Source organism: Bacteroidetes bacterium GWF2_43_63 (assembly GCA_001769275.1).
GTDB lineage: Bacteria > Bacteroidota > Bacteroidia > Bacteroidales > DTU049 > GWF2-43-63.
In genome coordinates this window covers 1-57,056 of record MEOQ01000044.1, presented here as the reverse complement: position 1 = coordinate 57,056, position 57,056 = coordinate 1, and the positions used below count along the sequence as shown (strand labels likewise).

At 37.8% G+C, this 57,056-nt stretch carries 42 protein-coding genes; 21 read left to right on the top strand and 21 right to left on the bottom strand.

What is annotated here, in order from left to right:
• Positions 1-5 precede the first annotated feature (5 nt).
• Both A2W93_07850 and A2W93_07845 read left to right on the top strand, forming a co-directional pair.
• Positions 6-2,075, top strand: a complete 2,070-nt coding sequence (locus tag A2W93_07850) for a hypothetical protein (GenBank protein OFY53081.1) — start codon at positions 6-8, stop codon at positions 2,073-2,075.
• An 84-nt stretch (positions 2,076-2,159) separates the two neighbouring features.
• Entirely contained in the window at positions 2,160-3,047 is an 888-nt protein-coding gene (locus tag A2W93_07845; protein OFY53083.1) for a hypothetical protein, read from the top strand.
• A 152-nt stretch (positions 3,048-3,199) separates the two neighbouring features.
• Here A2W93_07845 and A2W93_07840 read toward each other — a convergent pair whose 3' ends face one another.
• Entirely contained in the window at positions 3,200-3,400 is a 201-nt protein-coding gene (locus A2W93_07840; protein OFY53080.1) for a hypothetical protein, read from the bottom strand.
• 27 nt (positions 3,401-3,427) lie between these two features.
• Between A2W93_07840 and A2W93_07835 the strand changes: the two genes are divergently transcribed.
• Both A2W93_07835 and A2W93_07830 read left to right on the top strand, forming a co-directional pair.
• Positions 3,428-5,056: an amidohydrolase gene (locus A2W93_07835; GenBank protein ID OFY53079.1), complete on the top strand. Its 1,629-nt coding sequence runs from the start codon at positions 3,428-3,430 to the stop codon at positions 5,054-5,056.
• 271 nt (positions 5,057-5,327) lie between these two features.
• The gene (locus A2W93_07830; GenBank protein ID OFY53078.1) at positions 5,328-5,585 is read left to right on the top strand and encodes a hypothetical protein; all 258 of its coding nucleotides are present in this window, start codon (positions 5,328-5,330) and stop codon (positions 5,583-5,585) included.
• Positions 5,586-6,048: 463 nt separating this feature from the next.
• Here the strand turns inward: A2W93_07830 and A2W93_07825 are convergent, their stop codons facing one another.
• From A2W93_07825 to A2W93_07815, 3 genes are all read right to left on the bottom strand, one after another.
• Positions 6,049-6,231: a hypothetical protein gene (locus tag A2W93_07825; GenBank protein OFY53077.1), complete on the bottom strand. Its 183-nt coding sequence runs from the start codon at positions 6,229-6,231 to the stop codon at positions 6,049-6,051.
• 168 nt (positions 6,232-6,399) lie between these two features.
• Positions 6,400-6,597 (bottom strand): hypothetical protein, encoded by a 198-nt coding sequence (locus tag A2W93_07820; protein OFY53076.1) that lies wholly within the window; start codon positions 6,595-6,597, stop codon positions 6,400-6,402.
• Between the two features lie 84 nt (positions 6,598-6,681).
• Complete coding sequence (locus A2W93_07815; GenBank protein OFY53075.1) at positions 6,682-7,746, bottom strand: hypothetical protein; 1,065 nt, start codon at positions 7,744-7,746, stop codon at positions 6,682-6,684.
• Positions 7,747-7,925: 179 nt separating this feature from the next.
• Between A2W93_07815 and A2W93_07810 the strand changes: the two genes are divergently transcribed.
• Positions 7,926-8,831 carry a transporter gene (locus A2W93_07810; protein OFY53074.1) on the top strand — a complete coding sequence of 302 codons (906 nt, stop codon included), beginning with the start codon at positions 7,926-7,928 and terminating at the stop codon, positions 8,829-8,831.
• Positions 8,832-9,554: 723 nt separating this feature from the next.
• On the opposite strand, the gene A2W93_07805 is transcribed toward A2W93_07810, so the two are convergent.
• Positions 9,555-12,458 carry a hypothetical protein gene (locus A2W93_07805; protein ID OFY53073.1) on the bottom strand — a complete coding sequence of 968 codons (2,904 nt, stop codon included), beginning with the start codon at positions 12,456-12,458 and terminating at the stop codon, positions 9,555-9,557.
• A 508-nt stretch (positions 12,459-12,966) separates the two neighbouring features.
• Here A2W93_07805 and A2W93_07800 point away from each other — a divergent pair.
• Positions 12,967-14,226: a hypothetical protein gene (locus tag A2W93_07800; protein OFY53072.1), complete on the top strand. Its 1,260-nt coding sequence runs from the start codon at positions 12,967-12,969 to the stop codon at positions 14,224-14,226.
• A gap of 231 nt (positions 14,227-14,457) precedes the next feature.
• On the opposite strand, the gene A2W93_07795 is transcribed toward A2W93_07800, so the two are convergent.
• From A2W93_07795 to A2W93_07785, 3 genes are read right to left on the bottom strand one after another with little or no spacing between them, the layout of a single operon-like run.
• Positions 14,458-15,057 carry a hypothetical protein gene (locus tag A2W93_07795; protein ID OFY53071.1) on the bottom strand — a complete coding sequence of 200 codons (600 nt, stop codon included), beginning with the start codon at positions 15,055-15,057 and terminating at the stop codon, positions 14,458-14,460.
• The gene (locus tag A2W93_07790) at positions 15,035-24,712 is read right to left on the bottom strand and encodes a hypothetical protein (GenBank protein OFY53070.1); all 9,678 of its coding nucleotides are present in this window, start codon (positions 24,710-24,712) and stop codon (positions 15,035-15,037) included. The genes A2W93_07795 and A2W93_07790 overlap by 23 nt, the downstream gene beginning before the upstream one ends.
• Before the next feature lie 26 nt (positions 24,713-24,738).
• Complete coding sequence (locus tag A2W93_07785) at positions 24,739-26,262, bottom strand: hypothetical protein (protein OFY53069.1); 1,524 nt, start codon at positions 26,260-26,262, stop codon at positions 24,739-24,741.
• 1,027 nt (positions 26,263-27,289) lie between these two features.
• On the opposite strand from A2W93_07785, the gene A2W93_07780 reads away from it, so the two are divergent.
• The 4 genes from A2W93_07780 (at position 27,290) to A2W93_07765 (ending at position 30,099) form a co-directional block, all read left to right on the top strand.
• Complete coding sequence (locus A2W93_07780) at positions 27,290-28,171, top strand: hypothetical protein (protein OFY53068.1); 882 nt, start codon at positions 27,290-27,292, stop codon at positions 28,169-28,171.
• A 99-nt stretch (positions 28,172-28,270) separates the two neighbouring features.
• Complete coding sequence (locus A2W93_07775; protein OFY53067.1) at positions 28,271-28,531, top strand: hypothetical protein; 261 nt, start codon at positions 28,271-28,273, stop codon at positions 28,529-28,531.
• A gap of 4 nt (positions 28,532-28,535) precedes the next feature.
• The gene (locus A2W93_07770) at positions 28,536-29,711 is read left to right on the top strand and encodes a hypothetical protein (protein OFY53066.1); all 1,176 of its coding nucleotides are present in this window, start codon (positions 28,536-28,538) and stop codon (positions 29,709-29,711) included.
• On the top strand, positions 29,698-30,099 hold the full coding sequence (locus A2W93_07765) for a hypothetical protein (protein ID OFY53065.1): 402 nt from the start codon (positions 29,698-29,700) through the stop codon (positions 30,097-30,099). The genes A2W93_07770 and A2W93_07765 overlap by 14 nt, the downstream gene beginning before the upstream one ends.
• Positions 30,100-30,257: 158 nt before the next feature.
• On the opposite strand, the gene A2W93_07760 is transcribed toward A2W93_07765, so the two are convergent.
• From A2W93_07760 to A2W93_07705, 12 genes are all read right to left on the bottom strand, one after another.
• Positions 30,258-31,157, bottom strand: a complete 900-nt coding sequence (locus A2W93_07760; GenBank protein OFY53064.1) for a hypothetical protein — start codon at positions 31,155-31,157, stop codon at positions 30,258-30,260.
• Between the two features lie 298 nt (positions 31,158-31,455).
• Positions 31,456-31,872, bottom strand: coding sequence for a hypothetical protein (locus A2W93_07755; protein ID OFY53063.1), 417 nt, complete (start codon positions 31,870-31,872; stop codon positions 31,456-31,458).
• Positions 31,873-32,108: 236 nt separating this feature from the next.
• The gene (locus A2W93_07750; GenBank protein OFY53062.1) at positions 32,109-32,495 is read right to left on the bottom strand and encodes a hypothetical protein; all 387 of its coding nucleotides are present in this window, start codon (positions 32,493-32,495) and stop codon (positions 32,109-32,111) included.
• A gap of 21 nt (positions 32,496-32,516) precedes the next feature.
• Positions 32,517-32,822: a hypothetical protein gene (locus A2W93_07745; protein ID OFY53061.1), complete on the bottom strand. Its 306-nt coding sequence runs from the start codon at positions 32,820-32,822 to the stop codon at positions 32,517-32,519.
• A gap of 127 nt (positions 32,823-32,949) precedes the next feature.
• Positions 32,950-33,741 carry a hypothetical protein gene (locus A2W93_07740; protein OFY53060.1) on the bottom strand — a complete coding sequence of 264 codons (792 nt, stop codon included), beginning with the start codon at positions 33,739-33,741 and terminating at the stop codon, positions 32,950-32,952.
• A gap of 11 nt (positions 33,742-33,752) precedes the next feature.
• Positions 33,753-35,669, bottom strand: a complete 1,917-nt coding sequence (locus A2W93_07735; protein OFY53059.1) for a hypothetical protein — start codon at positions 35,667-35,669, stop codon at positions 33,753-33,755.
• Positions 35,670-35,696: 27 nt separating this feature from the next.
• Positions 35,697-36,503 (bottom strand): hypothetical protein, encoded by an 807-nt coding sequence (locus A2W93_07730; GenBank protein ID OFY53058.1) that lies wholly within the window; start codon positions 36,501-36,503, stop codon positions 35,697-35,699.
• Positions 36,484-37,227, bottom strand: a complete 744-nt coding sequence (locus A2W93_07725) for a hypothetical protein (GenBank protein OFY53057.1) — start codon at positions 37,225-37,227, stop codon at positions 36,484-36,486. The genes A2W93_07730 and A2W93_07725 overlap by 20 nt, the downstream gene beginning before the upstream one ends.
• The gene (locus A2W93_07720) at positions 37,220-37,921 is read right to left on the bottom strand and encodes a hypothetical protein (GenBank protein ID OFY53056.1); all 702 of its coding nucleotides are present in this window, start codon (positions 37,919-37,921) and stop codon (positions 37,220-37,222) included. Before A2W93_07720 ends, A2W93_07725 begins: the two co-directional genes overlap by 8 nt.
• A 6-nt stretch (positions 37,922-37,927) precedes the next feature.
• Positions 37,928-38,875, bottom strand: coding sequence for a hypothetical protein (locus A2W93_07715; GenBank protein OFY53082.1), 948 nt, complete (start codon positions 38,873-38,875; stop codon positions 37,928-37,930).
• 19 nt (positions 38,876-38,894) lie between these two features.
• Positions 38,895-40,346 (bottom strand): hypothetical protein, encoded by a 1,452-nt coding sequence (locus A2W93_07710; protein ID OFY53055.1) that lies wholly within the window; start codon positions 40,344-40,346, stop codon positions 38,895-38,897.
• 89 nt (positions 40,347-40,435) lie between these two features.
• Entirely contained in the window at positions 40,436-41,017 is a 582-nt protein-coding gene (locus tag A2W93_07705; protein ID OFY53054.1) for a hypothetical protein, read from the bottom strand.
• A gap of 26 nt (positions 41,018-41,043) precedes the next feature.
• Here A2W93_07705 and A2W93_07700 point away from each other — a divergent pair, with 26 nt between their 5' ends.
• From A2W93_07700 to A2W93_07655, 10 genes are all read left to right on the top strand, one after another.
• Positions 41,044-41,358, top strand: a complete 315-nt coding sequence (locus A2W93_07700) for a hypothetical protein (GenBank protein OFY53053.1) — start codon at positions 41,044-41,046, stop codon at positions 41,356-41,358.
• A 65-nt stretch (positions 41,359-41,423) separates the two neighbouring features.
• A complete protein-coding gene (locus A2W93_07695; GenBank protein OFY53052.1) occupies positions 41,424-42,128 on the top strand; it encodes a hypothetical protein in 705 nt (234 codons plus the stop codon).
• Positions 42,129-42,145: 17 nt separating this feature from the next.
• Entirely contained in the window at positions 42,146-42,736 is a 591-nt protein-coding gene (locus A2W93_07690; protein ID OFY53051.1) for a hypothetical protein, read from the top strand.
• Positions 42,737-43,543: 807 nt separating this feature from the next.
• Positions 43,544-44,869 carry a hypothetical protein gene (locus A2W93_07685; GenBank protein ID OFY53050.1) on the top strand — a complete coding sequence of 442 codons (1,326 nt, stop codon included), beginning with the start codon at positions 43,544-43,546 and terminating at the stop codon, positions 44,867-44,869.
• Complete coding sequence (locus tag A2W93_07680) at positions 44,836-45,501, top strand: hypothetical protein (protein ID OFY53049.1); 666 nt, start codon at positions 44,836-44,838, stop codon at positions 45,499-45,501. Before A2W93_07685 ends, A2W93_07680 begins: the two co-directional genes overlap by 34 nt.
• Entirely contained in the window at positions 45,485-48,832 is a 3,348-nt protein-coding gene (locus A2W93_07675) for a hypothetical protein (GenBank protein OFY53048.1), read from the top strand. Before A2W93_07680 ends, A2W93_07675 begins: the two co-directional genes overlap by 17 nt.
• Positions 48,804-49,652: a hypothetical protein gene (locus tag A2W93_07670; protein ID OFY53047.1), complete on the top strand. Its 849-nt coding sequence runs from the start codon at positions 48,804-48,806 to the stop codon at positions 49,650-49,652. The genes A2W93_07675 and A2W93_07670 overlap by 29 nt, the downstream gene beginning before the upstream one ends.
• On the top strand, positions 49,649-52,492 hold the full coding sequence (locus tag A2W93_07665) for a hypothetical protein (protein OFY53046.1): 2,844 nt from the start codon (positions 49,649-49,651) through the stop codon (positions 52,490-52,492). The genes A2W93_07670 and A2W93_07665 overlap by 4 nt, the downstream gene beginning before the upstream one ends.
• Complete coding sequence (locus A2W93_07660; GenBank protein OFY53045.1) at positions 52,489-53,514, top strand: hypothetical protein; 1,026 nt, start codon at positions 52,489-52,491, stop codon at positions 53,512-53,514. Before A2W93_07665 ends, A2W93_07660 begins: the two co-directional genes overlap by 4 nt.
• 482 nt (positions 53,515-53,996) lie before the next feature.
• On the top strand, positions 53,997-55,172 hold the full coding sequence (locus A2W93_07655; protein OFY53044.1) for a hypothetical protein: 1,176 nt from the start codon (positions 53,997-53,999) through the stop codon (positions 55,170-55,172).
• A 241-nt stretch (positions 55,173-55,413) separates the two neighbouring features.
• Here A2W93_07655 and A2W93_07650 read toward each other — a convergent pair whose 3' ends face one another.
• Entirely contained in the window at positions 55,414-55,782 is a 369-nt protein-coding gene (locus A2W93_07650; protein OFY53043.1) for a hypothetical protein, read from the bottom strand.
• A 76-nt stretch (positions 55,783-55,858) separates the two neighbouring features.
• Here A2W93_07650 and A2W93_07645 point away from each other — a divergent pair, with 76 nt between their 5' ends.
• Positions 55,859-56,827, top strand: a complete 969-nt coding sequence (locus A2W93_07645; GenBank protein OFY53042.1) for a hypothetical protein — start codon at positions 55,859-55,861, stop codon at positions 56,825-56,827.
• Positions 56,828-57,056: the final 229 nt, after the last annotated feature.

The following is a 57,056-nucleotide window of genomic DNA, read 5'->3' as shown; positions in this document are numbered from 1 at the left end:
TGATAGTGAGTGACAACGAAGATCCAATATTCAGCTTCTGTCTGAGTGGAAACAATCAGCCAGTCAATACCGATTTGGGCGCTGACACTTACACACAGCCCAACAACACCTGGGATGCAATTGCTTCTGACAATAACGGATTAGCCAGCTTGACCTATGTGCTCAGCGGCGCTACCATTGGCAGCGGAACGACACTTGCCGGAGTCGCCTTCAATATCGGCACAACCACCGTTACATTCACAGCCGTTGACAGCAGTGGAAATGTGTCAATATGCGTCTTTGACGTGATTGTGAGTGACAATGAATACCCAATTTTCAGTTTCTGTCTGAGCGGAAACAATCAGACAGTCAACACCGATTTGGGCGAGGACACTTATACACAGCCCGACAACAGTTGGAATGCCATTGCATCTGACAATAACGGATTGGCCAGTCTGACCTACGTTCTCAGCGGTGCAACAATCGGCAGCGGAACCAGTCTTGCCGGCGTAGAATTTAATATCGGAACAACTACCGTTACATACACTGCCATCGACAATAGCGGAAACGTATCGCTATGCATCTTCAATGTGATTGTTAGCGACAACGAAGATCCTGTATTCAGCCTCTGTCTGAGTGGAAATAATCAGGTTGTAAGTACGGATCCGGGCCTCAGCACTTATTTGAACAATGGAACAGGCTGGGATGCCATTGCAACCGATAATAATGGCATAGCAAGTCTTACCTATGAACTCAGCGGAGTAACAACAGGCACCGGTTTATCGCTGAGTGGAGTTGTATTCAATCTCGGCACAACAACAGTTTTGTGGACAGCAGTCGATAACACCGGCAACATCAGCATTTGCACTTACAATGTAACTGTTGTTGATAATGAATCTCCGGTTATTTTCTGTCCGCCTGCCAAAAATTACTGTTCAATTGATGTGATTGAAATTGGCATGGCAACAGCGACTGACAATGTTTCTGTACTGAACATTACCAATAATGCGCCATCCGTTTTTCCAATTGGCACAACCGTGGTAATCTGGTTAGCTACAGATGCGCAAGGCAATTACAGCACATGCGAACAGATCGTTGTTGTGACTCAGATTTCAATAGTTTTTGCCGGCTATGATGTAGCGTTTTGCCAGGGCACACCCGAATACACAATAAAGGACGCTTCGGCATTGAACTACGAAAGCCTGATGTGGACTGTTGAAACAGGCGAAGGAACTTTAAATAATCCAGCATGGCTGAATCCAACGTATTACCCGCCGGCAAGCGAGATGGGAGAAATCACTTTGAAGCTTACTGCAACATCATTTGGAACTTGTCCAAATACTTCAGATCTGATAACTCTAAAGCTGAATGAAAAGCCGGTACTGACTTCATTAACTCCTGATGCGATTTGCAGCGGAGAATCAATCGAACTTTCGGTGGCTGGAGCCACAGATTATTTGTGGAGCCCGGGAGACATGGAAGGATCATATGTAGAGGTCTCACCATCTGTAAATACTGTTTATACAATTGTCGGAACCAGCAAGGAAGGATGTAAGGATACTACAGAAATCAGTTTGATTGTTAAGCCCTCGCCTGACGTAGAACTTGAAGCTTCAGCTTACTATGTTTACATTGGTGATGAAGTATTTCTGCAAGCAGCAGGAGCCGACTATTATTCGTGGAATCTCGCAAATCTGTTTGCCGATCACGGAACAATCATAATTACCGAAAACACAATTGTAGAAGTTTCAGGTGAAGCCGGCAATGGCTGCCGTGGCAGCGACACCGTTGAAATCCGCATACTGGGTTATCATAATCTGAAGATTCCGGAAGGATATTCACCTAATGCCGATGGCATCCACGATAATTTTGATATTATCGGTATTGAAGCATTCCCGTCCAATTTGCTGAGAGTGTACAATCGTTGGGGTAGTCTGATTTTCGAATCGAAAGGTTATCACAATGAGTGGGACGGAAACTCCAACAGCGACCTGCTCAAAGGCACTTATAAATTGCCCGAAGGCACATACTATTACATTCTGGACCTCGGCGATGGATCAGTATTGCGCAGCGGCTCAGTCTATATTTCCAGATAAATCAAAGAAGTAGTTTTATTTTAAAAACAAACAACAATGAAAACCCTTATAAAAACACTCGGATTTGTCTGCGCAGCTGCTTTAATGTTCAATGCAGACATCGCCTCAGGGCAACAGGAAGGGCTTTACACCCAGTATATGTTCAATACACTTGTGTTTAATCCCGCATATGCGGGAACACAAGATGCTTTTATTGCATCGTTGCATGCCCGCACACAGTGGACCGGATTGAAAGGTGCACCGGAGACACAGACTTTATTGGTTCATACTCCGATAAAAAACACAAGTATGGGAACCGGATTGTCGATTGTCAACGACGTTGCCGGACCATTGACTCAACGAAATATCATGGCTTATTATTCATATGGCGTCAGGTTTTCGGAAAGTGACAAACTTACATTTGGACTGAATGCAGGAATATATACGCTGACAGCAAATCTGCCCGATGTGGAGCTTGCATCAGAGGAATATGATCCGGCATTTTCCGATGTTTATAAAAATGCAGCAAAATTTAATGTGGGATTTGGCATGTTTTATAACTCGGCCAATTGGTATTGCGGAATATCGGCACCCAAGCTGTATAATAGTGAATTTTTAAAGAAGAAGGATCGTGAAGAAATTGATTTGAAAAGTCATTATTATCTGGTTGGTGGAGCAACGCTCAGATTGTCTGAAAAGGTTGATCTGAAGCCGTCGTTGCTTGTGCGTAAAGTGAGTGGTGCTCCGATTGGAATGGATCTGTCAGTATTGGTAGAAGTGAAAGAAGAAGTGTGGGCTGGCTTGGCAGGTCGATGGGAAGAAGGCGCCAGCATTATCGTTGGCGGAATGGCAACGGAAAACATCATGATCGGATATTCCTACGATGTTACTTTAAGTACCCTGACAAAGGTCAGTTCGGGCTCTCACGAAGTTTTTATCAGCTACGAACTGCCGCTAAAGACAACACATAACCCTCTATTAGGTGATCGGTGATGCATAGGTTTTAGTGACTTCCTCTTGTTTGCATTCACAGGAATCAGATGAACAGCGTTGTCTTTACAGGCCCGGAGCAAAAACTCCGGGCTTTTTTTTAACCCTTCTGTCACACTGAGACCCGCCCGCTGTCAAATTGAGCCCCGCCAATTTTATTTGATCTTGGCTCCTGTCAGTCTGAGCCCCGCTGTCACATTGAGCGGAGTCGAAATGTCGGCGGCGGGGTAAACTCCGTCGAAGCACAGGTAACGAAAATCAACAAAAAAGTCTGCAGTATAGCATGAGATCCCGGCTCGGAGGCCGGGAACTTCATTCGAATTCTTTTTTTTGATTTTCCTTTTTTCGAAATCCATTACCTTTGAAATCCATATCTCTTTGCTATGATTAAAAACAACTTTTTCTTTTTTGTTATGATGATTTTTCTTTTTTCCTGCAACAGCAAAAAAAACGCTGACGTGATTCTGCACAATGGTGTTGTTTACACCGTTGACAGCGCATTTACCATGGCGGAGGCTTTTGCAATTAAAGATGGAAAAATTCTCGCAACCGGAAGCAACGAAGAAATTCTCTCAGCATACAAAAGTGATTCGGTAATTGATGCTGGTGGCAAAGCTGTGTATCCGGGCTTCATTGATGCACATTGTCATTTTTATGGGTATGGTTTGAATCTCACAAAAGCCGATTTAATTGCCTGCAAATCGGAAGAAGAAATGATTTCGAGAGTGGCAGCCTGGGCAGAAAAAAATCCTGATGGTTGGATTCTTGGCCGCGGATGGGATCAGAATGAATGGGTATCGAAAAACTTTCCTGACAAAAATAAATTAGACAGCTTGTTTCCAAATCGTCCGGTGTATCTCACCCGTGTGGATGGACACGCAGCGCTGGTGAATTCCGAAGCCATGAAAATGGCAATGATTGATTCCGACACAAAGATTGGCGGAGGACGGGTGGAGCTTAAAAATGGCTCTCCAAGCGGTATTTTGATCGATAACGCCATGGAACTTGTTTCAGCGAAAATTCCAAAGCCAACAGAAAAACAATCGGCCGATGCATTGCTGAAGGCGCAGCAGAATTGCTTTGCAGTGGGTCTGACAACGGTTGATGATGCAGGACTTTCTCTTGAAACAGTCCGGCTGATTGAAGAACTTCAGAACGATGGTAGTCTGAAGATGAGAATCTATGCGATGCTTGATCCAACCGAAGAAAATTTCGCAGCATTCAAAAAACCTTATTTCACCGAACGACTGACGGTACGTTCTTTTAAAATTTATGCCGATGGCGCATTGGGCTCACGTGGTGCATGGCTTCTGGAGACGTATTCTGATGATCCGCAAAACAAGGGATTATTATTGCAGGACACGTCTTATTATCATTTGTGGGCAAAGCGATGTAAGGAAAATGGATTTCAGCTGAATGTGCATGCTATTGGTGATGCGGCGAATGAACTCATGCTGACAGTATTTGCGCTTTACAATGAAAAGCAAAATGATCTGCGCTGGCGCATCGAACATGCGCAGGTTCTTGCAGAAAACGATATTGATTTGTTTGGCAATTATGGCATCATTCCTTCGGTGCAGCCCACTCATGCTACTTCGGATATGAACTGGGCGGGTGAGCGCCTTGGCGAAAGAATTCGATTTGCATATGCCTACAAACAGCTACTGCAGCAGAATGGATGGATGCCGCTGGGTACCGATTTTCCGGTAGAATATATCAATCCGATGTTTACCTTTTTTGCTGCTGTTGCGCGCCAGGATGTGGATTGTATGCCTGAAGCCGGCTTTCAGCCGGAGAATGCACTCACACGAAAAGAAGCTTTGCGCGGCATGACCATCTGGGCTGCCATGGCCAATTTCGAAGAAAAACAGAAAGGCAGTCTGGAGGCAGGAAAAGCAGCTGATTTTGTAATTCTCGACCGCGATATTATGAAATGTCCGATCCTCGAAGCCCGCAACGCAACTGTGCTGCGAACAGTCCTGAACGGAGAGACTGTCTATTGCGTGGAATAAAGATGATGGTCACGCGTCAACGTAAAACAGCTTGCCACGTTTCACGTGGTTGCAAGCAGGAGCTGCGCGCCCAGATTAAGGTCAAGATTAAGGTCAAGAGGCGAAGCCATCAAAACAGAGGCGGAGCTCAATCAGTTGCGCCTCCGCCTCCTGCGGAGTAAACTCCGGCGCAAAGTACATTAGCCGATGGCAAGGCCTCCGGTAAAACGCGCGCAGCACCATTGACTCGTACAAATTTCCAATTCAACATATTCCATTAATTTTGCATGCAATGAATACCACACAGCACCAATGCCGGCCCGGATGTGCCGCCTGCTGCATTGCACCGAGCATTTCATCACCAATACCCGGAATGCCGCACGGTAAGCCGGCTGGCGTGCGTTGCATACAACTGACGGATGATTTATTATGTAAGCTGATTGATTCACCCGATCGCCCGAAAGTGTGTTTTGGATTTGTTTTCGATCCGCTGATTTGTGGTGAAAGCAGGGAAGATGCGATGAGAATTATTTCGGATTTGGAGAAGTAATTGGAAAGTATTTAGGAATAATATCAAAAGAGGTTTTGTAATATTCTGTGTTGTAGCAACCAACATTCTGTCGTCTGCCAGACATTGATTTGAGAAGAGGAGCGGACACGGAATTCCGCCGGCATCAAACACTGTCGTGTATTGATGGGTGGACAAGCTGTTGGTTGCAGGCAGCTTTCTTCCCGACGATTCCACGTCAGCAATGCCGTATTGTCAACCCCTTCAAGCTGACGGTAGAATGTCGGGAAGCACCCAATATTCTGTCGTTCGGCGAAAACCAACAAAGCACACCAAATTTCCCAACCCCCGAAAATTTTGAAATTTCAATACTTTTCTGAGAGTAATAAAGCAAAAACCCCGCTGGTGGGTGGGGCTTTAAGTATTGAATGAGCTTTTAGGATTTTTCTTGGATGGTGCAGTGCAAAACAAATATTGGATCACTCCTTGTTTGTATAAAACATATTCACTTGATTGTCTTTATTAAAAACAAAAGTAGTAATACAAATTCAATAAATAATAAAACAAAAAACACAATGTTAATAATTGCAGAATTTCGATCGAAAAAATAATGAAAAATTGTCAACATGAAAAATGTTATAGCAAATCCGATATGAATATATTTCCGAATTATATATATAATTTTCATTTTTGATTTTTTGATTTAAAACGGAAACAACTAATGATTATCAAACTTGAAATTGAAATCACAAAAAACACTCTGTTTATTTGGAGTACAAATATGTCGAACACTACCAAAAATACAATTAATGATGATGTGATATAGTCTTTGTATTTAAGAATTTTTCTCATGGTCTTAATCGTAATCATTGATTAATCCTCTGAAAATTTCAGCCGCTGCCGCGAACTCACTCTGATTCTCTTTGCCGTTGAATCCGAAACGGTAGTTGTCCGGATTTGAATTTCTTCCAGGCATGGGGGAACCAACGGGATAAAAATCGGTGATAGCAATATCAGTGATGAATTGAATGCGGGGCATTGTTTGATTTGTCAATGGCTAAATTATAAAATCTTTTGACAATAAAAAATCCGGACAGCAATCACCGTCCGGATTCAGAGTTATGGGTTTGTTTAGGGTCTATTGTTTGATGAATCGTCCTGTAGCGTAGGTTTCGCCTTTGTTGGCAGCGCTGATGAAATATACGCCCGAAGAAAAATCGGTAATGTCAATGTGAATTCCTGCTTCAGCATTTGTGTTTATTTTTTTCACTTCACGACCATATATGTCTGAAACAATCACAAATTCAGGAGTTTCATCCTCAAAACCAATGGTGATTTCATTAGTGGCCGGATTCGGATAAATGTTTATGACATTCCTGCTGTTCATTTCATTAAACCCAAAAGAGGGTGAAACAGTGAGCCAGTCAACAGAACTGTAAGAGGAATCAGATGCGTCTGCCGTGATTGTAATGAGAGGAACTCCGGTGTTTTTCATGCTCCATTCAATAACAAGAGAAGTGTCTATGCTTGTATTAACCGGAATATACATATTTGAATAGTGAACGGCTATTTCCTGTTCCATAATTTCGGTGCGGGTTGAACGAAGTGCCGGATATATACCGAGTGGCGTAGAGACATTTCCCCAACCGTCCACAACTGTGTTTTTGTCATAACTCAGGGTCATTCTGATGCTGTCAATATAAACATTACCAAATCCAAGATTGATGGAATCGCCATAAAACATTTTCACAACTGTATTGGGGTGGCTTTCAAAGGTTGTTCCCATGGTATATGGAAAAACAATCATAGTGTCGTCCGGATTATATTGAATGATGATTTCAGTCGTGTCCATTTTCATTCTTGCTCCAAGCGCAACAACATAGGACGGGTTCGCTTCGATGTATCCGAACATGCTGTCGGGAGCCAAATAGCAAAGATTTGCAGATGGGAAATGGGAAAAATATGGGGTTGTTGACGGATTTAAAAACCCCATTGAATAAGGTTCATGATTGTTGAGGGCAGAAAAGTCCCAGTTGATATTTGCACCAGTTATGAAAACTGGCAATGCCGATGATGGCGTTGTGTCTGTTGTTTGTGTGATGTAGGTCCCGGCAGAAGGCATGTCTCCATAGGTAATCACGATTTGTGCATTTGTTACAACAAACAGTGGCATTAAAAGCAAAAAAGAGAAAAACTTTTTCATGATTATTTTTCTTCTTTAGACGTCAAGAGTACAAAAAGGTTACTTAAAGTGTATTAATAATTGTTTTATTGGATGAATTTATCCTTTTGTTTAAAATCCGGTAATAACTTTTACTGTAATTTCTGTTCAACAGGTTTCATTCTTTATAAATTTGAGGGCTGAAAAAAATTGTTTTAACAATGAGCGTATCACTTAAAAAATACATCTGGCTTTCAATAGCGGCAGCGGTCGCAACCATAGCGCTCAAAACGTTTGCCTGGCAGCTTACCGGTTCAGTGGGACTTTTATCCGACGCCCTCGAATCGTTGGTGAATCTGGCTGCAGCCGTTATTGCTTTAGTTGCGCTAACAATTGCACAGCGTCCCGCAGATGATAAACATGCTTTCGGTCACAGCAAAGCAGAATATTTCAGCAGCGCCATCGAAGGCGGATTAATTATTCTTGCAGCGGCAAGCATTCTTGTAACAGCTATTCCCCGACTTCTCAATCCTGTTGAAATTGAAAATACAGGATCTGGTTTGTTGGTTTCTGCAGGTGCTTCAATCATCAATCTGGTTGTGGCAATAATTCTGATCCGCACCGGTAAAAAACATCGTTCCATTGTTTTAGAAGCCGATGGCAAACACCTGATGACTGACGTTTGGACATCGGTTGGTGTAATTGGCGGAATCATTTTGGTTGTGCTCACCGGATGGCTGATACTTGATCCGATTATTGCCATAGCCGTTGCCGTAAACATTGTGATTTCGGGGGCTATATTGATTAAGCGCTCTGCACAAGGCCTAATGGATGTTTCAATCACTGATGATGATTATATTAAAGTCGATAAAAAACTTGGAGAATTTCGCCAGAAAGGAATTGAGTTTCATTCTTTACTGACACGACAGGCGGGCCAGCGGATTTTTATTTCTGTACATGTGCTTGTGCCCGGTGCGTGGTCTGTTCAGAAAGGACATGATCTGGCTGAAGAAATTGAAAAAGATCTGATTGAATTATTTAACCAGCCGGTGAATGTAATAACGCATCTGGAGCCGATCGAAGATCCTTGCTCGCTCGATGATATTGAGCTTGATCGAACGTTTTGAAATAACTTTTTTCGTTACACGTTACACGTGGAATTTATTCTGCTGCAAGCGGAAGTCGTTACAATCGTTGCGAATTGCTGTTAGCAGTCAGCTGTCAGCCCTCAGATGGGGCTATATAGAAGGCATGCGGCATGAGACTTGCGGCAGCGGTGGACAAAACACAAGATCATGGTCGAGGTTGGGGCTAAGGTTAAATTCTCTGCGTCTCTGCGTTCTCCGCGCCCTCTGCGAGAGATTTTCGAGCCCCCCACCGAATCAGTCTTCACCGCAGGTGAAGACTGATTCAATTAGCGTCAATATGCAGTACATGTGGTCTTAATCCATTCGCGGAAGAAAGATGTTCGTGTCTTCGTGCCTTAGTGGCAGATTTTCTCTGCGTCTTTGCGCCCTCTGCGAGCCATTCAGCTGAATCAGTCTTCATCGCAGATGAAGGGTGATTCAATTTGCGTTAATCGAATGGGTGTATAGAGTAATAAAAAATGATTTTCGCGTTCATTCGCGTCATTAGCGGAAGAAAGATGTTTGTGTCTTCGTGCCTTAGTGGCAGATTTCCTCTGCGTCTTTGCGCCCTCTGCGAGCCATTCAGCTGAATCAGTCTTCATCGCAGATGAAGGCGGATTCTATTAGCGTTCATAAGACCTGCTGAGGTTGACATTTTCTTAGCGTTCATTCGCGTCATTAGCGGAAGAAAGATGTTTGTGTCTTCGTGCCTTAGTGGCAAAATCAGAAGCCCGAGAAATTAATTCCAAGCAGAAATTCGAAAGTGTTTTCCTGCGTGCGGGGTAGATATGCATATCGGAAGCCGATATCAAGTGGAATGAAAAAACGGAACACATGCGTATCGCAGGTCCATTCGCAGCCAGCAGAGTTTATTACGCGGCGTGTGTTTTGAAAATTGTATTCGCCGTAATCATAAAACAAGTTCAGCTTGAGTCGCTTGAAATACAGCAACGACCCAATGTTCAGATCGGGATAGCACAAAGGGAATTTGTAATTCAATCCGACTTTTTGACTCTTTGTTGAAAAAATATTTCTATATCCGCGGGGATTCGAAAAGTCATCGGTGAATGAATATTCGCCCGGATTCTTTTTCATGTAAGCCCCATCAATCCTGAATCCGTGATGTCTTGCAAATCCCGGAATAAATATTTTTGCATCCGCATTCAATTGCTCGCCAAGATCAATATCGCCACCAAACGAATGCTGATAATGGATTGAAATGTCCTGTCCCCAACGTGGCATCAGATCGCGCAAAACAGTTTTTTGTCGGTTCATGAATTCAAATTCTGCAGACGCAGACCTTGTTGTTCCGTATGGTAAACCGTGTGGCAGAGCCAGCGACGCGTATGGCTGCAAATAATGTGTTTGCAATCCTGCTCTGATTTTATATTTCTGAAAATAGTCGCGGACTGTCGTTTTCAGTGGCAGACTCACTTTGAGCCCGGCTGTTTTGATATACCAGGTGTAATGATCTTCGAATTCATTAATATTTCCGATGCCTTCGTTAGCACCCATCGATGCATGAACAGAGACTTGCGGAAACCAGCCGGTGTAGGTCCAGTCAACAAATGTGCGAGCATGGTAGTGGTCATTGATCATCTCAAACCCGCCAGTGAGCACCGAAGTCGAAAGCAAATTCTGTGAGGAAAAAGTGATGCCCGGATATAGATTATAACGATCTGTGTTGAACGAAACTGGCATCCACGAATGCAGATCGAATAACTGTAGTCCACGCTTGTATTTTTTTATTTCATACAACGAGTCATTGCAAAGACTGTCTGGCCGGAAAGCCTTTTCCTGTGCGATATAGCAGCTATCCAGATTTATGCAACGATTACAAACAGATATAAATTCAAGCGGTTTAATTTCATTTGTCTTTGCCGTTTTCAAAACAAAACCAGCATTCTGATACGAGGAAAAAACAAAGCGTTCACCGGATGGGCTGAAAGAAATATTGTACGCACCGAAAGTATCGAAAGTGATCTGTGAAACCGCACAGGAGGCTGGATTCAGATGGTAAACATTATCCACGCCGCTGAAAGGGGCATTAAAATATATGCCATCGTTTCTCCATGTCGGATTTGAAATGTCGGCTGCAGATGGCGCCAGAACTGTTCTCCATGTTTTTGTTTCCAAATCAAGGATTTCAATTCCTTTTAAATCGGGTTTTTGCGTTACGCACACTATCTGTTTTCGGTCAGGAGAAAACTCCGGATTCATAGCAAATGCGCCGGGTTCAAGCGGATAAGTGTCAATCAGGTTTCCGTTTGATGCGGCAAGAATAACTACATTGCATGAACCATCTGTAAGAAACTCAACTGCTGTAATCCGCTTCCCGTCTGCTGAAATAGCAGGGCTGAAATATTTTGTGCGGTGAGTAAGTTGTACGGTTTCTCCACTTACGAAATCATGTTTCATAACAACCGAGTAGCTCACATGTTCCCACCGTGGATGCCATTTTTTTTCTGCCCATACGATGGTGTTTTGCGCCAGACTTAGGTTGTCGGTGGTCCATGAGCCGGGGCTGTTTTTAGCTAAGACTGGAATTGCGTCGGTGGCGGGCAGTTCTTCCGATGCATAAAATCCTGCTTTGCAAATAATATTTTCTTCGCCGGTGTTGATGTTGATACTGACAAAGCGCGCGTAATCATCCATTCCGCTTTTTTCAGCCACAATAACGGAGTCGTTTATAAATTCAGGAAATTTGTAATGTGTCTGTACTTTATTTTTGGGCAGTGGCACCAATGCATATTTGGCCGTCTGATTGGCGGCGGCCTGCATGAGCCATCTGTCTTTCAGATCCTGAAAAAACAGCTGATACAATTGTTTTTTATTATAGTCAGTTTGTTTTTTGAATGAGTGCGAAATCGGACTGAGCTGCCACCAATTGCGGGCACTGTTGCGGATAGCGTTGTCCCAAAGCGAAGTTCCGTAAAAATTTCTGCTTTGTGCTACATAATAATATCCAAAAGAATATTGATCTGGAATATAATCTTTATAAGATCCAAGACTTGCTTTTTCGAAATCATAAAGTCCCTCTGTGAGGAGTTGGGCTTTCAGTTTCATTTCGAAGGAAGGAATGCGCCCACGCCCGCTTTCGCTGAAGGCTGTTTCGGTAGTAACGGCGTCGCCTTCCATATACCACATCGGCATAAATAATCCGAGCGTTAAAGCTACCGCCTGTTCTCCGACTACGTATCCGAGCGCTTTTGTCAATCCCTGATTGAGTTTATCCATTTGAACCATGTGGCGATTCTCGTGTATAATGAGCTGCTGGAGCCAGTTGTGAGAATAGTTGTTTTGCGAAGGAGTCATGAAATATTCGGTACGCTCCGGTGTCCACAGACTGTAGGCATTCGCCACCACCGATCCAGTGTGAATAAGCACCGGAATTTTTCGCGAAACATGGTTGAGCGATCCCGTCACAGTGCTGTAATATTGTTCGCTCTGATTGGCCAGTGATTGTGCGCGATTCAGAAATGATTCAGGGAAAACAAGATGAAAATGTCTGGTGTCAATGCAATACCATTTCTGATGAGCCGCATCCTCGCCAAGCATGTAATACTGGGCGCTGACAGCGGTTGTCAGAATCAGCAGGAGAAGAAAAACAGCAGATCGTTTTATCATACAAACTTGAGGGGAGAGTAGGCAAATGTAATGAATTTGACGAAATGTCGAGTAGCAAAAACATATGCAGTTTTATCAAATACGCAAAAATAGATCTAAAAATGTGTATGAATACGCAGAAATAGATCTAAATGTGTGTATAATCCTTATTTGATTATCTTGATAGATTGATTTATAGTGGTATAAATTTAAACAGAGTGAAAATCTTCGCTCTCGCTCTGATTCAGGAGCGAGTGTGAGAGCGAGTACGTAGAAAAACAGAGTGAGAACCTTCGCTCTCGCTCTGATTCTCACTCTGTTTTTTTGGTAGACCACACAATGCTGAATTCGAACACTTTTTTAGAAGATTTGAAGAAGATCAGAGCTCTGATTTTACTTGAATAATTGGTCTGTAATACAGTCGCAATGCGAGGTAGGGGAAATGCAGGTTTTGATAACAATTCTGATGATCTGATCAATTCAAAATCATCAGGCAAAATACTTTTCGCGAAATGCAGTTGTTTGCTTCATGAAACGCACCTATCATACCAATCTTGCAATAGCTTACAATCTAGGAATATTGCCGGCAGACATCTGTTGCGCTGTTCCTGCAAGTACACGACACAATTGGAAAACACGCGGATATAATCATTTAGTCGGACTTGATTTTGCTTTGGAAATACAGGAAAGCACCGATGTGTTGCGAACGATCGCGCAAAACAAGCGCCTGTTGCGGATTGCACGTGCGCTGGTGATCATAGCTGGCATGTATCGCCGATTGCTGTTGCAGGTAAAAGATCGCAAACAAATATTTCTTGCTCACAAAAACGATATTCTGCAAGCCATTGAGCAACTGGTTCCATTGACTGGACTGAAGCGCGCTTTGACTTCGTTTGATCTTTCGCCACAGCTTTATCATTACTGGAAACGCTCGGTTTCATGCGTGCATGAGCCTATGTTTCGCTGCAGAAAAATCTTTTACAATCAGCTTACACCGCTGGAAGTAAGTGCAATTCGCGACTATTTGCTGCATCCCGATTTTTTGCGCTGGCCATTGGTTTCGGTCTATTACCGCATGATGCGCGACCGTGCCGCTTTAATGTCGCGTTCAACCTTTTATCTCTATGCGCGCGCAATGGGCCTTTCAGGACTGCATCGTTTCCGCAAATCGAAAAAGCGAAAAATTGGAATTCGCGCAAAGCAGCCTTTTGAAATTTTGCATGTGGATATTACTGAAGTACGTTTGAATGACGTTCAGAAATTGTATATTTCATTTATCGTCGATAATTTCTCTAAGGCGATTCTTGGATGGAAAGCCGCATTGAATAAGACCGCCATGCTCACACTCGAAAACCTGAAAGAAGTTATTGAGCGATACAATTTGAAAGACTTCACTTTGATTTCCGATGACGGTTCAGAGAATAAAGGTTGTGTTTCCACATTCGCTTCTTCATCTCAATACAGAATTAATTCTGTGATTGCACAGATCGATACCTCTTTTTCCAATTCCGTTGTAGAAGCAGTAAACAAAATTTTCAAAAGCAATTACTGGCCCCGCGATTTTACAGGACAACAGAACAAAGCGCTTGAAATAATTTCCGAAATGGTTCATGATTACAACGATATTCGCCCACATGGTTCTCTCAACGGACTCACCCCAATGGAGGCGCTTATGAATGAAAACACAGATTCCATTGTTCCAACCGATCAAATCAGAATAGCAGCCACTACCAGAATCTCCGAAAACCTCAAATCCAACTGTACCGATTGTCAACCGAAACCGGAATGATAGTTCTTCAAACCGAGTGAAACGGAATTTCCAATAAAGACTATGGGTATTTCTGCTTTTTTTCAGAAATGAACAGAAATCAGTTCATTTGATAACCCAATATGCACAAAGCCGGCGCTGTGGCCGGCTTTGATGTGATTTATTGAATTTCAGTGTTTTACCAATATTGGGATGGACATTTAGGATTTATCTTGGATGTTGCAGTGGTGCAGTGCAGTGGGAGTTTAGGTTTTATCGAGGTTTTTTTAATGGTCTTCCCTTCCTATCATATTCAATAATACCAGTTAAAATCCCATTGTCATTATAGTAATACGACACAAATGGAATGTTTTTTTCAAAAATAACATACACTTTTAATATGTTGTTTTCGTAATATGATAAGAATCCATTATACATTATCAAAAAATAATCTCTGTAGTCTTTATTATCTGGCAACTCCTCTTTGTGGATGACAAAACTTCTTGACCTTATCGAATTCTCACAATACCAAATTAAAAAATAGCTGTTTTCTGAAAAATATACTTTAGATAAGCCATTCCTTTTTTTATTAAATATTGAAACAACCTCAAGTATTTTAGTGGTGTCGTCATTAGAATATATTAGCCAAACTCCATCCTTTACAAAGTTAGAGTCTGCATATTGACTAGTACCATAGCACTTAATAGTGTCATTATACTCCTTAACGATTTTCAACTGATAGTCAATTGAATCAGCTGGATCAAATGTTTGAGCTGTGCTGTCCATTATATTAGCAAATACAATTGCAAACAAAACAATCAATTTAATTATCTTCATGGCGTTAATGAATTTATTGTGAACCAGCCAATGCATTTATAGCAGCCTGAACTGCAGAATTATCAACATCTTGCTGAGTTCTTCCGCCTGAACTCGCAGAAAATGTGCTTGAATTCAATGTGGTTGGATTTACCATTAAAATACCTGCAACTGGCGCCACAATACGATCAGGGTTTCTCGGATCTATAGTTGTGCTTGTAACCATTGTATTCGTTATAACCGTATTGTTGTTATCCGGAAAGAATCCAAATTGTCCATCAGGATTTGACCCATTTGGAGATCCTTGAGGTATAAGCGTATTTATAGCATTTTGTGTTTGACTACCTGAAAGATTATTGCTTGCATTAATTGCTGCTATAAAAGTTGCAACAGTTGGGTTTCTTGTATCAACTTGATAATTATTTGATTGACCAGTAGAATTTGATGTTGCGATCCCAACTTCATAAACCTTTTCTGAGCTTAAAATTTTGAATAGGCTCATAGCATTCTTCTTATCTTGTTTGGAAAGATTATTACTCTTTGCAAATGAGTTGTATTCCTTTTTAAACTTGCTTTTTGAGTATGAAGTAGAATAGTAACTATTATTAAAATCATTAGGATTTGTACCATCTGATTTGATTTGAGTAAGTCCAAACACTCTTTCCCCTCCATATTTCCGGAACAAACAGTTTATGGCGAGATCAGCTTCTACATTGGCTGGTTTTATTGCCTTCCCATCCGGATCCACCAATATCACCGGATTATTTGCACAATATGCATAAGGTGAAAGACTCGGATATTTATCACTCATCGGATCCACACTCAGCCACACAGATAAATCACTATCATAATATCTCGCACCGAAATATGAATACTGCGTTTCATCATCTTTTTCTTTAGCAGAGAAGGTATAGCGGCTGTCATAGCCGTTTTGCTGATCTACGAAGGTCTCGCCGAATGGGAGATATTGTAGGTGCTGGGTGGCGTAGCCGGTGGCATCGGTGATGAAGGAGCTGGAGCCGAGGTGGTCGGGGTGGTAGAAATATTGCAGCTTCTCAACCTCATCACCACCATTATGGGCTGGTTTGAGTTTCTCTCCGATGGCTATTTCAGGACCATCAGTGCATTTTACAAATTGCATTGTCATTTCCCACAATTTCTTCTGCATGGTTTCATAATCTCCCGTTAAGGGATGCAATTCTCCCTCAACCGGAATATTCGGGCCGTGGCCAAAGCCGCCGCCAATCTTAGTGCAGACGCGCTCGCCTTCAATGTAGTAATGTTTTGTATATTCCTTTTCTGTGACTACCATATATGGATTTACATACAGCGTCTTTACCAGTTCGGCATAATTTGTTCCCTGACCGTTTATGTACATGGACACCACATCGCTGGCCATTTTCCATGCGCGTTCGCCGCCTGCATCGTAAATATAGGCACTGTAGGTTGGGCGTTCGCTCATATCATTGACAGCCATCAAGCGGTTTTCCTCATCCCAGCATAGCAGTCTGTCGCCCTGTCCGCCTCTGCAAATTTGATTGCCGTTGGCATCCCACTTATAAAAATAATCACCGGTCTCGGTTACTGTATGCGGCCGGTCATTGTATTCATACTTCCGGTTATAATCTATGTTTTGAATTCCGCCACCAATTTCTTCTGATGCATCAAGAGTCTTACGCACAATATTTCCGGAAGCGCTGTACTTCATCGTTTGTTTATATCCTATTGTTCCAACAATACCAGATTGAAAAAATCCGGAACCGGAAGTCAATCGGTACAAATCATCGTACTTGAATTCATGGCCGTAATCACCGCCTAAATGGCCATTCAAATAATCCGAACTATTCGTTACAGAGGTAATATTGCTTGCATTGTCATACGAATAATTAATATTCTGCATGACGGCTCCGCCGTTTTCATAACTCAACATATTTGAGAGCCTTTGATTCAAGGGGTTGTATACATATTCAGCATTAGTACCGTTACCATATTTTATCCTTGTCCGGCTGCCGTATTTGTTATAAAAAACTGCATTGATATAATCGTACATCTGGCCGTATTTGTCCCCATCCATTGAATAGAGCTTTCCTCCATTATCATAGTGATATGTAACTCTTTCACCGTCCGGATAGTCAGTTCTTTTCATACGGTTCCAGCTGTCGTACTCCCAATTTGTTTCAAAGGTGTAATGACTACCGCCGGGTACAACAAATGTATGAATATTTTTGATAAGTTCGCCCATGTTGCCGTAGGCAAAAATCTGAACCCCGGATGCATCCTGCTGGCGTATAAGGCGGCTGCTCTGGTTACCGCTGTTGGGTGCACCGTATTCATAATAGACATTCATTTCCGGGTTTTGCGGATAAACAATACGTTCCAAACGGCAATGTGCATAGTCGTATTGTATTTCCTGAGAATTATTTGCCAGATTTTGGGTTTGAGTTGCCAATACATTTCCAGCTAAATCGTACTTATATCTTGTTATTCCGGCATCAGGGTGGTTGCGGCTGATCAATCGGCCAAGCAAATCATATTCGTATGTTGAGGTATTATCCTCCGGATCGTATGACATTAAAAGTGTGCCTAAAGGATCGTACACAAATTTTGTAATAGTATTGAGTGGAGCAGTAACAGATGTGTTCAATCCACGGCCATCTGTAAACTTATAAGTTTTTTTACCGTTTGGATCGGTCACTCTGGTTTTGAAACATGTTTTTCCAAAGGCATCCTGTCCGAAACCATAAGTATAGCTGACTGTTGTTGCATCAAAAGCGGTTTGAAGCAGGGGTCGGTCGAGAAGATCAAAAGTAGTTGATGCAAAATTTGTTGGCGCATAATTATAAAAAATAATTTCCGTTCCAAGGGCCTGATCGGTTGGCAATGAAGTGCGGTATGCCCTCCCATAAGCATCATAGTCGGTTCTGCCTGAAACCACCATGAGGTCAACTCCTTCAACAGTTGCTTTTTGTTTTAATTGGATAGAACGGCCTAATCCATCCGAAAAATTCACCGTTACAAATTCATTGTTAGCATTGATCGGATCATAATGCCGGGTCCTTGCCCAACGTGTTGCAGCCGAACCTCCAGCTTCATCCCAATACTCACATTTTATTGTAAATGGAATACCTGCCAACACTTCATTTGGCCCGGTCACAGTGTTTAACTTTCCATCGGCATAGTAAGAATAATGCATTCTGTTTCCAGTCATATCTATAACTATCAGTGGTGCCCCAAGTTTGTAATCATATACCGTGCTGGAACTGTTTCCCCAATAGTCGGTGACAGAAACAGGATAAGTATGAACTACCGGATCATACTTATAAGTATAAGAGAGTCTTTCGTTGTTGACATTTTTAGGGAACAGAATGCTGCTTATATTGCCATAGGAGTCATAATCAATATCTGTATATGCGGTATTGGCTCCATCAAAAGATCCGATGCTGGATATTCTTCCAACTCCATTATACGATCCGGTTCTGCGCTGTAAAAGATTGTTTGAAACATCCTGCACGTCAATCTGGTTCACCATAGCAAGCAGGTTGGAAGGAATATTATATGAATAGGTGATTGTGGCAGTAAAATCATCGGAAGTATAAGCAACATCACCATAATTCTTGTACTCTCTTACATTGCCAAACCTTGTATGACGATACGTTTTCCTGGTGTGAATCTGATAGGCACTTTGTCCTTCATAGAAGTATTTATCTTCCTGCGAAATAGCTGGGTAATATGGACCAAAACATTGCGCCGAATCGGCAGGAATAATTCTTCCGGTTGAAATTTCTTTTCTGTCCCAGACATAATAGGTTTCAACATATTTATGGATGCCTTGTTTTGATACATCATATTTTTTCAATCCCTTGAAAAGATAATAGTCATTGTGGTATTTTTCTTCTGAAGTCCGATAGCAAATTCCAGAGGACGAAAAATTATCATACTGCATGGTTCTGACAATTTCAAAACCAAATGATTCGCGCTCCATACGATGATAAAATGCGCTGTCGTATGCATATTTGTAATATGTCGTATTTTGACCGTCGCCGTTGAATCCGTCATAAACCATAAGCGAGGAATAAACCCACTTCGATTGCGGATTATTACGAGTTGGGTACGTCATCGCGTAATCCATAGTATAGGAACTCTTTGTTGGAGTAGTTACTTTCTTCAACATGTTTACTTTTTTTGGAACTCCGTATTTCACTTTAATCATGCCGTCTTCAACAAAAACAAAGTCCAAAGTATTGTTACCATTCATATCGCACAAACGGTATTTCGAGGAGCTAATATTATACGAAACATCACCGTATCCTGAAAAAACCAATTTACCAAACAAGAACGACATTCCTGCTGTTGCAGAAATATTTGCTCCTATATTGTTGGATGACGTCTTGGATAGTTTATTACCGAAGCCAGCATCAAGTGTTTCATTTGTAAAGCCGTTCCCAGTATTAACATAGGCTTTAAGAGAATTTCCGGAGATATAGCAAACATCTGTAAGCCCATCGTTGTTAATATCCATCATCGAATAATTGTCATAGCTTTTATTGTTGCTACCTCCAATTCCCAATGACCAGCTGTACTGGCTCAGATTGAAACCCGCGCTTAGAGACGTTGAGTTGGAACATGAAGCTGAAATGTTATTTACAGTCCATGCTTCGCCAGAGAAAAAACCATAACCAAGACCAAGATAAACAACATTATTGGATTTGTCTATACGGTCATTAAGCCCATCCCCATTGATATCTGAATATATATAGTCAACATTTGAATTGGAATTAGTAGTGCCAATACCAAATGAGCCATCAAGATTGCCATGTTTTGATTTTGAGCTTCCTGACGTGTTACTATTTCTGAACCCTTCAGTTTTTAGGCCGAAAGAATGCCCAACTGCAGTTCCTGTCCCATGACTGGGATAAATTCCACTGAGCGCAATTGAATTGATGGAAATTCCACCTTGAGGGTTTGAATATTGGATCTTATCATAGCCGACTACATCCGGATACCGATCACCGTTCACGTCCATAAAATCCAGCAAACATCTCGATTCCGTTTCACTTTTTGTCGTACTGATGCTGAAGGTCGGGTTGCCAAATGAATATGAAAAGGACTTATCAATTTGTCTGCTTTGCTTTTTCACAGTCAGAGAGTTTCCGCTACTATTTACCATTACCAATGGATCATTAATTCCCGGAAATGGAAAATCGTCTTCTTCAAATACGCTCGTATCATATGTTGTTGACATAAGATAATCGATACCGTAGGCACAACCCATGTTTCCCAGCTCGACATAAGCACTCTTGAAAAAATCGACCCATCTGTGATCTTTATTGTCGGCAATCATAGGGACAAATGACATTGAATAAATGTCAGGTATGCCGTTAGACTGAAATAAATTTTCAACCTGATCAAAAGTCATATTTGTATCAATTTGAGACAAAGGAAAGGTTGACAAATTTGAATAAATCCCAGTTGTATCAAGGTATAGCAAACTCTCATCAATAAAGCAGTCATGCAATCCTGTATTGTCGTAATATGAAAATTGTCCCCATCCACGATAAAGAGAACCAATCATTTTTATCTCATCAGGGAATGTTGTGTGATATCCAGCCCCTGATGGCAAACTGGTTACAGAATCAATTATCTGAGCTGCGTAAATATCACGTAAGACGCTATCAGTGGCTGAGTAATCGAAAAACACAGTGTCTGTTGTATTGAGAGTAAACATTAATTTGTTTGCACTCGGAGTTCCGACAATTTGACCATTTTGTATTTCTAAAGTTTTCTTCGCGACCAAGTCTCGTTTCGTTTTAGCAGTAAAAGTCACAGTTCCATTTGCACTAGCTGGAACTGAGTATTGAAGTGCCGGATAGAAGATATGTGTGCCACTGCTTAAGTTTTTCCAACCCGTCTTTCGCATTCTATTCGGGTAGATTGTTGTTTGCAAAGAGGGGTAAATATCAATAGACTGGTATTGGCTTAATGTATCAATCATAACACTATCAGCCTCATAATACTGTACTTTCCCATCATACATAATGTCATTCCAATTGACATTTGAGCTGCTCGCCAGTTTAATAATGACAGAATCCCCTTCATTTACATTCAGATCATAATAAAAAGTAGTATCAAAGGCGCTGGTATCCGGATAGACAACATCCATCAGAACTGTTTGATTGTGCTTAATCATGAAATTAAGCGAGTCACTTTGTGCCGGGCTGCTAATGTTTCCTTTTACTAGAACTTTTCCTGATAACGGCGCAATAAAAAACTGTTCATCATTGACAAATCCATCTGTCGAATATTGATATTTGTAAAATGATTTGTCGTTAGCATCTTTGAAATCATTAGTCGGCGGTAAACAGTTATTTCCTTTGTGGGAATATATGACGGGGTCCCAACTGACATCATCTAAGCCATGCATTTCATCGGAGTGCATCCTGAAAAAGAAGCGATCCCCCTTTTCTGCAGTAGTAATACATAGAGATGTGTCATGTGTTAAGGTATCATGTGCTGAAATAGTTTCGCACAATATAACTGAATCATTCCATTGGATACTGTAATGAATTGGTGTGTTGTGGGCAGGATTAGGTGCCGCTCTCTGCAATGAGCTGTTTATCACAATTTCTCCTCTGTCCTGTACAATCCAAAGTCTAACAGGGTCTCTTCGAATCATTGTACTATCAACATCGTTGTATTCGTTAAAAGATGAATCGATTTCTCCGTCATGAATGATGAAATAGCACTCATCATCTGGAAAATATTGAATTATATTTCCATCTTCTTCGTAAAAAACCGGATTATTACTCGTGTTTGGTTTGTTGAAGTAAATCTTATTATCATCAACGTAATCAATGTAACCATCAGCATTAATGTCTGCAAAATAGCTTGAAGTGTATTGGTCTGTCCAGTTTTTGGAGATGCTTGCAGAGCCATTAATTGAAGGTAAATTAGCCTGGATTTCCGCTCCAATTCCTCTCGAATAATTCCAGTTTCTGCCAAGGTTTGGAAGCGTATTCAGATTGTGTGGTGTTGTGCTGAAAACAAGTTCTTTATTGCTATCCAATGATCCTTTGTACAAGTTGTAGGAGTTGCCATTTCTCTCTAGTTTGTCAGGTATGCCATCACCATTTATATCTAAAATTTGAATTTTTTCTTTTAATGTTCCTACGGAGGTATTAATATTCAATCCTATCGAATTTGACTTAGACAAAATATTTGTGCCAAGACCTAAAGAAATTGATCCTCCAATTCCAGTGGTAGTGCCCTTACTCCTTCCAATACCTTGTGTTTCTGTGTCTATATAATCACCCTCAAACAAAGTTTCCGAGTATTCTGGCTGAGTGAATAATGTATCAATGACAGAACGAAACTCTAATCCCTCTTCTTCATAGTATTGAAATGTATGCACTTTCACTCCCGGAATATGCATTGTATCCAAGGTTTCACAAGTCTCCTGCTTTGTTACTCCATGTTGTGTACTATCTGTGATATCAGCAATGGCGCAAATCAGGTTTTTATTGTACGCTCCGGTTTTATATTTGATTCCATACGACCGGATATATTGACCATCAAACGAAATATTTATATGCGACAGCAACCTGTCCGTAACTTCCAGAAAACCATATCGTCCAGAAATCTGATAATCGTCTCTTCCCGCATCGTATACAAAATTAACTGAATACAAGCCATCAGTGTTGCCAAATCCAGTGTAAACTATGGATTGTGGATATATCTGTTTTCCTCCGCTTCCGGGTGTCCCTGAGTGTGTAACTATCTGATAATTATATTTAACATAGTTCCCATACAAATCCCGCACTTCTGCCAGCGCCCAATGTGCAATACTATTTGTTCCTGGCTGCCTTAAGACACAGTTGAGATTTACTCCCGGATCACTGCTGTATTTGCCATAGTAATATTGTGTTCCTTGCTTGTCAATAACTTCCCACCAATATGTACTTGGGCTACTACCATGTCTTATAATTTTATCAAATGCTCCTTCAACCCGATATGAAAAATTAATATCTCCACTTGCTCTTACTCTGCTTCTACTCATATGTAAGACTGTATCCCGAGTTGTATCGTTTGCGGAAATTTCAAGTTGAATAATCTGCTGACCATTTACAAAATATTCTTCTGTTTCAAAGCTTGAAGAGTAAAGAGGTACGCCCCACCGTGTATCAATACTAATACTCGGAGTATTCATTCCCCAGCCAACACCTAGCCATCCATTTCCACCTTCACTATTGTAGGTAATTGCCAACTGTGGTTGCATTCCCTGTCGTCCTGCAGGAACCTGAATGGGCAATGAAAGATTCGCTGTTCCACTGTTATTCGCCTGCGGTGGGCTCATCATGTTGATATGAGCAATCGGATCAGCATATTTCATATCTTTCATCGAAGTCGGCGTGAAGGCTTGTGTTTGTGGGCTTTCCGGAGTCTTCAGAATGGCGTTGATGAAATCGGTGAAGTGGTTGGTGTGCGATACAATTTCGCAACTGGCTATGTCAACGGTGTCGTAGGGCAGCATGACCCAATCGTTTTGCGATTCGTCATAATAAAAAGTGCGGATATCTTTCGGGCCATAGCCTTGCGGAATGCGCGCTGTGTCGTATTTTATGCGTACTTCAACTTCTTTTGCAAACAGATTTCCGTGAGGCAGACAGCGGAAACCATTGCTTGCGCCGGTCACGTTCACCATCGAAAGGCGCGGCAAAGCCATGTCCTGCGAACGCAATCCGGTGACTGACATTTTTACTTTGGTTGTAACTGAGCCGGGCTCTCCGTTTAGTTCGAAGCCGGGAATATTCATGTGTACCGGCATTTGGGCAGTTACTAATGTTTCATTGTATGCAATGTCCGGAGTAATCTCATTGCTGAAATCACATGTTGCCGGATTGCAGAAACGGGCAGTGTCGCTGATGATTTGTCCATCGGCGAAAACGGCGGTAACAACTGCTTCCCAGTCGGATCCGTTTGAAGCAATCTGATCGACGATTCCTTCAAATATGGCCTGATTGCTGCGCACAAGTTTGCCATTGGCATAAATCTTTGCATTCTCGCTGCCGTTGCCGCTTACAAAACCACTGATGTATCCATAGCGGTTGTAATAACTTTTTGACATCGGTTGATTGAGAACAATTTTCCGGCTCATGTCCACACTTTCATCAAAACGAATGCGGACATTTTTCACCGTGTAATTAAAATCCTGATTGCCGGGAATTGAAAAGCGTACAATGTTGTCACCCTTATGCAGCTGGCTCGCATCAATCTTCTCGCGCTGAACACTCCATTCCTGCGAGAGTTTTATAAATGCACCACCAACAGCTATTTGATCGTTGATAGTCCGGCTCACCGAAGTAAAATCTTCGGCTCCGTACAAATCATACTCAAGCCAGGCCTGGCGCCCGCTCTCAACATCGCCGTCGAGATACACGATAAATGTGTTGTCGTGCGGATCATCAATGTTTGTTTCAGCATCAATACCAATCACACCGGTATTGATATTCTGCGATTCGTACACCAGCTTCGAAAGCCCTGTAGGAGCCAGCACCTCAGCTTCGTATTCCTCAGTTTTGGAATTCTCCTGCGATGAGTTTGGCAACTGGTTTTTATGGTTGCTGACAAAATTGTCGCTGTCTGATGAAACAAAATTATATATGAGTGCTGCCGAAGCTATGGCAACTACACCTGCGATGATTATTGAACTTTTCATACCGGATTGAATTCTGTGTGATAACTTTATTGAACAATCAGTTTTACAATTTTTGCATCATTACCCGATTCAATTTTGATCAGATAGCAACCTTTTTCAGTCAGTGTTCCTTTGATCAGATAGCTCGATGCACCATTGTATTTTGTCTTCTGTATAGCCTTTCCACCTTCATCCTGAATGCTCACCATTACGTCTGCATCTTGCGTGAGGCGGATATCTATTGAGTATTCGGCGCTGGTCGGATTCGGATATACCTCAATGGATGAAATGGAAGCCGTATTCTGATTATCGCTATTGTTGTTATTGTTGCCGTTCGTTGTTTGTGTTATCTGGCTACGCTCAACAACTGATAAAGTGTCGGTCAATTGAAAAGTAAATGCATCGCTGCCCGAGTTGTCAATGTCCCAGTTGATGCCGCTGAAATAATAATTACCAAGCGTGTCAACACTGTCTGCAAAAGCAATTTCTGCCATATTCAGCGGAAATGCAAAGTTGGTCTCGCGGCTGATCACAAGATTCAACGTCATGGCATCAGTTATCTCAGGTGCATGAACTATTAATTGTGTATTGATGTTGCTAGATGTTGCCCCGGATTTTTTCATCAGCCATGCACATTGCGAAAGACTATCGCCGGGTGAGAATGTGTTCAGCATTTTCCCATTGTCGCCCCAGATCAGATAATCCATTTCATTTATTGTTGTCGGATTCAGTTTGTTTGTTTCATAATGCGTTGCGACTGCAATGCTGAGATTGGCTTCTCCACCGCGTCCGCAGCTTTGTTTCTGGTCAATCAGCAATAATGAATCTTTCCCGATTCCTGCAATATTATTGCTGTAAAGCGAATCGGTTTCATAATCCCAAAGCACTGAATCGGTCGAATTCACATAATTGAATTCGCGTATATTGATGCCATATTTTATAGCAAGGTAGGTGTGAATGCGCAGCATTTCCTTTTGTTTGAGGGTGCTGTCAAAAAACATAAACTCTGCAAATTTTCCCCTGAAATCAAGTGAATCGGTACCTGCCAGATAAAGCCGGCTCACATTGGTGTCAATATCTTTTCCTTTCCAGCTCATTTTAAGCAGGTTCAAAACAGGCTCAGTTGAAGTTGAATCGTTGTATAGATTATCCCTGCCAAAAAAGCCTAGTTTCTGCGAAGTCAGTTTTACCTGCCCTGCCGAATCCAGCCGCAGCGCCCATATTCCGGCTTCTTCAGCTGTATTCGTTGGTTTATAAACCGCAAATGCAATCATTGGCGATTTTTTATGTGCTGTGTAATCGACCCACAGCGGATGAGACACTGAATCAAACATCAGGCATGGCTGATAGTTGAACAACCCCATTTCCGGATTGAACTGGCCCTGATGTCCGTGTGCATGATAGCCATTTCCGCTCAGGTCTTTCCAGACATTGCCATTTCCCATCGAATCGGCCCGCAGCCAGATTCGGGGTGTGGAGAAGTTTTTAACCTGTGCCTGAGACAAAAGTCCCGACAATAATAGTAAAACTACTACAGAAATTCCTATAAACAATTTCATGTTTGACAGCATTAATAAGTTTTTGACAGCGACAGTGAAAAAGCGAAAATGAAAACTGATCCTGAAGTATTATTGCATTCCGATTTTGAAACCCCGTTCACTGCGCCAGATCAATCATGTTCTATTTCAATACTGGAGTACCCATTTATCGTAAAACTTAAGATCGCGATACAAATATATAAATAATCAAATATAACGTTAATGCTTAACATGTAATTAACGCAGACATGAGGTTTCTTATCGATAATACCGTGAATATTGTCGCCGAAAATTAGCTCATAGTATTAATAATTGAGATTTTGTCAGAATGTATTTTCATTCTTAAATCTCTTATAAATACTTGCAGGGCATTGTAATTCAGATTATGTAAATAAATCCAAATCTTTACAAATTAACTTATTTCCGGTTCTTTTATTCTGCTCATTTTCTTAAATACTTTAGCCATTTTTCACTCCTTCCGCCAACGTCTTCTCCAACCTCCCCCATTATCACCAGGATCGATTTTACCAAGCGATTCCAGGAGTTTTCCCTTCAGCTCGCTTTGTTTTTTGGAGTCTGATTTCTGGTTATTGTAACACGTGATCAGAATTCAGGTGTCGACAACGATTTGTTGTTGAATTTCTTTAATTTTCAATAGAGGTTTCAGTGCATTTTCAGCATTCACGATTGGAAAGCATACCGCATGTCTCATCAAATCAAATCAAAATAGCAGCTACTACTGCATTCTATGAAAACCTGAATTCAAATTTCACCGATTGCCAACCAACGCCGAAAAAATAGTTCTTCAGACTGAGATAAATTGAATTTTCAATAAATGAAGATGGGTATTTCAATTAAAAAAATTGTTTCAATTCAAATGAATATTTACAAAAAATCGTATTTTTGAATCTGGACATTCTCTAAAAAAATTCAAATTATGCCTAAAAATAAAGAAGCGTTAAAAAGATATAGAATTATTCATAATGTTTTACGTAGAGGTGGAAAACATAAGACTAGTCGACTTGTTGAAATTTGTAATGAAGCTGGTTTGCCAGTTAAATTGCGTACAATTCAAACGGATCTTAAAGATTTGGCAGAAGATACCGATTTAGGATTTTATTTACCGATTTTTTATGATGAAAGTACAAAATCATATTATTACTCCGAAATACCTAATAATATATTTCCATCTTTAGAATTAGAACCTGAGGAAGTGACTGCGTTGCTTTTTTATGCAAAAACTGTTAGTCAATATAAAGAATACCCTATTTTCAAGCAAATAACGAATGCAGTTCAAAAAGTTTTGGATAATTCAAATATTTCCCCAGAAATTAAAGCTCTGTTCGAAAAAGAAACACTACTTGAGACTGAAAAACATCCTCAAGTTGGTGGTACAGAACTTATAGCCTCTATTTTAGATGCTATATCAAAAAAGCGTATTGTTGTAATTGAATATCAGAAATTCGATGATGAAATTAAAAGTCATAAGATCAAGCCAATTCTCTTAAAAGAAGATAAGCAACTTTGGTATATCATTGGAATAAATGTGAAGTATGACCGCTTAATCACTTTTGCATTGGATAGAATTATTGATGTTACAATAACAGAAGAGATTTTCGACGAAATTTCTTTTGACAGTAAGGAATATTTCAAATTCTCGTTTGGTATTACTGTTGCTGATGTGGATCCGATTGATGTTGTTATTTCCTTTGATCCTGAACAAGGAAATTATTTGAAAACTTTGCCAATTCATCATTCTCAAATCGTTATAGAAGATACCATTGATAGATTTGTTATTCAGGTGTCAGTTAAGCCTTCTTATGAATTTTTTTCGAAGATTCTCAGTTATGGAAGCTTAGCAACTGTTTTAACTCCAAAGTCAGTTCGAAATACGCTTCAGCAAATGTTAAAAAAGGCCATAAGCACATACAAAAATAGCTAATTAGAATTTTTTTTGTAATTTTTTAATGACGCAAGTAGGTTGCGCCATGTCATTGTATGTTTGTAGCGTAAATGGAAATTAACGTTTAAAACTGAGAAAATGCAAAACACAAAAGAAAAAAAAGAGGTAAATATCATAGTAAATGGTGAGCCTCCTTATCAAGTAGAAAAGGATGTGATTTCATATGAAGAAGTTGTAACAATAGCCTTCTCCGATTTTCCTCAACATCCGGAACGAACGTATTCTGTGACCTATGAAAGAGGTCATGGTGATAAACCTGCTGGTATTTTGCCCCCGGGTGGTGTTGTAAAAGTTAAAGATGGAATGATTTTCAAAGTCAAACACACAGGTCAATCTTAATAATATGGCTACAAGACTTGCTGAGCACAATGAAGATATTGACAGGCTTCTGAAGAAGGGATATGCACTATCCGTTGATAGCAATCATCTAGTTGTAAGAGATATTCCATATTTAGATGAATATGGTGATTTAAAAACGGGAGCAATCGTTTCAAAATTAATTGCAGTAGATCAATATAAAGTCAGGATGCATGATCATCAAATATTTTTTTGTGGTAGCCATCCATATGAAATAAATGGCGAGCCTATTAGAAATCTCGGTGGTGCAGAAATGCAATTAACATTAGCTAGTGATGATCTTAAGGTTCAAAGATCATTTTCCAATAAGCCAATTGCTGGAAAGTTTACTGATTGGTATGAAAAAATCGAGAATTATGTTACAATCATTTCTGGGCCAGCAATGAATAAATTTGATGTTCATCCTTATACATTCAGAGTCATGTCAGAAGATTCAGAATCTGTGTTCAATTTTAGAGACACACTGACTAGTAGGGCGGAAATTGGTGATTTAAATGCAAACCTTGAAGACGACACTATTGCCATTATTGGACTTGGCGGTACAGGAGCATATCTCTTGGATTTCATCGTGAAAATTCCAGTAAAAGAGATTAGAGGGTTCGATTCAGATTTGTATTATGTTCATAATGCTTTTAGATCACCTGGAAAATTGAGTGAAGAGGAGCTTGGCAAAAGAAAAGCTGAAGTATATAGGCTTCGTTATAGCAACTTTCGTAAGAATGTAAACATACTCTCACAAAACATCACATCTGATTCAGCGCATGATTTGGAAGGAGTGTCATTTGCTTTTGTATGTGTAGACTGTGGGGCTTCACGTGCTGAAATTTTTGATTTACTAATAAAATTAAAAATTCCATTTATTGATGTTGGGATGGGGCTTGATAAAGATTCTGGACCAATAAGTGGGACACTCCGGGTTACAAGTTTCTCAAAGGAGTCAGCTCAAAATATTGTAGATAAAAGATTGGCTCCACTCTGTGACATACCTGATGATGTTTATAAAAGTAGCATTCAGATTTCGGAACTTAATGCACTAAATGCATGTTTAGCAATAATAAAATATAAGCAATTGCGGGGATTTTACTCTGATGATAATTCTTTTTACCATACACTGTTTTGTATTGATGGATTAAGTTGTGTTGGAGAAAATGCAAAAGATTAAATTATTAAAAGTGTATTATTTGCCAAAGGAACTTGATGAAGGTGTTTTATATGTCTCAAAAAAGTTCGGAATTGCAGGGCATTTATGTCCCTGTGGTTGCATGAATAAAATTATTACACCACTTGGGCCCTCAGAATGGTCTTTTATAGAGGTAAATAATAGACCAACCCTTTACCCATCTATTGGAAATTGGCAATTGCCTTGTAGATCTCATTATTGGATTACTAAAGGAGTAATAATTTGGTCTGATCAATGGAGCGAAGAACGAATAGATGAAGGGCGTCAATATGAGGAAGAGAAAAAGAAAAAGTTTTACGACTCATATTATGCGAAAAAGAAGAGATTGCAGGGAGTCAGACGATTTATTCGTAATTTTTTTGAAATTTAAATTACAACTATTGTGCATAATGCTTACTGGACTCTTTTGATGCATAATACGTGATTATATCACTGTGCGGGATGAGTCTGGATGAAAATGCTGTTGTTAGAGGTTCTTAGGGGAAACTGTTGCCAAATTGTTCATTTGTGAACGAGACGTAGAACGAACTAACTTGATTCAGAATTGTGATCATCTTTTCGGCAAAAAGAGTCTTTATTCAAGCCTTCTGCGTTTTTCACCCCATCCATTAACTTCTTCACCAGTTTTTCCTTGTCCCCAGAATCGATTTTTCCAAGCGACTCCAGGAGTTTTCCCATCAGCTCGTTTTGTTTTTTCGATTCTGATTTCTGATTCTTGAAATAGGTGAACAGAAGCCCGGCGCCGGCCAGGATCAGTGGCCAGTATTCCTTGATGATGCTCAGAAAAGATGAGGGTTCTTTTAGCGGCTTTGCTGCGCTTTGGGCCTTCTCGAGGTCTTCTTCAAGTATATTGATTGTTTCTTTAAGCTTTTTGATTTTCTCGTTCTTGTCTTTGATCTCCACCGACATCATTTTGTTCTCGATGATCTCTTCCGGTCCGGCAAGCGGTTTTTTGCGTGGAAGCTCTTCCTCCTCCTCAAGCATCTGGAGGCGGGCCTGATGAATCTCTTCACGTTGCTCAGCAAAGTCGTGTAAAGATTCTCTGAGTCTTGATTCTCTTATATTGAGATTGGTCTCCCATCTCAACAGACTGTCTTCCCACCTTGTTAGCCGCTTTTGCATGTTTTCTTCCGACTGGAATAAGCGGGTGTTTTGTACATCTGCAGCATTGTTTTGTACAGAATTACCGGCGGATTGAACATTTTTTGAGCTGGTTTGTTCATCATTGATGCAAGATGAGCAGAAATCCAGAATAATCGAAGACAGCGATGGCTTACGGCCTTCGGCCTGCCTGCGATTCTCCTGGATTCGCACAAGCTGATTGTATATCGCGGCGGGAACTTCGATGCGGATGGATGTGTCCATTTTGTTTTGTTTTGAAATAACGGACGGACAGCCATGGCAAAGCTGCCCGCCCAGTCTCGGCATTGTTTAGTCATCTTCATCTTCGGGATAGAGCAATTCTAACAACTCAAAGACGCCATCGCGGTCGTCAGGCTCATAGTGCACTTCAACAACAATTTAATCATCATCATTGGTGCCTTGAATAGTATTGTTAAGGCTGTTTTCCTCGATGATTACGGCAAAATCAACCATCGATTCCACCGGCACTTCAAACGTTCTTGTTTTCATGGCAATTCAAATTAAATTAGTTTCAGTACTGCGTTAAGCCAGCTTTACGAACGGTTTGCAAATTCATTCGCAAAAGGCATGAATCAAAAATACATCAGCGCCGATGGCCCGTTGAGCCAAATGTGGCGAAAGTTGACAAACTGTAACCAAAGTTGACAAACTTGAACATCCGTTCTGAATAAACTGACCTGAAAAAGTGTGGCAGAGCCATTGTTGGAATTTTGAACATCGCAAAATCCATTATGGATAAGCAACCTGAGAGTAAAATGTTCAATTCGAACAAATGAACATTTCGGAAAACGACGTCAAAAAACGCTTTTTGTCGTTTTTTAGGCGATTTCGGGTACAATTTGAGTAAAATCAAATGATTCAACTGTTCAGAATGGTAAAAATCGAATAAGTATTGGTAAAAAAGATGAACAGAACAGTAATTCTTGGGCGAAAATATTTTCAAATTGGTAAAATCAAATACAGCAAAATATTTTTTGGAGTTTTCAAAGCTATCTGACATGTTATTTCCAAATTACGTTTACTTTTAAAAATACATCTATTCAAAAATGCTCCAAAATTTCTGGAGCTTGATTTGGAATTAACGAATCAGATTGCAGATGGTGGGAGAGAGGAAAAGTAAGCAAACATTAGTGCGCATTTTTCTTTCTTTGAAAGTTCTTTTTGTTTTGGAGGTAATAAATGAATGTAATCCCGGCTTTTCAACACCAGGATTATCTTGAATAAATGACGGATGTTTCACAAAATTTCAAATATGTCAGCAATTGGAATGCACTTTTTTATTGCGATCAATCCAATTTCCATACTTTCTTTGGTAGAGTAGAATTCACTTCTGCTGAGAAACTGACAGTCAATGGATATTTGAACAATGTAATACTCTCCATTCGTAGTTTGCTGAGGCAGAAAGTTTGAGTTTTTAATGCTTTCCTTACTCAACACAATGCCTTCAATGCAATTATCCTTTGATGAATAAATCCCACTCGTTAAAAGAACTTGTCCAAAAGATGCTTTTAAGTTCCAATAATATTTTTTATCTCTGCTTCTTGCTATTTCAAAAGTTGGTTCTCTTTTCATGTTTTTCGTGTGTATTGGTGTGATTTCATCATCAGTAAATTCTAATATCAATAAAATCCATTTATAAATAATTTAATCCAAAATGAAATACTCCCAGATGCCGAATTCAAAATCATAATTAACCTGTATGCCATTGACACCGTGAACAAGAATGATTCGCTGAATATCTTCAATTGCAAAACAATCACCATAGTCCATTAATTCATCACCAGAGTAAAGACAAGTCGTTTGAATACAATTTATTAAAACAAGTTGTTTAAGAGTAATTATTTTGCTATTTTTGAGTATTATATGGCATTCGCAATCAGTTATTTCAGATCCATTTTCTGAGTCAACAATCATTAAATATCGAACCCTTTCGGATGGATCAATTTGCATTAGAACATCGTTTGTGCAATTAAGGTCTCTTAGTAATTCTGGTATTCCTGTATAATGTTTCATGGCGATCGCTTAGAGATTGTTATCAATTTAACAATGGTCATTATTTATGTGGATTGAATTTGATTCACGCTTCATGTCTGTTCAATTTTTGAAGCCTAAATACGATTTTAGCTAATTGTTTATTGGAAAAAATGACAGAAATATATCTGAGCGAATTATTTATTAATCCGGGTATAATAATTTTCTTTTCAGCAAACAAATCTTTATAAGCTTGTTGTGCTACTCCGATTGGCGAAGACAATAAATTGAATCTGGATAAAATTGAATTCTCGCTGCCTACAGCAGCTTGAAATCCTGTTTTTGTGGGACCCGGACACAATACGGAAATTGTCACACCAGTCCCATTTAGCTCACATGCCAAAGCTTCGGAAAATGAAAGAAGAAACGTTTTACTTGCATAATAAACCGACATTTTCGGTCCCGGGACAAAAGCTGCCAGAGAAGAAATATTAAGTATTTTCCCGTAACCTCTCTCAATCATTTCTGTGACAAAGAGCCTTGTCAACTCAACAGGAGCAATAATATTAACCATCATCACTTTATTAATATCCGTCAGGTTTTGGTCAGAAAAATAGCCATAATCGCCAATTCCCGCATTGTTGATTAATGCATCGACTTTTAAATTCAAAGTTCTGATTGCATCAAATATTTCTCTTGCGGCTGTTGATCGGGATAAGTCAATGGCAATAATATGGATATCAATTTCATAAACCAACAGAAAGTCGCTTCTCATTTTTCGAAGGGTGAGCTCATCTCTGGCAATCAGGATAAGGTCGTATGAGTCTTCAGCAAACAGCAAAGAAAGCTCATATCCGATACCCATAGTTGCGCCAGTAATTAATGCTGTTTTTTTCATGATTGAATATTTTATTCCGATTGCTTTTGACTGCTTTTAATAGCTGCATCCAGTAAGGTTTGCAAGCCCATACGCTTTCTTTTCTTTTTGTTGGGCATACTCATTTGCTCACGGACTTTCTTTTCGTTGTAAATTTTGCGAATTATGAATATTTGGATGAATGAAAATATATTAGCCAGGAGATAGTAATAGCTTAATCCTGCCGAATAGCTATTGAAAAATCCAAGGAAAGTCAGCGGCATTATATACATCAGGGTTCTCATTCCTGGCATACTACCAGAACTGTCGCCCATTAATTTTTCATTTAGTCTTGTGTAAATAATTGTTGAGATTGTCATAAGCAAGCAAAACAAACTGATATGATCTCCATAGAATGGGATATTTAACCCAAGGTCTAAGACAGAATCATAATTCGAAAGATCATCAGCCCAAAGGAATGATTGTTGCCTAAGCTCAAAAGATGCCGGAATGAAATTAAACATCGCAATGAGTATTGGGAATTGTAATAACATAGGAATACATCCGGAAAATGGGTTTACACCAGCCCGCTGGTACAAATCCATCGTTTCTTTTTGTTTTGCTAAAGCATCATCGGAATTTGGATATCTTTTGTTGATTGATTCAATTTCCGGTTTTAAAACCCTCATTTTTGCAGAACTGATATAAGTCTTAATCGTTATCGGGGATAATCCGATTTTGAGAAGAATTGTCAGAATAAGAATAATAATTCCGTAATTGAGTGAATATCCTTCCAGCCAGTTAAATACAGGAATCACTATATATTGATTTACCCATGCAATTGGGCGAAAGCTCCATCCAAGTGGGATCTGATGTTCCAGATGCAGATTATATGGTTTCAGATTACTATACTTATTTGGACCAGCATATATTTGAAAGTCAACGGAATTGTTTTCTTTAGCGTCGTACTCAAAAAACAATGAGGATTGCATGGTTTTGAGATAACATGGGTCACTCAGACCCTTATCCAGCGATTTCAGACATGCAGAAACAAATTTGTCCTTTGCTATTATTGATGTAGAAAAGAACTGTTGTTTAAATGATATCCATTTCAAAGGAGTATTAATAACAGCTTCATCATTGCCGGTTTCGCTTAAATTATCAACTTTGAGGTTTTCTTTGGCATAATAAATAGTGCTTGCAGAACATTCCTTATCCCGTTTTTTTTCTTTTGTTGCCAGATCTGCACTCCAGTTAATTTCCATTGACTGTTTTCCCTCTTTTAAGAAAGCAGCGTTTTCCTGAAAGTCTATGTTTAGATTTATTTGATATGAATTATTAAAAAAAGTATACTTAAATAAAACAGCCCCGACTTCTGACCTATTTTTGTCATATGCCGGGGCTTTTAAAACTACAACAAGAGAATCTTTACTAACATTATCACATAATCTATTTGTATAAACTGGAACAAACCGCATTTCAGAGGTGGAGAGTTTTTCGCTATTAGTGGAAAATGCTAAATCAAAATTGGCTTCGTTATTATAAAAAAACTTCAATGGCATTGAATCGCCAGTCTTAAACTCATTCAATTCTATTTGCTTTATTTCTGCTCCAGTTGATGAAATACTGATGCGCATAAGTTTTGTTTCAAAAACGTAATTCGTGTCTCTGCAAACTGATGTAATGGAATTAGATTCGTTTGATTCTATATTGTTTTTCTCAGTCAAATCACTGCCGTCTGGACAAACATTGCTGCTGCTTTGGCTACGATCATTTCTGATCATCTTAATTTTGCCACGAAGAATTTGCTTTGATGAATGTATAGATATTGTTTTCGCTGTGCAATTCTTGTTTCTCGCGTTTTCAGCGGCGTTGCGCTCATCTTTGACTCTGGGTGTAGTGAAAACTGAAAACCCTATCAGGATCAAAAATATGAGAAGCACACCAAAAATATGATTATTATTTATCATTGGTAAATATCATAATATAAACCATTTTCAATTTGACAGGCATTGATTCTTTACCCATTGAGCCCATTCTTCGTTGCTTTTGTTATTGTTGAAAGTTTTATAAGAAATAGGCCTTCCGATTACCACCTTGATTGTCCTGTTTCGCTTGTTGAAAAATTCATGTGGTAAAAGTGCAAGTTCAAGAGTGGCGTTTATGCCCAATGCTTTGCGAAATTTGAACACAGAGTAAAATAACATAGAGTTTCGGCCAACAAAATGTATTGGAACAATGTCCCGTTGACACTCTACTGATTTGGTTATAAAACTCTTTTTCCAGGTGCTTTCAGCTAATTTGAATTTATTAATTCTGGAAACTAAGCCTGCAGGGAAATGCGTAATTGCAATATCCGATTTATACACTTTTTCCAGTTCCATATAATATTCTCTGCTGTTTTTCCCAAAAACATTTACAGCTGCAATTATTGGTTTCATTTGAGGAATGAGCATGAAAACATCATTGCCAATTGCTTTGAGCTCCCCGTATTTTTGCGCAACAATATTTGTTAACACCAGGCCGTCAGCAATGCCAAAAGGATGATTTGCTACAAAAAAACACTTGCTTTGATCAGGAAGGTTTTCTATTCCCTGAACGTCAATCCGGATATCCATTTCTGCAAGAATATTTGAAAGGAAATCAACACCCATGTTTTGCGAATACTTTGATAGCATGTAATTCATTTCATCCTGTCTAACTATTTTCTCTAATATTGACAAAACCGAATCAGGCATTTTTTTCAGCAACTTTGAATTGCTATTCAAAATTTGCTTTCTGATATCAATAACTTTTTGCTGCATTTTGTTTCTTGTTTAAATATTTTTTTAAATTGACATTAAGCGTATTTCTAATTGATTGTTTTACCATCTGTCGGTTTTTGAATGCCGTTATCAATATTTCTTGTCCTTCCACAATGTAATTGCGAGTTGCCTGAAAAAAGGGGCTTTTCTCATATTTGGATAAATGTTTCAGAGTTCTCAGATGTATGAACTCCATTTGATATCCTTTGGATCGATAAAATAGATACAGGAGTGTCTCTACCCCAAATCTAGACTCCTTCATTTTCGGCAACAGCAGTATAATGTCTGATTTAAACAGGATTCTTTCACCTGTAAGAATTTTCATTGGATTTATTTCTCTGCCAGCAATATTCACGGTCGTGTATCCAAGTCCCATCCGAACCTTGTTATTGCTGTAAAATGAGTCCAAAATAGTTTCAAGATATTCATATCTGGTCTCTCTTTGGTCTGCATCTACAAAGAGAATGGTATCATTCGTTGCATGTTCAATTCCGGTGGCCATAGCATATCCTTTGCCCATGTTTTGTTGCAAAGGAACGTACCTGATTTCGATACCTATCTGTAAACGTTTGATTATTTGCTCTGTTGTGTCAGTTGAGCCGTCATTTACAACAATTATTTCGCATGTCTCGAAATAATCGACAATCGTTAATATAACGTCCATAATGGTTTTCTCCTCATTATAGACGCATATAATCACACTAATGTTATTGGGTCTAATCATTGCTCTTTATTGTTGAGTTTGCTATTCTGGAGATATATGAGAAGTTCTTTAAGGCAGTAGTGACAATCTGGTGTCCTGCTTTGATAAATTCTGTCATTGCTTTAGGAGGAGAAGTTTTTTCGAATTTATTTTGATGAGCAAGTCCCTTTAACAGCACGTACTTTACATTTTTCCCCTCTGCCCGGTAATACAAATTAATGAGAGTTTCAACACCGTATCGGGTCTCCTTCATTTTGTCCACAATTGGCAAAATATCTTTTCTAAGCAAACTACGTTGCCCTGACAAAGACTTCAATGGGTTTTTACGGAAGTCTACCGTAGTTTCACTTGGTTGGCCAAGTACCATATCAACCTCTTTGTTTAGAATAGGAACTATGAGTGTTTCAAAGTGCTCTTCTTTTAAATTTGATAAATCGGAATCAAAGAATACAATAATATCACCGCATGACAATTCAATTCCAGATGCCATTGCATACCCTTTTCCCATATTTTCAACAAGAACAATGTATTTGAAACTGCAATAATTAAGTAGGTTTTTCAAGACAGCATCTGTTTCATCTGTAGAACCGTCATTTACGACAATAACTTCATCGAAAAAATAGTCTGTTGCCTTACAAACTATTTCCTCAATCGTCTTTTCCTCATTGTAAGCACAAATAATTGCGGTGATTTTCGTTTTTTCGTTTGTATTCATAATAATTTAAATTTTCCTCAATAATGCCGTTCCACTTGAATATCCTCCGCCAAAAACCGTGATAACGATATTGTCGTTTTTTGCAAATTTGTCCCAGTTATCAGCCAATAGCAGCGGCGTACTTGCGCAGCCTGTGTTTCCAAGTTGTTCAATATTTAAAAGCACGTTATCAGATTGAATCTTTAATTTGCGGGAAACCACTTCAATAATTCTTTTGTTTGCCTGATGTGGGAGAAAATATTTCATATCATTAGGTGAGAGCTGGTTTCTTGATAACAATTGCTCAGTTTCAGAAATCATAGTTAAGCAGGCATAATGAAATACATCTTTTCCCAACGCCATCCGCAATCCACCCCGAGCTGGCCGTAGCGTAACTGCATCAATACTTTTCCCAATACAGGCTAGGCCTTTTGTGTCAATATCGATCAGGTGTAAATCATTGTTGCCTGTTAATTTACCGGATACCACAACTGCAGCGGCTCCATCTCCCCAGAGAAAGCCGCTTTTGGGATCTTCTAAGTCGTTATATACTGAGTTATTCTCTGATGCTATGATGAGAGCCTTGTTTGCTTTTTTCGAAGTAATAAAGCTTTCGGCAATTTCCAATGCGTTTAGAAATGAAGAACAAGCAGAATTAACATTGAGACATTTTGCATTAGAAATATGAAATTTGCGCTGAATTGTATGAGCAAGTGAGCCAACGGTGTCATATGGGGTATATGTCGCACCAATAATCAAATCAACGTCGAAAATTTCAAAATTGATTTTTCTGACAACATCTTTAACAGCTTCAACAGCCATTGTGTTTGTGTTTTCATGTGGTTGAGTTACCCTTCTTTCAATTACACCACACTTTGCAACAATCTCATCGGGCAACAGCCCTGACTTGATTTTAAAGAATTCGTTTGAGATGATCGTTGCAGGAACATGTTTCCCTACTGCATTTATATATATGTCGGTATTCATATCTTTCCTAGTTTTTACAGCATTTTGATTTTATTGATTTATTTTTCAGGTATACATCTTCCCAGATATCTGCCGTCAGATTTTTCAGTTCACCATCAAAATCTTCAAGTCTTTTGTGATATTCGGAACTTGTCAGGGCTTCTTCAGCTTCTGCATTTTCGCAGCAAATTTTGTCAAGGCTGTCAATTACTGAAATAAACTCTTTGTGGTGATCCCTGTAAATGCATGGCATTAAAAGATTTCCTATTCTGCCGCAATCGTGTTTGATTTTGTATTGTAGTTCGCGCCCGGCTCTGAAGAGTTTTGAATTCATGGCGTCTTCAATGGTTTTACCATTTTTGAACAAATTGTAAATGTTGTCCTGATAATAGGGAACAAATACACAAGGCATAATATTCCCATCCCAGTCTATATGGAAATACCCGCTGGGCGATCCACAGGCTATACAGCCACGTGACATAACTGCGCTGTTCCAAAAATCAGCCACAAAATATTTTTTATCAATCAGGATCTCTCTTTGTTTTTTAAACAAAGCAACTCTTTGTGAAGGCGTGACCATTAACTCTGTGGCTGTTGCTCTTCCAATTGGCATCAGCTGAAATGACCACATATAGGTTGCCCCTATTTCCTTGAAATAGTAATTATAAAACAAATCGCTGGTTAACAGATTAATGTTCTTTTTTGTTGCAGTTACGGAAACACCGAAAGGGACCCCTGCTTCTCTCAGATTTGTGAAGGCCTCAAGAATTTTTGCAAATGCCCCAAAGCCTCTTCTTGCATCTGTTTCATCTCTATAACCTTCTACTGAGATTGCAGGGGTGATATTTCCACATTCGGCGATTTTTTTTGCGACTGATTTAGTAATTAATGTTCCGTTCGTAAAAACCAGAAAAAAGCAATCCTGAAAATTTTTTGCCAGATCAAATATTGTGTACCCTTCGCTGTTGTACAATAAAGGTTCTCCTCCTGAAATGACAAAAAAACGCATTCCCATTCCATTATATAATTGATTGACTACTTTTTCGAGAGTGAAATGATCTATTGAATTGCATTTCTTTGAATCTGAGGATGCATAACAGCCTGTGCAATTAAGATTGCATTTTTGAGTTGGTGAAATCACTGCAAGAGATGGAGGTCGCGATGAGTTTCTGTTAAAATATGCATCTCTTGTTTTTTTTGATCCGTTTCCTTTAAACATTACTGATTCTACAAGCGTTTTAATCAATCGGGCAAGTACAGCTTTTGAGACCAATCCTTTTGAATAATTAACAAATAGATGAGAATACATCGCTCTTACGGCGTAGTATCTGTCTTTAGCCATTTCTTCAGTGAAAGGTTCAACCCTGTCAAACATAATCTTCTTATTAACAAGAGTATCAAGAAGATCCAGTGAAAGTTTTTTGCCCATAGGTATTACTTTCAGGGCATATAAAACAAGTAAAATTTGCTTTTCAATCATGACATATTCATTTTGGTGCAAAAATAACAATACAATTTGACCAATATTGTTTATTGGTCAATAAATAGGAAAAAAATAACAACGTGAAATTACTTAGAATTCTGTAATCCGTTGATTATCACTGTAGATAACTCAATTATTGTATTTTCATATTCATCATATTTTTTTTGCAGAAACAAGGGAACCTCCAACCCTTTCATAACCATAATAAATAAATCAACAGCTGCCGGTACATTATTGATTGAAATATCATTTTCCATAATACCTTGCCTAAGCACGACTGTAATACATTCCCTGTCAAATGATTCAAAATCATCCCTGACGGGCTGTACAAAATGGTATCTTTCAAAAAAATCTGCTCTCAAAGTCTCATGGTAATGAGTCGCTCTGTTTAAAAGTTTGAACCTCACCAGAAAATATGACTCCATTTTTTTTAATGAACATAAATCAGAATCAATAATTTTTGCTAACTCCATTCTTACTTCATTAAGCTCTTTTCGTAGTACTTCGCTATAAAGCTCTTCCTTGCTTTTAAAATAATAGTACAAGACCCCTTTTGCCTTATGAAGGTTTTTGGCGATTTCATCCATAGTGGTTTTTTGAAAACCAAACTTCGAGAAAAAAGTAGTTGCAGACTCAATTATTGAATTCCTTACATCTTTGTTATTCATATTATATTTATCAGACTGCAAAATTAGTGCTTTTATTTTATACAGATTTAAACCCCATAAAACCAGCAGAATCTATTAATACTCAATTGCAAAGACCCGAGCCTGTTTTTCTCAATCCCAAAACAGTCACTGACAAAACTACGAAAAAAGCTACGGCTAAAAGCCAGCTAAAAGAAAGCAACTTGAATTGTCCTTCTATTATGGTTATTGCATCAGGTGTTTTTGAGAAAACCAAAATTAGTATTCCGGGTTTATTTAGTGATAATGCAACCATAACGCGTTCAAAAAAGCTTTCAATCATTTTTTCGTATTTTTGTTGCAACTATAAGGAAAATTCATAGACTTTAGGCTTGATATAGATATGCGTTGATTTCAAAAACTAACAATTTTAACAAATACCCAGCACATGACATCACATGACAAAACGACTCATAAACTAGGATTCTGGTCAGCTGTTTTAACCGTTGTTTCTTTAATATGGTTTTCTATAGCATTTGGACTTTATCAGACAACGTTGCATGCACCATGGCCCGGTATGCAGGCGTATGCAGAAACTTTTAATCCTGCACCTTTTTTAGCATGGGTAGTTCCTTGCTTTTTGCTTACCATTTGTTTTTTAATAACCATTGTTTGTATCTATACCCTTGCTTCACGTGAAAATAAAGCCTGGGAAATGCTTGCTGTAATATTTGCTATTGCGTATACAGTTATTCTTAGCACATGTTATTACATTCAAATGGTTGTGGTCGAATATAACCTTACTCATCAAACAACGGAGGGCCTTTCATTGCTGCTCTTTGCCTCACCGTATCCTCATTCCATTCCCGGTGCAATGGAGGGAGTTGGCTATTTATTTATGAGTTTGTCATTGATTTTTACATCTAAGTTTTTTTCAGGCGACAAACTTTCAAAAAGAATAAGATGGTCATTCCTTTTTGCCGGGCTCACCGGAATTATTGTTTTTACAGATCCGCTTTTCCCGTTACCATTGATTATTACATTGATTGTTGCCATTGCAAATGCATTTCTTCTTATCGGTTCTATGATTCTTGTTTGTATTTGGTTTAAAAAATATGACAAACCTGTAGTGGAAAATGCCATGGAAAAGTAGTGCAACAAATCTGAAAAATGTATACTTTCCCCAAAACACATTTACACTCTTTAGAAAAGACCAGTGCCTTGGAAAGCCGATTCCGGTTATTGCTGCAAAATCCGGAAAAAATATTGAGAAATTATATTTGCCCGGGAATGACGGTCCTTGACTTAGGTTGCGGCACTGGGTACTTTACTTTGGAGATTGCAAAACTGGTTGGAAACAAAGGTATGGTTGTAGCCTGTGATGTGCAAAAGGGAATGCTTGATATTTTAAAACGTAAATTGCATAGCAGCGAATTCAGGGAACGGATTCGAGTTCATCACAATTCGGAAAACACGCTCAATTTGACAGAGAAATTCGATTTTATTTTTGCGTTTTATGCTTTTCACGAAATGAAACACATCGATAGTATTATTGATGATCTTCACAACATAATTAAGCCAGGAACCTTAATCTTTATTTCAGAACAAAAATTCCATGTCTCAAAATCCACTTTCAAAACGATAATTCAAAAGTTGGAAAATATTGGCTTTGAATGCTGCAGGCGGCCGGGAATATTTTTAAGCAGGACTGCAATAATGAAAGTAAAATCGCACCCCCCTGACCAGACCAGTAGCTGTTGAGTTCAACGCCCTTCAAAGCGGATACCCGCGAAAGCCAGTTCTTATTAATACAACTGATTAAACATTTATCCAATCTGTGTCTACAATCTGAACCGATCTTTTCATTTTTTTCCATACCGAATGCTTCTTTGCAACATATGTGGTTTTCTACATTCTTTTCAAGCCTGCACAATAAGCATAAATCAACAATATTCAATTCTGCAGTTCCGATTGAATGAGTGTTGCAAAATGCAAAGCCAGCTAAATCCTTCATTTAATCAACTTTTCATCAAACTCATCTAATAAATTTCAAAATATTTTCGATATAAATTCATCTTTTAACAAAATTCTGTATATTTGGAGTGGAAAGATTTGTAGGAGGGGGGATATGGCTTGGATATCTTTGAGGGAGACAACAGCCCCATCTTTTTTGGGGATAGGAAAGGTTATCCAGCCATTTTTGGGTGAATAACCTTACTTTTTCAGGGATAGAGGTTGGGTTATAAGGGAGTTGCCAGCAAGCGTAGGACCACACGACACAGCAGACAAAGACGAACGTAAACAAAAAAAGTAAACCATTTTGACAGGTGAACGCAGACATAGAAACAATCATAATATCGGACAACGAGTAAACCGACACTCATTGCCAACCCTTCTGTATTTAATTTTTTTCCCCACCGCACAAATAAAATTGAATTTCTATTGCCACTGCACAAATGGCACATTTGCTTTTGTCCCGACCACACAAGCCGATCCTTCGCCAAAAGCAAAAGAGCCATTTTTCCACACTGCTCTATTCCGCAATAAACTTATATTAGTGAACTGAACATGGATAAAGATTTAATCATATCACTTAATAAAAGTTATGCAGACTTGATTCCGCAAAAGGAATCTTTATTGCTTATCGTTTGGCTACACCAAAAAATAGAAAAGGGCTACATTAATGAAGATTTCGAACAAAAAGACCTCGATGATACCATAGACGATGTTGTGGAATTTCTAAACATTACAACAGAAAAGAATAAAGAAAACCTATCCAAAAAACTAAGTAATCATTTTTACATTACCGAAAGAGTTGGAAACAAATATCAAATTCATTTAACGGTTTTTGCAAAGGAGTTTTGTAAACTTCTAATTCAAGAAGTCCAACCTGAAATAAAAAAGTTAGAGTTGTTTCATGTATTCAAACGAACACTACCAATAGTTGATGATGATTTGTCTAGCATTGAAAAATTTAGCTACTGGTTCAGAATTAATTTTCAACCTGCAAGGAAAGAAATATACTCACATACAGAAAAATTAAACAATGAAGTAGCGGATAGAATAAACGAACTAAGCACACTTTTGAAAACCGAAACTGAGAATCCAAAAGAGCAAATTAACTCTTATATGGAAATTTTCACCTTGCTTGAAAAGCAAACAACGGGCATAATAAACACCATTGACTATAAGAATGACACTTTAAGTAAAATAAAGTCAGTAAAAGAACATTTTGCAACAGATGAAGAAACATTTGATGAATTTTCAAGAATGCAAAATGAAGTTGAATATTTTTTTGGCAGTATTGACAGAAGGATTATGGTCATTAACGATAAAATCCAACTTGCTTCAAAACGGCTAAGAAATTTACTTGACACGTTGAAACATAAGCAACTTTTTAAAATCAAAATTGAAAAATTGCTTTTGCTCATGCTTAAATACAGTAGAAACGAAAAAGGAGAAATAGAGCTTCCTGATGTTTTCCAAAGAAAATATTTGCCGTTTATTCCTGTAAAATTTATCGCAATACCTAAAGTTGATTTTCAGTTTTATGCTAAAGCTGAACCACAACAACAAGAATACGACAAACATCACGAACAATCTGAAAGAAGAAAAGGTCTTGCATTGCTTGAAATTCAGGAAGCAACTGCAAAATGGTTAGATAAAATGAATACTGAAATAGAATCGGGATTTAAAATTGAATTTGACGAATGGTTTGACAAAATCGTTGAACAAGAAAATAATCTTGAAGTGCCTATTCAGGTATGCTTCGGTTTAATTGAAGAACATAATCAATCAGACCAAAAAGCAATATCTATCCAAAAAGAAGAAGTAACAAAAAATAAAAACGACATAACATTATGGAGAATGCAAATGCAAACTATCCGTTCTTAAATTCGGAACAAGCAACAAAATACTTTGCAGATGCAGACATTGCATTAAAGCAAGGGAGACATATTCAAGATTTTGGAACGGACATTCGTTTATTTTCTTTCATAGACGAATTTTACGATAAAGGACTTGAAGATTATTACAAACAATTCTTCGGAATGAACTTAGTAAGTGATAAAAGTGATAACGGTAAATTCTATTATTTAGATTTCCCAGATGACGGAAAAGGAAAATTTGGGAAAGAAAACCGAAGCAAAGAATTAGAAGATGATAAAGTGATTTTTGCTATTCTTTTTTTGAACCTTTACAAAGAGAGATTTTTTGAACAGAAAGAATTTACTTGGCAAGAACTTGAACAAATTTTTAAAGAAGGAGAACATAAAGAACTTTGGCAAAATATTCTTTTTAGCAAAGTGAAACAAAATTACACGCCAAGAGAAGAACAAGAGGTAAAAGATAAAGTCAGAAGAATCCTTTCCGACTTTGAAAAATTGGGATGGATTGTTTTCAAAAATCAAGAAGAAATCCAATTTGAAGTTTTGCCAAGTATTGAACGAATAAGCAAATTATATGGAGATGTAATTGACAATTTAGAATCTATTGAAGAGTATTTGAACAATGAGCAGTTATCCTAAGATATATTCCATATCAACCGTAGGCGTTCGTCAGCATGAAAATGCTGACTATTTGTTGCATGATGTCAGAACTGATTTTACGGGCAACAACGGCTTAGGCAAATCGCTTATTGCTGATTTGTTGCAATTAATATTTATTCCCCTTAGGGATGAATGGAAGCCTGGAACAGAGGGCTTAGACAAAGACGATAGAAAAATTGAAACAATTCCGTTGGAAAGAGATTGGATAAGCCACGCATATTGTTTTTTAAATATTGAAAAATCAAAAGGGAAATTTATAACAATAGGTATTTTAATTCCGAGAACATCACGAGTTCCCGTAAGACCTTTCATTGTTCAGAAAGGAGATGATTTTGAGAACAAAAAAGTAGCTCTTAAGCCTTTTGAACAACCTCTAAATTCAGAAGATTTCATTGCGGAAAACTTACACATTTATGATTTAACTGAACTTAAAAGAAACCTTAAAAAGAAGCACGACATTTATTTAAAAGATTTCTTTCAAAGAGAGCAAGTGAATGAATATTTTGAGTTGCTATTCAAAAATCATATTTTACCTTTTGACTTAACGAAAGAAGCAAACTTAAAATCATTTGCAAAGGTATTACAGTCATTTGCAAAAGCGAAGACACTAAAAATTACAGACTCAAGAAGTTTGCAAAATTTCCTATTTGAAGATGATGAAGACATAAAAACAACTTTTGACAATCAGAAGGAAATTTTAAATCAGCATATCCGAAATTTTCATCGTGCCGACCAAGAAATTAAAATTTGGGAAAGGAAACAGGAACTTTTAGAACACCTGAAAGGAAATCACGAAACCTATGTAAAAGCAAAAGAGAGTTATTTTTCAAAAAATGCACATTTGCTATTTAAGAATAAACTAGAAGGAACAAAAGCGTTTGAAGAAAATGAAAAGATAAAAAACAAGGCATTTGACGAATACAACAATGCAAAAGGAACTTATGAAACACAATGCAGAGAATCGTATGCTAAAATGATTGAGCAAAAAGAAATTTGTAATGAAATACGAAGCAAGCTCGAAGATGAACAACCAGAAGCAGGAAAACAAAATATTGAGAAACTTAAATTACAACTTGATAAAAATAAAGAGTTCAACAAACGTTTAGAAAATCTTTCTTCGGTAATAGAACAATTTAAAACACTTGATTTGATTAAGTCAGCTTTTGATAATCAGGAAAAAGTAAAACAACAAAAATCTAAATTAAACCAATTAAGAACGTGCAGTCATTACAAGAAATTTGAAACTTCAAAGTGGATTGATGGTTGCGAATCTGCATATGAATACTACAATCAGCGTAACTTATTCTTACAGGAAAAAATTGAAACCTTGAAGGAGATATTAACCTTGTATGAAGGAAAAAATCCCGATTCAATTTTTCATTGGGCTGTTAAGCAGAAATCAGCATTGACAATTGAACAGGAAACCGTTTTAATGGCGTTCAAAGAAATTTACATAAAGAAGATTGAAGCAAAAAACGGCAACAAATTTTCTTTGAATCCCAAAGCATTGCTAAATTCATACGAAAGGGACGGAAACGGAATTTGGATTGTTCTTGGCGAAGTTTCAGAGTATTTTGAGTTAGTCCCTAAACAACTATTCAACGATAAAGACAAATTAGAAAAGGCTATTGAAAGTGATAGAGAAGTTATCAGAAATGAAATTATAGTATATGAAAGGGAACTTCGTGAAAACAGGGAATTAAATGCAGGTCTTATACAAATCGGATTAAATCAAGAACTTATTGACATTTACATTAACCGTTCACAAATTGAAGAATTTGAAATAGTTAAATTTTTAACGGAAGAAAATATTCAATTCATTGAAGATAATTTTGATTCTTTTTCAAAATTGAAAACACTTATTGAAGAATCTAAAGAGTTAGACGATAAAATTACCGACATCATTAAGAAAACAGATAGAATTGAATCTTCATTAAAAGAAAACACTAAAGTTCTAACACCTTTACTTACCGACATCAATGAGTTAAAATCTGAACTACAACAGCCAATTGATAAAACAGGTTTGAATATTAAGGAAATCAGCAAAGAGCAACTTGTTGAAATGAGGGATGAAAGAGAAAAAGAAATCAGACAAGCAGAAAAAATTAGACAATCAACAAAGAAAAAACGAGATGATTCACTTTCTGCATTCAATAATGCAAAAAGTCAAACTTATTCCTTGAAATTGGCTAAAGAATCTTCGGAATCTAATTTCAATATTGCAAAACGAAATCTTGAAGAACAAACCGATTTGCAATTTGATGAACTTCTAACATTAGGTGATATAACAGAAGAAACCGTTTACATATTCAAAGAAGAATTTGACAGCTCAGAAAAAATGTATCAGCAGGAATACATGACCGTAGCTGCAACATTTGATGAATCAAAACCAGAAAAGAAAAATCCTGAACTGTATGATGGGAATGGCATTTCTTATTATAGCTATCAAACATTAGAAAATGTATTGTGTGGGAAAATAGGTTTAAGCGGCTTGACTAAAGAACTTAATCAACTTAACACACAACTCCTTACTTTAGGAGAATTACAATTAAAGATTCTTACAAATGTTTTTGGACTAGTCGAAAAACAATATAAAACATATGAGGATACTGTCCGAAGGTTGAATTTCTTCTTTGAGAAAAATAAAGTTAGTGATGCGTTCCAATTTAAAGTTGGATTTGAATCACGTAAAGACATAAATATTGACTGGATTGAAAAGATGAAAGCAAGAGGCAGAGTTCATAAAGAAGGTGCTGACTTGTTTACCCTTCCAGAAGATTTTCCTTCTAATGAAAATACTCCTGAAAATCTGATACGAAATATTGCGAAGAAGTTTTATGGTTCGGTGAATGCTGACACATCTCAACTTCTTAATCCAAAATTTTATTTTTCATTAAAGGTTAGAATGGAAGATGAAAAAGGGAAAAAGAATACTGGAAGTGGCGGACAAGCATACACAGCTTTAGCACTTCTTTGCATTGGAAGGTTGTCAATAGTTCAAAAGTATCAAGAAATAAATCAAGGAGTAAAATTCATCATCATTGAAGAACTTTCAAATATTGACGACACTAATTTTAATATTTTCCCTGACATAGCTAAACAATTTGGATATCAGTTATTGACAATGACTCCAAAACCGTTTGGCTCATACACCAATGATGAATGGTATTTGCATATGCTTGTTAAAGGTAAGCAAGACAAAGACCGAAACTATACACCAATGAGTTTCTTTAAAACGAAATTCAGAAAGGTTGAACTTGATAAACATATACAAGAACAAAATGAAGTGGAAAGCATTAAAACAACTTAATCAACTTTATAAAGAGGGGGAAACCTCAAATGAGTTACTTGGTGTTCCTTTGGGTAAAAGGATTTTGGAGATGGAATATGTAATTATTGAAAATAAAAAAACAATTTCCAAAACAAATTATTATGACAGTTTCTATTCTGAAAATTTGCAAGAAAAGTTTAGAAATTATTCAGAACTCATTGAAAGATATAATCTCAATGATACAAATTTTGAAGAATCAGAACTAAACGCACTTTTAAAAATTGAGCAAACCAGAGAACAAATTTTAGATTCAAGCAAAAGTCAAAAAGAGATTTCAACGCTTTACTTTGACAGTGCAAAATACTTAACCAAATCAAGCAAGTTATACAATGCTGTTTTAAGTGTTTTAGAAATAAATGAATTACCGATTGACGAACACGACCAACAGTATTTAAAAATACTGCATTGCAAGAGCAGAATTCCCAAGACAATAATTCTATGTGAAAATGACAATCAAATCAAAAAAGAAAGATTGTATGATGTAGAACTTTGGTATGTAGGAGGAAGAAATACCGCTAAATTACACTACGTTATTGAACCTGAAATCCCATTTTATTATTTGTGCGATTGGGACAACAGAGGAATTGAAATTTACCAAAGTATTAAAAGAATCTATTTTCCCAAAATTGAAATACTCGTTCCTCAACAGCCAATTAAAACATTAGACAAGATTAGAGAATGGAAAACCGAAATTGACTATTCGCTTTTCCCCAAATATGCAAAGGAACTTTTGGCAAAACTCATTCCTGAGAAATGGATTGAAGAAGAAAGTATAAATCACGAATTATTGAGAAGATGATGCAGCTTCAAATTTCATACTCGACAGAAGGAAAATTAAAGTCATTAAGCGAACGACTGAAGTATTTAGCTCTGAATAATAATTCCTATAAGGATTACATTGACCAAAATGTGAAATCTGCAAATCTGCAATTCAATCTTTCGTTAGTTCTCACTCACATTATTCTCAATTTGAATTTTTTTGAAAGAAGTAAGAATGTCTTTGTTGAAATAATTAAAGAATACAACAATGCAAACAATACCTCATTAACATTTGAGGAATTTGAAAAAGCAAATTGGATAAGAACAGTTGCGGAAGAAGTTGTAATGCCTGAATTAGTTCGACATTTTGTGTGGCAAGTTGGTTATTATGAAAAAGAAAGTAAGCCAATAGAAATTCCTGCTGATAAAACTGATTTAATCCGCTGTTTGCAAATTTATTATCAAAGGTGTTTCGTAGAGTCCAAACTCACAATTTCGAAATCGAAATTGGAAAATGTTTTAAATAAACAATTTTCACATGGAGTAACAAAAGAAGGCCTTGTTGAAAGAGATATTCTAGGACTTGATTCTAAAAGTGGATTGTATTATTGGAAAGGCAATGAGTATTCAAGGCATTTAAGAAATGAAATAGCTTCTACCCTTTGGTTAATTCTTGGCGGTGAAGAAGCAACACTTAAAGAATTTAGGATTTATTTCAAATACATTCATGGGGCAGAAATTTGGGTTGATGATGTAGATAGCTTTCTAAGTCATAAAAACACATCAAAGATTTGTGAACTTGCTGCATCGTTATTAAATTCAGAGGGAGATTTACTAAAGTCCCCTGATGAGTTTAATAAAATTTGGCTTGATGCCAATAGCTATCAGCACATTGATATTAAAACAGAAATTCCAGTTGTTGAATTCAATTATGAAAGTGCTTTAGATTTTATTGAGAGTGTAAATTATCACAAATGGCAGTTTCATAATGCATTTGACTATCAAAGAACAAGAAGTTACTGCCATTCGCTACTTCGGATAATTGTTGCAAATGACACTAAGCACCCAACAAAGTATGAAAATGTTTTAAGGATCCTAAATGATACTTCAAGACCATTTTTGCTTTGGACATTATACTGTGACATTCAAAGAGAATTTTCTTTTGTAATCCCCTACCTACTAACTGATACGGAATTAATTCCTATTGCTTTCAGGTTGATTGACAAAATTGAAATTGACAACGTTGTTTTATCAGAGCAATCAAACAACGACCGAAAATTTGAAGAAAGTTGTGAAATGAAAAATCAGTTGTGGAATGAGATGTTTGATTTCACATTTGAACAACTTGCTTCAACTGCATCTGACGATATTGAAAGGGGAGAACTCATTGCAAAAATTCTAATTGACTTAGCTGAAAAAGTGTTCAGCATAAATACCAATAATAGTAACAGTATCATCAATCATAATTCATTAAGGAAACGCTATGATGGAGTTTTAAAGAAGTTAAGCAACAAGAGAATTGTAAATGCTAATATCTATCCAAGTCCACCAATCAAACCAAGAGTAGTTAGTTCTCTGTTACCTCATATTATCAATTACTTAAAAAGAAAATTTGAGGCGATAAAACCAAATCACACAGAGTTCTTGCATCTGAAATCGGGACTTACTGATTTATCAATTGAAGTTTTGAGACTTAGTAATCTTCGCATTTCTGAAAGTGAATTATTAAAAAAACAAAAGGAAAATAATGAAAGTGCCACAAGGGATTTAGTTTCTTTATTGGGAATCTATCTATCCGAATTTTACTCACAAATAGAAATTGATGTTCAGGGTTACATTAAATCAGGGATAGAAAAAAGAAAAGTAAAAAGAGGAATGAATGATTTTGGTTTTGAGATTATTGATTGGGGCTACTTGTATTTGCATTTTGAAAAAAATGATGTCCTTCAAAATCTCACTGATAATTTTACTACTGCATTAAACTTTAATACTACTGGAAACAAATATGATGAGCAAAACAAAGAACAATTTGAAAAGATAAAACTATACTTGAAATCATTGATGCTTGGTTTCATCTCTATCAACCAAAAAGGAGATTTACTTGAAATTGATGGATTACCTGTAAAAACCACATTAGATAAACTTGAAAAATGGATAAAAGAATTTTCATTAAAGTTTTCTATTGAGGACATACCCCAAGGTAGGATAGATGTGTTTAATGAAATGTTCAGCGTATTTGGATATGACATGTATTACCAGCATCTGACATCATTACTTTATAGAAGTATCAATTACTTCAATGGAAAGGAGCAAAATCAATTTGTTCAAGATTTTTTCTTTCATAGCTCGGATACAGGAAGAATGTTGACGGCCTTAAATATTTTGGATTCAAAAGAACTCCGTGACATTATTTCGAAACGAATAAGCGAAGTGAAAATTGAAGATTTTATTGAAAATAGTTTTACAACTACAGAATTACAATACGCTTTAGTGGAAGCAGTTAATTCTGCCAATCATTGGGAGTTAGCAAAACCATTGATAGAAAGAATTCAAAATCACTTTAAACATGTCAAGCACAATGACGAGCAGACAAATTATTTTTTGTTTGAAGTAAATCTACTTTTAGCATTCAAGGAAAAGGATTTTAAAAAGCTTTCTGAGCTGCCGATTCCCAAAGGTGAATTCCAACATCAAAGAGGAAACAAGAAAGCGGAGAACATTAAAAAATTCTTTATTGCTCTTTACAAAATTTACAACGATAAAAAATATGATGAAGCCATTTTGATTTTGAAATCATTATTAACAGATGAAACAAAAAACATTCGTTATGCTTTTCATCTCTATCATGCAGAAACCCTTAAAGCGATTGAAGTATCATGAATCTAGTTTTATTAAACCAAGCAAATCAAGAGTGGGAGAACTTCGTCAGTAACTTAACTAACGAGGAAAGAAAAGGGCTTTCTGAATTGGGAGAACCAATTGCCAGTAACAATCTTTATTTTTTCGCTGCTTCAAAAGACACAGTTAGGTTTGACCAAACCGTAAACAAACTTTCAAAAAGATATTTGTTTGATGAAGAAATAATTCCAACCGTTTACAAATTTTATGTTGAGAGAGATTTACATGAGCTGGCTTTTGATTATATCAAAAAAGCCAAGGAATACTTAATCGAATCTGGAACGCCAATTTCAAGTATTGTTCAAACAATCATTGACACTTCAATAACATCCGAAGTATTAGAGAGCATAAAGAAAAGTTTAGTGAATATTAGAAGTATAAAAGCTAAAGACCTTCCATTAACTACACCAGACATTGTAAATGACAAAGTAATTTTAAGCGAATTTATTTTGCATGAAATCGTCCAGGCATCGAAAGTGCTGCTTGACAAAATTCAAGGCATAAAGACAATTCCTCATGAAGATAGATACAATGACTTGCTTTTGGCTACACTTAAATTAAGATTTCAAATTTGGGCTTGGAGTATTCATGACCAAGCGAGAAAGGGAAGTTCACCAACAGGCAAAAGTGCAGGAGAAACAGACATTACCATAGAAGCAGGTAACATCACAATTGCCTTATTTGAAGCTTTAATTCTGACAGGAAAGGATAAAACCGCAACGCAAAAGCATGTGCTTAAATCATTTTCATACGCCAAAAATCTTGACAGATACTACATGATAATTTATTTCAAAGGAGCAATAACAGCATTTGATACAACTTGGATTTCTTATAAACAAGATGTTTCAACAAGTGCTTTTACTACAACCTTTGTTTTTGACACTGCAAAGGACTTTGAAGATTTATCTTCTAAATTTGATGAGGTCAACCACTTAAAAGTCGCCAAGTCAGTTCATGGAAATAATATTGAAATGTATCACATTATGATTAACCTTTCTGAATAACAATGAAAAGTTATCGCACAAAAGCACACACATTATCAAGCCGCACAAGCCAACACACAAGCCAAAATTTGGCAAAGAGTGTTCTTTTCCCCACCAAAGAAGAAATTCAATTATTTTCTCCTTCCCTTCTGAAATAATTAAAACACCGACATACAAACTAAAACAACAATGACAATAAAAAGAAACAATGACAATGGTTTACAGACACGGTGGACAAGAATGCCAGCTGGTAACAGCGGTTTTGCGTCATGCGGGGTGACGGTGGAAAATTCTAGGCGGGTTTTCCCATTTTACATTAGTGCTGTGTTGGCAGTATTATGTCATGAAATCCTTCACGAATGCGTATCCATTAACGGTTACTAATAATAATGTAAATGAGCCTACCAATAATTATAGACAAATCAACTTTCCAGTCTCTAAGCTTTGAGGAGATAATTTTATTACATAATTATTATAGACCAACAATTACTCCTATTTTAACAATGGAGATTTTGGGGGATTTAAAAAAAGATTTTGATGGTTCAAAAACGGCAAGTGAAAGAGTTAAAGATTTTGCAAACAAGTTATTGCCTTATAATTCTGCAGTTAGCATTTTTTATAGAGAAATTTTGGTAAATGACTTAATATCTGGAGACACACCATTAACCTATTTTCCAATACTTGGTTCCTCCCAATTAGTAAAATCAGAATCAGGTAAAATAGGGTTTCATTTTAAAGAGTCCCCACAAGAAAGGGCTTTATGCCGTTGGAGAGATGGAAATTTTATCGAGGCAGAAGCAGAACTAGCTAAGATTTGGAGAGACACGACAACAGAAAAGGATCTTTTAGTTAACCTTAAGGAGTCATTAAAAATTGAAATAGAAATTGAGGAAAAGTTTAAGAATATAGATGAATTAAATGAATTCGTAAATCAAATTTTAATTGACGATAAGCAACAAATCAACATCTTAATATTTATCATTTCCGAGTTTGGGATAACTAATGAAGATGCATCAAAAATATTATATCGTTGGAGTCAATCAGAATGTAAAAATCTAAAAGTATTTTCGCCGTATGCTCTCCATTGTGGAAAAGTAAAGATACTGTTTGATTTAGCATTAAGGTTTGATTTAGTCGGAACCCGTCCTACCAATATGCTTGATTTACAATACTTCTATTATTTGCCGTTTGCAAAGATATTTACGAGTAATGATAAATTTCAAAAAATCCTAGCTCCATATATTATTGATTCTAATCAAGACTTTATTGATGGCCAGGAATTAAAAAAGGATTTAAAAAATCTTATCGAATACCGTAAAACACTTTATGACAAAAAAGATATTGAAAGAACTCAAAACGAACCACCTCTATTACCGGATTCAATAACGTATAAATTATGGAAAAAACATTTTGACTGGCCTCCAAAATTCAAACGGATAAATTCTTCTATTCCGAAAGATTATAAGGAAAAAATGGACGAATTTATCGATGCAAAAGAAACGACAGCGAATTCAAGTAAAGAGGCAAACGAAAATGTATCGTTTATAGTGAGAGAACGTAATGTGAAACTAACCGATTTGTGTTTTTGTGGAAGTGGCAAGATGTTTAAGGATTGTCATCTACCAAAAGATTATAATGAAAATCCCACCAAATACGGATGGTCACATTTTTTCACATAGCATTGCGATTGCAGTGACTTGTATAGAGTGGTTTCTCTCCGTAAATGTATTCGTACTGACAATCTCAGAATAATCCACTTTTAAAACTTACAACATGCAGTTATCATTAATTTTTGACGTATAAGCTTCAATCGATGGTAAAAAATGGGATTGTCCCCAAAAGTGAGTAAAGCCAGGCTTCCTTAATTGCGAAGTACAAATTGTTTATTTAGGACAATAGTTTCACTTATTCCCTCATAATTCATAACGATTCTCCCAAAACCTCCGGATCTGGCTTATCCAAAAACTCATAAATCATCGCCACCTGCCATGCAAGCAGTGGCCGGCGGGAGAGTTTGAGTTTATTTTCGATGGGTTTGAGCCATTTGCGAAACGTGCTTCGGCATACGCCGTATTCGGTGGCTATTTCTTTTTGTGTTTTGACAAGCTTTTTCATGATTTCTATTTTCTCAGTATAACGCACCGTTTCGGCGCGTGTTTCACTATAGATTTTTATTCCACTTGTTGCTTTACTTTTCGTTTGTTTGCGCTTTATAGGGGAGGGTTTTTTGTGGAAATATATAGTGCTGAAGAATGTTAAACGAAATGAATTCTTGTAAAAGTTCGTCAAAGAATGTAGAACTTTGTATTACACTAATGTAAAAAGGCGTATCTTTGAAGATATATTATGTAAAGTCACAATTTTAATGAAAAAAAGCAGCAAATTTTATCTTGACCCGATCATGGAACCGGAAGATGCCTTTTCGCTCATGGAGGGACTTGCCAGAACCATCGACCTGAATTTCTCGCAGGATTTTGTGGTAAGTGATGTGGGCGTAAGTTCACGCATTTTGAACAACTGGAAAAATCTTGGACTGATGTCGAACAGACTCAGAATTGAGAACAGCATTTACCGGTTCAGTTTTGTTGAGCTGATATGGATTAATATAATAAAGGAACTTCGTGAATTCGGGTTTTCATTACCTAAAATAAGTCTGGTCCGGCAAACGCTGTTGATCTCGACTGATTTTTCAGAATATTTCCGAAGCATCACGGTTAAAGAAAAAAATAGTTTGCTGAAAAGGCTGAACACTTTGCGTATCCGGGATGAACAATCCAAAAAACAATTCATCGAAACAATGCGGCAGTATCTGGATGACAAGGAAAAGCAGAAGGAGCCCGTTTATACCAATATCCTGAACATCATTATCAATGAGTTTATTCTTTACCGTGAAGAAGTGAAATTGCTGATCGACGTGAACGGAACAGTGATTCCAGTGATTGAAAGCGAAAAAGACAGCCCCGTGTATGAAAAACTGATGGATGATACCGGCTTTGACCGTGAGTCGTATATTACAATTTCGCTGCTTAAATTTTTCAGAAAGTTCATTCTGAACAAAAACTATTTTGAATTTGTTCGTGACAACAGAATCCTGAATGAGCATGAAACCCACATTCTGGCACTACTGCGCGAAGGCATGGCCAAAACAATCACCATACGGTTCAAAGACCAGAAGCCCTATCTGATTGAAGTGACCAGGGAGAAAAAGATACATGCCGAGGCAAGATTGTCTGAAATTCTGATCAGGGGCGGATATCAGGACATAAGTATGAAGACGGAGAATGGCAACATTGTGATTACAAACATTACCTCAAAAATCAAACTGGACCAATGAAACAATACCGGAAAAACCGGACAATAAGCGAAACGGAGCATTTACCGGATACACCGGAATTGTTCTGCATCAGCCGGAACCATGTTAAACATAAAAGAATGCAGAGAACTTCTGAAAGAAAAAGGCAAAACATATAATGACGATCAGGTGCAGGCCATAAGAGATTTTCTCTATAACCTGGCCCGGATAAATGTTCAATACATCAAAGAAAAACTCAGGCAAAATGAAC

Bases quoted from the DNA above. Each gene is read 5' to 3' on its own strand.
- A2W93_07770 (OFY53066.1), top strand. From the start codon at position 28,536: ATGGCTACAAGACTTGCTGAGCACAATGAAGATATTGACAGGCTTCTG.
- A2W93_07760 (OFY53064.1), bottom strand. From the start codon at position 31,157: ATGCCGAGACTGGGCGGGCAGCTTTGCCATGGCTGTCCGTCCGTTATT.
- A2W93_07675 (OFY53048.1), top strand. From the start codon at position 45,485: ATGAGCAGTTATCCTAAGATATATTCCATATCAACCGTAGGCGTTCGT.
- A2W93_07655 (OFY53044.1), top strand. From the start codon at position 53,997: ATGGAGATTTTGGGGGATTTAAAAAAAGATTTTGATGGTTCAAAAACG.
- A2W93_07670 (OFY53047.1), top strand. From the start codon at position 48,804: ATGAAGTGGAAAGCATTAAAACAACTTAATCAACTTTATAAAGAGGGG.
- A2W93_07785 (OFY53069.1), bottom strand. From the start codon at position 26,262: ATGCTGTCAAACATGAAATTGTTTATAGGAATTTCTGTAGTAGTTTTA.
- A2W93_07660 (OFY53045.1), top strand. From the start codon at position 52,489: ATGAATCTAGTTTTATTAAACCAAGCAAATCAAGAGTGGGAGAACTTC.
- A2W93_07755 (OFY53063.1), bottom strand. From the start codon at position 31,872: ATGTCAGATAGCTTTGAAAACTCCAAAAAATATTTTGCTGTATTTGAT.
- A2W93_07815 (OFY53075.1), bottom strand. From the start codon at position 7,746: ATGAAAAAGTTTTTCTCTTTTTTGCTTTTAATGCCACTGTTTGTTGTA.
- A2W93_07705 (OFY53054.1), bottom strand. From the start codon at position 41,017: ATGAATAACAAAGATGTAAGGAATTCAATAATTGAGTCTGCAACTACT.
- A2W93_07805 (OFY53073.1), bottom strand. From the start codon at position 12,458: ATGATAAAACGATCTGCTGTTTTTCTTCTCCTGCTGATTCTGACAACC.
- A2W93_07830 (OFY53078.1), top strand. From the start codon at position 5,328: ATGAATACCACACAGCACCAATGCCGGCCCGGATGTGCCGCCTGCTGC.
- A2W93_07775 (OFY53067.1), top strand. From the start codon at position 28,271: ATGCAAAACACAAAAGAAAAAAAAGAGGTAAATATCATAGTAAATGGT.
- A2W93_07645 (OFY53042.1), top strand. From the start codon at position 55,859: ATGAAAAAAAGCAGCAAATTTTATCTTGACCCGATCATGGAACCGGAA.
- A2W93_07825 (OFY53077.1), bottom strand. From the start codon at position 6,231: ATGAAAATTATATATATAATTCGGAAATATATTCATATCGGATTTGCT.
- A2W93_07725 (OFY53057.1), bottom strand. From the start codon at position 37,227: ATGATTAGACCCAATAACATTAGTGTGATTATATGCGTCTATAATGAG.
- A2W93_07695 (OFY53052.1), top strand. From the start codon at position 41,424: ATGACATCACATGACAAAACGACTCATAAACTAGGATTCTGGTCAGCT.
- A2W93_07790 (OFY53070.1), bottom strand. From the start codon at position 24,712: ATGAAAAGTTCAATAATCATCGCAGGTGTAGTTGCCATAGCTTCGGCA.
- A2W93_07680 (OFY53049.1), top strand. From the start codon at position 44,836: ATGGAGAATGCAAATGCAAACTATCCGTTCTTAAATTCGGAACAAGCA.
- A2W93_07745 (OFY53061.1), bottom strand. From the start codon at position 32,822: ATGCAAATTGATCCATCCGAAAGGGTTCGATATTTAATGATTGTTGAC.
- A2W93_07810 (OFY53074.1), top strand. From the start codon at position 7,926: ATGAGCGTATCACTTAAAAAATACATCTGGCTTTCAATAGCGGCAGCG.
- A2W93_07840 (OFY53080.1), bottom strand. From the start codon at position 3,400: ATGGATTTCGAAAAAAGGAAAATCAAAAAAAAGAATTCGAATGAAGTT.
- A2W93_07720 (OFY53056.1), bottom strand. From the start codon at position 37,921: ATGAATACAAACGAAAAAACGAAAATCACCGCAATTATTTGTGCTTAC.
- A2W93_07690 (OFY53051.1), top strand. From the start codon at position 42,146: ATGTATACTTTCCCCAAAACACATTTACACTCTTTAGAAAAGACCAGT.
- A2W93_07735 (OFY53059.1), bottom strand. From the start codon at position 35,669: ATGATAAATAATAATCATATTTTTGGTGTGCTTCTCATATTTTTGATC.
- A2W93_07685 (OFY53050.1), top strand. From the start codon at position 43,544: ATGGATAAAGATTTAATCATATCACTTAATAAAAGTTATGCAGACTTG.
- A2W93_07835 (OFY53079.1), top strand. From the start codon at position 3,428: ATGATTAAAAACAACTTTTTCTTTTTTGTTATGATGATTTTTCTTTTT.
- A2W93_07845 (OFY53083.1), top strand. From the start codon at position 2,160: ATGTTCAATGCAGACATCGCCTCAGGGCAACAGGAAGGGCTTTACACC.
- A2W93_07765 (OFY53065.1), top strand. From the start codon at position 29,698: ATGCAAAAGATTAAATTATTAAAAGTGTATTATTTGCCAAAGGAACTT.
- A2W93_07800 (OFY53072.1), top strand. From the start codon at position 12,967: ATGAAACGCACCTATCATACCAATCTTGCAATAGCTTACAATCTAGGA.
- A2W93_07740 (OFY53060.1), bottom strand. From the start codon at position 33,741: ATGAAAAAAACAGCATTAATTACTGGCGCAACTATGGGTATCGGATAT.
- A2W93_07665 (OFY53046.1), top strand. From the start codon at position 49,649: ATGATGCAGCTTCAAATTTCATACTCGACAGAAGGAAAATTAAAGTCA.
- A2W93_07795 (OFY53071.1), bottom strand. From the start codon at position 15,057: ATGCATTGGCTGGTTCACAATAAATTCATTAACGCCATGAAGATAATT.
- A2W93_07710 (OFY53055.1), bottom strand. From the start codon at position 40,346: ATGATTGAAAAGCAAATTTTACTTGTTTTATATGCCCTGAAAGTAATA.
- A2W93_07730 (OFY53058.1), bottom strand. From the start codon at position 36,503: ATGCAGCAAAAAGTTATTGATATCAGAAAGCAAATTTTGAATAGCAAT.